General features: G+C 68.8%; 48 protein-coding genes, 2 pseudogenes and 1 other annotated feature (1 of these 51 only partly in view). Of the genes and pseudogenes, 15 read left to right on the top strand and 35 right to left on the bottom strand.

What is annotated here, in order from left to right; translation table 11 throughout:
* The 3 genes and pseudogenes from FGX59_RS10760 to FGX59_RS10750 form a co-directional block, all read left to right on the top strand.
* A partial coding sequence (locus tag FGX59_RS10760; protein ID WP_240722377.1) for an integrase core domain-containing protein occupies positions 1-354 on the top strand: 354 nt, incomplete at its 5' end.
* 40 nt (positions 355-394) lie between these two features.
* A pseudogene (locus FGX59_RS38645) lies at positions 395-894 on the top strand (hypothetical protein); the annotation flags it as partial.
* Positions 806-903: a sequence feature (AL1L pseudoknot), on the top strand. Its footprint overlaps the pseudogene before it by 89 nt.
* Positions 888-1,233: pseudogene (locus tag FGX59_RS10750) on the top strand (transposase); the annotation flags it as partial. (Overlaps the previous feature by 16 nt.) The pseudogenes FGX59_RS38645 and FGX59_RS10750, both read left to right, overlap by 7 nt.
* A gap of 129 nt (positions 1,234-1,362) precedes the next feature.
* On the opposite strand, the gene FGX59_RS10745 reads toward FGX59_RS10750, so the two are convergent.
* From FGX59_RS10745 to FGX59_RS10720, 6 genes are read right to left on the bottom strand one after another with little or no spacing between them, the layout of a single operon-like run.
* Positions 1,363-1,794, bottom strand: coding sequence for a cytochrome c (locus tag FGX59_RS10745; RefSeq protein ID WP_138466534.1), 432 nt, complete (start codon positions 1,792-1,794; stop codon positions 1,363-1,365).
* Positions 1,795-1,804: 10 nt separating this feature from the next.
* Positions 1,805-2,251 (bottom strand): c-type cytochrome, encoded by a 447-nt coding sequence (locus FGX59_RS10740; protein WP_138466533.1) that lies wholly within the window; start codon positions 2,249-2,251, stop codon positions 1,805-1,807.
* Between the two features lie 4 nt (positions 2,252-2,255).
* Complete coding sequence (locus tag FGX59_RS10735; RefSeq protein WP_138466532.1) at positions 2,256-2,780, bottom strand: methylamine dehydrogenase light chain; 525 nt, start codon at positions 2,778-2,780, stop codon at positions 2,256-2,258.
* A 27-nt stretch (positions 2,781-2,807) separates the two neighbouring features.
* Positions 2,808-3,401 carry a redoxin domain-containing protein gene (locus FGX59_RS10730; protein WP_138466531.1) on the bottom strand — a complete coding sequence of 198 codons (594 nt, stop codon included), beginning with the start codon at positions 3,399-3,401 and terminating at the stop codon, positions 2,808-2,810.
* 19 nt (positions 3,402-3,420) lie between these two features.
* The gene (locus FGX59_RS10725; RefSeq protein ID WP_138466530.1) at positions 3,421-3,948 is read right to left on the bottom strand and encodes a MauE/DoxX family redox-associated membrane protein; all 528 of its coding nucleotides are present in this window, start codon (positions 3,946-3,948) and stop codon (positions 3,421-3,423) included.
* A 1-nt stretch (position 3,949) separates the two neighbouring features.
* Positions 3,950-5,098 carry an amine dehydrogenase large subunit gene (locus FGX59_RS10720; RefSeq protein WP_138466529.1) on the bottom strand — a complete coding sequence of 383 codons (1,149 nt, stop codon included), beginning with the start codon at positions 5,096-5,098 and terminating at the stop codon, positions 3,950-3,952.
* 212 nt (positions 5,099-5,310) lie between these two features.
* Between FGX59_RS10720 and FGX59_RS10715 the strand changes: the two genes are divergently transcribed.
* Positions 5,311-6,270, top strand: coding sequence for an AraC family transcriptional regulator (locus tag FGX59_RS10715; protein WP_138466528.1), 960 nt, complete (start codon positions 5,311-5,313; stop codon positions 6,268-6,270).
* Positions 6,271-6,363: 93 nt separating this feature from the next.
* Here FGX59_RS10715 and speB read toward each other — a convergent pair whose 3' ends face one another.
* From speB to FGX59_RS10685, 6 genes are read right to left on the bottom strand one after another with little or no spacing between them, the layout of a single operon-like run.
* The gene (gene speB, locus FGX59_RS10710) at positions 6,364-7,317 is read right to left on the bottom strand and encodes an agmatinase (protein ID WP_138466527.1); all 954 of its coding nucleotides are present in this window, start codon (positions 7,315-7,317) and stop codon (positions 6,364-6,366) included.
* Between the two features lie 18 nt (positions 7,318-7,335).
* Positions 7,336-8,064, bottom strand: coding sequence for an MBL fold metallo-hydrolase (locus FGX59_RS10705; protein WP_138466526.1), 729 nt, complete (start codon positions 8,062-8,064; stop codon positions 7,336-7,338).
* Positions 8,061-9,083, bottom strand: coding sequence for an ABC transporter ATP-binding protein (locus FGX59_RS10700; protein WP_138466525.1), 1,023 nt, complete (start codon positions 9,081-9,083; stop codon positions 8,061-8,063). Before FGX59_RS10700 ends, FGX59_RS10705 begins: the two co-directional genes overlap by 4 nt.
* Complete coding sequence (locus tag FGX59_RS10695; protein WP_138466524.1) at positions 9,080-9,850, bottom strand: ABC transporter permease; 771 nt, start codon at positions 9,848-9,850, stop codon at positions 9,080-9,082. The genes FGX59_RS10700 and FGX59_RS10695 overlap by 4 nt, the downstream gene beginning before the upstream one ends.
* Complete coding sequence (locus tag FGX59_RS10690; protein ID WP_138466523.1) at positions 9,850-10,704, bottom strand: ABC transporter permease; 855 nt, start codon at positions 10,702-10,704, stop codon at positions 9,850-9,852. The genes FGX59_RS10695 and FGX59_RS10690 overlap by 1 nt, the downstream gene beginning before the upstream one ends.
* A gap of 4 nt (positions 10,705-10,708) precedes the next feature.
* On the bottom strand, positions 10,709-11,764 hold the full coding sequence (locus FGX59_RS10685) for a spermidine/putrescine ABC transporter substrate-binding protein (RefSeq protein ID WP_240722375.1): 1,056 nt from the start codon (positions 11,762-11,764) through the stop codon (positions 10,709-10,711).
* Positions 11,765-11,867: 103 nt separating this feature from the next.
* Here FGX59_RS10685 and FGX59_RS10680 point away from each other — a divergent pair, with 103 nt between their 5' ends.
* Positions 11,868-12,482, top strand: a complete 615-nt coding sequence (locus FGX59_RS10680) for a TetR/AcrR family transcriptional regulator (protein WP_138466522.1) — start codon at positions 11,868-11,870, stop codon at positions 12,480-12,482.
* Positions 12,483-12,535: 53 nt separating this feature from the next.
* Here FGX59_RS10680 and mdoH read toward each other — a convergent pair whose 3' ends face one another.
* The 3 genes from mdoH to FGX59_RS10670 are packed head-to-tail and all read right to left on the bottom strand — an operon-like array spanning position 12,536 to position 16,078.
* A complete protein-coding gene (mdoH, locus tag FGX59_RS10675; protein ID WP_138466521.1) occupies positions 12,536-14,320 on the bottom strand; it encodes a glucans biosynthesis glucosyltransferase MdoH in 1,785 nt (594 codons plus the stop codon).
* Between the two features lie 4 nt (positions 14,321-14,324).
* Positions 14,325-14,501: a hypothetical protein gene (locus tag FGX59_RS37535; RefSeq protein ID WP_171060601.1), complete on the bottom strand. Its 177-nt coding sequence runs from the start codon at positions 14,499-14,501 to the stop codon at positions 14,325-14,327.
* Positions 14,498-16,078 (bottom strand): glucan biosynthesis protein, encoded by a 1,581-nt coding sequence (locus FGX59_RS10670; RefSeq protein ID WP_240722373.1) that lies wholly within the window; start codon positions 16,076-16,078, stop codon positions 14,498-14,500. The genes FGX59_RS37535 and FGX59_RS10670 overlap by 4 nt, the downstream gene beginning before the upstream one ends.
* A 264-nt stretch (positions 16,079-16,342) precedes the next feature.
* On the opposite strand from FGX59_RS10670, the gene FGX59_RS10665 reads away from it, so the two are divergent.
* The gene (locus FGX59_RS10665; protein WP_138466519.1) at positions 16,343-17,638 is read left to right on the top strand and encodes a glycoside hydrolase family 15 protein; all 1,296 of its coding nucleotides are present in this window, start codon (positions 16,343-16,345) and stop codon (positions 17,636-17,638) included.
* Here FGX59_RS10665 and FGX59_RS10660 read toward each other — a convergent pair.
* From FGX59_RS10660 to FGX59_RS10650, 3 genes are read right to left on the bottom strand one after another with little or no spacing between them, the layout of a single operon-like run.
* Positions 17,617-18,873, bottom strand: a complete 1,257-nt coding sequence (locus FGX59_RS10660) for a glucoamylase family protein (protein ID WP_138466518.1) — start codon at positions 18,871-18,873, stop codon at positions 17,617-17,619. The two genes, FGX59_RS10665 and FGX59_RS10660, sit on opposite strands and share 22 nt — an antisense overlap.
* On the bottom strand, positions 18,861-21,101 hold the full coding sequence (locus FGX59_RS10655; protein ID WP_138466517.1) for a glycoside hydrolase family 3 N-terminal domain-containing protein: 2,241 nt from the start codon (positions 21,099-21,101) through the stop codon (positions 18,861-18,863). The genes FGX59_RS10660 and FGX59_RS10655 overlap by 13 nt, the downstream gene beginning before the upstream one ends.
* 23 nt (positions 21,102-21,124) lie before the next feature.
* Positions 21,125-23,053: an ATP-binding cassette domain-containing protein gene (locus FGX59_RS10650; protein WP_171060600.1), complete on the bottom strand. Its 1,929-nt coding sequence runs from the start codon at positions 23,051-23,053 to the stop codon at positions 21,125-21,127.
* Positions 23,054-23,507: 454 nt separating this feature from the next.
* Between FGX59_RS10650 and FGX59_RS10645 the strand changes: the two genes are divergently transcribed.
* Both FGX59_RS10645 and FGX59_RS10640 read left to right on the top strand, forming a co-directional pair.
* Positions 23,508-24,404, top strand: a complete 897-nt coding sequence (locus FGX59_RS10645; RefSeq protein ID WP_138466515.1) for a 5'-methylthioadenosine/S-adenosylhomocysteine nucleosidase — start codon at positions 23,508-23,510, stop codon at positions 24,402-24,404.
* A gap of 179 nt (positions 24,405-24,583) precedes the next feature.
* Positions 24,584-26,728 (top strand): DEAD/DEAH box helicase, encoded by a 2,145-nt coding sequence (locus FGX59_RS10640; protein ID WP_370295930.1) that lies wholly within the window; start codon positions 24,584-24,586, stop codon positions 26,726-26,728.
* 1,005 nt (positions 26,729-27,733) lie between these two features.
* On the opposite strand, the gene FGX59_RS10635 is transcribed toward FGX59_RS10640, so the two are convergent.
* The 6 genes from FGX59_RS10635 to mutM form a co-directional block, all read right to left on the bottom strand.
* On the bottom strand, positions 27,734-28,180 hold the full coding sequence (locus FGX59_RS10635; protein ID WP_138466513.1) for a GNAT family N-acetyltransferase: 447 nt from the start codon (positions 28,178-28,180) through the stop codon (positions 27,734-27,736).
* Positions 28,181-28,261: 81 nt separating this feature from the next.
* Positions 28,262-29,380, bottom strand: a complete 1,119-nt coding sequence (dnaN, locus tag FGX59_RS10630) for a DNA polymerase III subunit beta (protein ID WP_138466512.1) — start codon at positions 29,378-29,380, stop codon at positions 28,262-28,264.
* A 139-nt stretch (positions 29,381-29,519) separates the two neighbouring features.
* A complete protein-coding gene (dnaA, locus tag FGX59_RS10625; protein WP_138466511.1) occupies positions 29,520-30,971 on the bottom strand; it encodes a chromosomal replication initiator protein DnaA in 1,452 nt (483 codons plus the stop codon).
* A gap of 626 nt (positions 30,972-31,597) precedes the next feature.
* Entirely contained in the window at positions 31,598-31,861 is a 264-nt protein-coding gene (rpsT, locus tag FGX59_RS10620) for a 30S ribosomal protein S20 (RefSeq protein ID WP_138466510.1), read from the bottom strand.
* A gap of 96 nt (positions 31,862-31,957) precedes the next feature.
* Positions 31,958-32,734 carry an enoyl-CoA hydratase-related protein gene (locus FGX59_RS10615; RefSeq protein ID WP_138466509.1) on the bottom strand — a complete coding sequence of 259 codons (777 nt, stop codon included), beginning with the start codon at positions 32,732-32,734 and terminating at the stop codon, positions 31,958-31,960.
* A 61-nt stretch (positions 32,735-32,795) separates the two neighbouring features.
* Complete coding sequence (gene mutM / locus FGX59_RS10610; RefSeq protein ID WP_138466508.1) at positions 32,796-33,653, bottom strand: bifunctional DNA-formamidopyrimidine glycosylase/DNA-(apurinic or apyrimidinic site) lyase; 858 nt, start codon at positions 33,651-33,653, stop codon at positions 32,796-32,798.
* A gap of 111 nt (positions 33,654-33,764) precedes the next feature.
* Between mutM and ubiE the strand changes: the two genes are divergently transcribed.
* From ubiE to FGX59_RS10595, 3 genes are all read left to right on the top strand, one after another.
* Complete coding sequence (gene ubiE, locus FGX59_RS10605) at positions 33,765-34,517, top strand: bifunctional demethylmenaquinone methyltransferase/2-methoxy-6-polyprenyl-1,4-benzoquinol methylase UbiE (protein WP_138466507.1); 753 nt, start codon at positions 33,765-33,767, stop codon at positions 34,515-34,517.
* Positions 34,518-36,047 (top strand): 2-polyprenylphenol 6-hydroxylase, encoded by a 1,530-nt coding sequence (ubiB, locus tag FGX59_RS10600; RefSeq protein ID WP_138466506.1) that lies wholly within the window; start codon positions 34,518-34,520, stop codon positions 36,045-36,047.
* A 104-nt stretch (positions 36,048-36,151) separates the two neighbouring features.
* A complete protein-coding gene (locus FGX59_RS10595; RefSeq protein WP_171060599.1) occupies positions 36,152-36,565 on the top strand; it encodes an RcnB family protein in 414 nt (137 codons plus the stop codon).
* A gap of 3 nt (positions 36,566-36,568) precedes the next feature.
* Here the strand turns inward: FGX59_RS10595 and FGX59_RS10590 are convergent, their stop codons facing one another.
* The 7 genes from FGX59_RS10590 to FGX59_RS10560 form a co-directional block, all read right to left on the bottom strand.
* The gene (locus FGX59_RS10590) at positions 36,569-36,790 is read right to left on the bottom strand and encodes a hypothetical protein (RefSeq protein WP_138466504.1); all 222 of its coding nucleotides are present in this window, start codon (positions 36,788-36,790) and stop codon (positions 36,569-36,571) included.
* Between the two features lie 78 nt (positions 36,791-36,868).
* Positions 36,869-37,795, bottom strand: a complete 927-nt coding sequence (locus FGX59_RS10585) for a glyoxylate/hydroxypyruvate reductase A (protein ID WP_138466503.1) — start codon at positions 37,793-37,795, stop codon at positions 36,869-36,871.
* A gap of 3 nt (positions 37,796-37,798) precedes the next feature.
* Positions 37,799-38,938: a rod shape-determining protein RodA gene (rodA, locus tag FGX59_RS10580; protein ID WP_138466502.1), complete on the bottom strand. Its 1,140-nt coding sequence runs from the start codon at positions 38,936-38,938 to the stop codon at positions 37,799-37,801.
* Entirely contained in the window at positions 38,935-40,875 is a 1,941-nt protein-coding gene (gene mrdA / locus FGX59_RS10575) for a penicillin-binding protein 2 (RefSeq protein ID WP_138466501.1), read from the bottom strand. Before mrdA ends, rodA begins: the two co-directional genes overlap by 4 nt.
* A complete protein-coding gene (locus FGX59_RS10570) occupies positions 40,872-41,387 on the bottom strand; it encodes a rod shape-determining protein MreD (RefSeq protein WP_240722371.1) in 516 nt (171 codons plus the stop codon). The genes mrdA and FGX59_RS10570 overlap by 4 nt, the downstream gene beginning before the upstream one ends.
* A gap of 13 nt (positions 41,388-41,400) precedes the next feature.
* Complete coding sequence (mreC, locus tag FGX59_RS10565; protein WP_138466499.1) at positions 41,401-42,309, bottom strand: rod shape-determining protein MreC; 909 nt, start codon at positions 42,307-42,309, stop codon at positions 41,401-41,403.
* Between the two features lie 44 nt (positions 42,310-42,353).
* Positions 42,354-43,391, bottom strand: coding sequence for a rod shape-determining protein (locus FGX59_RS10560; RefSeq protein ID WP_138466498.1), 1,038 nt, complete (start codon positions 43,389-43,391; stop codon positions 42,354-42,356).
* A 266-nt stretch (positions 43,392-43,657) separates the two neighbouring features.
* Between FGX59_RS10560 and FGX59_RS10555 the strand changes: the two genes are divergently transcribed.
* On the top strand, positions 43,658-44,227 hold the full coding sequence (locus FGX59_RS10555) for a hypothetical protein (RefSeq protein ID WP_138466497.1): 570 nt from the start codon (positions 43,658-43,660) through the stop codon (positions 44,225-44,227).
* A 40-nt stretch (positions 44,228-44,267) separates the two neighbouring features.
* Here the strand turns inward: FGX59_RS10555 and FGX59_RS10550 are convergent, their stop codons facing one another.
* Complete coding sequence (locus FGX59_RS10550) at positions 44,268-45,032, bottom strand: class I SAM-dependent methyltransferase (protein ID WP_138466496.1); 765 nt, start codon at positions 45,030-45,032, stop codon at positions 44,268-44,270.
* Positions 45,033-45,058: 26 nt separating this feature from the next.
* A complete protein-coding gene (locus tag FGX59_RS10545; RefSeq protein ID WP_138466495.1) occupies positions 45,059-46,609 on the bottom strand; it encodes a 2-isopropylmalate synthase in 1,551 nt (516 codons plus the stop codon).
* 280 nt (positions 46,610-46,889) lie between these two features.
* Between FGX59_RS10545 and FGX59_RS10540 the strand changes: the two genes are divergently transcribed.
* Positions 46,890-47,492, top strand: a complete 603-nt coding sequence (locus FGX59_RS10540) for a YdcF family protein (protein ID WP_138466494.1) — start codon at positions 46,890-46,892, stop codon at positions 47,490-47,492.
* Here FGX59_RS10540 and FGX59_RS10535 read toward each other — a convergent pair.
* A complete protein-coding gene (locus FGX59_RS10535) occupies positions 47,489-48,139 on the bottom strand; it encodes a hypothetical protein (RefSeq protein WP_138466493.1) in 651 nt (216 codons plus the stop codon). The two genes, FGX59_RS10540 and FGX59_RS10535, sit on opposite strands and share 4 nt — an antisense overlap.
* Positions 48,140-49,244: 1,105 nt before the next feature.
* Here FGX59_RS10535 and FGX59_RS10530 point away from each other — a divergent pair.
* Both FGX59_RS10530 and FGX59_RS10525 read left to right on the top strand, forming a co-directional pair.
* Positions 49,245-49,634 (top strand): hypothetical protein, encoded by a 390-nt coding sequence (locus tag FGX59_RS10530; RefSeq protein WP_138466492.1) that lies wholly within the window; start codon positions 49,245-49,247, stop codon positions 49,632-49,634.
* Positions 49,627-50,856, top strand: coding sequence for an HlyD family secretion protein (locus tag FGX59_RS10525; protein ID WP_138466491.1), 1,230 nt, complete (start codon positions 49,627-49,629; stop codon positions 50,854-50,856). Before FGX59_RS10530 ends, FGX59_RS10525 begins: the two co-directional genes overlap by 8 nt.
* A gap of 66 nt (positions 50,857-50,922) precedes the next feature.
* Here the strand turns inward: FGX59_RS10525 and FGX59_RS10520 are convergent, their stop codons facing one another.
* Positions 50,923-51,230, bottom strand: partial view of a hypothetical protein gene (locus FGX59_RS10520; RefSeq protein ID WP_138466490.1) — the 3' end only. Its footprint extends 619 nt past the window's final position; the window shows 308 of its 927 coding nt (coding positions 620-927); the start codon falls outside the window, past its right edge; its stop codon occupies positions 50,923-50,925.

Raw genomic sequence — 51,230 nt, 5'->3', positions numbered from 1 at the left:
GTGCGCGAACTCGATGCGCTGATCACACAACGCGGCCGACCGGCGATGGTGGTCTCGGACAACGGGACGGAACTGACCTCGATGGCTGTCCTCAGTTGGTGCCAGCGCACCGGCATCGAATGGCATTACATTGCGCCGGGAAAGCCCATGCAAAACGGCTTCGTCGAAAGCTTCAACGGACGTTTCCGAGATGAGCTGCTCAACGAGACGCTGTTCTCATCTCTGGCCGATGCCCGGGAACAGATCCGGGCATGGCAGCAAGACTACAATCACCACCGTCCTCACTCGGGCCTGGGGAACATCCCGCCCGTCGAGTTCGCGGCAAAGAAGGGGCTGGCAATGCGCGCCGCGTAGGCCCAAGATCCAACTTGCGGACTCTCCGCTAATTCGGAGGATTGTCGGGGCTAAGGTCACCACGAACAAGTTTTCCCCTGAGGTCCGGGACCGCGCCGCGAGGCTGGTACTGGATCGAAGCCATTGAGGCGCCATTGGTTCGAGCCCAATGGCTGAGGGAGAGCCAGCACGGCTCCCGCTGGCAGGCCGTCATGTCGATCTCGGCGTAGATCGGCTGTTCGGCACACACGCTGAACCAGTATGTCAAGAAGGCGGAAGTCGACAGCGGCAAGCGGGCGGGTATTTCCGCCGAGGTTGCGGACCGGCTGAAGGTGCTGGAGCGCGAAAACCGCGAGCTGCGCCAGGGTGAGCAGGATCAGAAAACCGTCCGGGGGACGGTTTTCCCGACGAACGAGATCCTCCGGAAGGCGTCGGCGCCGATCCGTCGCTGGGACCGGTGGCGCGGTGGATCGGCTTTGCGATGGCGGAGCTCGACCGCCGGTCGAAGTGATGGTGGATTTTGTCGGGGCGCACAGGGATGTGCATGGGGTTGAGCCGATCCTGACGCCATGATCGAGGCCATCGTGGATGAACTGGCGCCAAAGCTCCTGGATCAGAATTCCATCGGCTATCAGTTGGCGGCGCAGCAGCTGATCACGGCAGGAGACAACCCCGAGCGCGTCAAATCCGAGGCCAGTTTTGCCGCCCTGTGTAGCGTCAGTCCGGTTCCCGCATCCTCAGGGAAAACCAATCGTCATAGATTGAATCGCGGCGGCGACCGGGCAGCGCAACAGTGCGCTGCACATCATTGCCACAGGTCGTCTGCGATGTGACGAGCGGACCCGGAAATATGTCGCGCAGCGGATCGCAGACGGCCTGTCGAAACTCGAGGCCAGCCGAATCGGGTCTTGCTGCCGTTTCCAATCCGTCGGTCGGCCGCGGATTGCGGCAGGGGTTGGTCAAGGACGATAGAGACAGGAAAAGGCCGGAGCATCGCTCCGGCCTTCGGCATGTCGGTCCCATGGGGTGCTAGGGCCAGGGATAGTCGGCGACGTAGATGCCGTCGGCCTCGAGCCCTTCGACCACCGAGCGTCGCAGGACCACAACGTCGGGGACCGGTACCGCGCGGCGGCGGGCGACTTCCTCTTCGGTGAAGGGCGCCGCGCCCTCGGACCATTCCCCGAGCACGTAGTTCATCACCGCCGCGATCTCGGCATTGCCGAGCGAGGCGCCGACCACGCCGGGCACATGCATCATGTAGGTGCGGCCCGCATCCACTCCGGCGATCGCTCCGACCGAGCCGGGAAAGGCCGGGACGCCGCCTTCGACCGTGCCCTCGCCCGTCATGCCGTGGCAGCCGGCGCAGCGCAGGATGTAGTCGCTGCGGGCCTTGCCGGAGCCGGCATGGAGCGGCGCGGCCAGCGCGGTCAGCAGCAGGGCGGGGAGCACGGTGCGGATCATCCCGGTCTCCTCACTCTGCCGCGGGGCGCATGGCCCTGAGTGCCGAATGCGACGGATGCGCTTCGCGCGCCGCGGCGACATCCGCGGCGGTCACGGCCGTGCCGAGCCCGCCGAGCTCCTGCAGGACATAGCTTGCCGCCGCCGCCAGCGCGTCGTCGTCATAGCCCGCCACCGGCGGCATGATCAGCCCGGCATAGGTCTGCCCGCCCGCCTGGATCATCCCGGCGAGGCCCGAGGTCATCACGCCGGAGACATAGGGCACGGCATCCTCGCCGAGCGCCGACCAGAAGCCCGGGCGGTTCAGCGCCGGGGCGAGGCCCGGATTGCCGATGCCGCCCTCGTTGTGGCAGGCGGCGCAGGCCTCGGAAAAGACCTCGGCGCCATCCGCGGCCAGCGCGGGCAGGGCGGCGAGGGCAAGGAGGCAGCCCAGCGGGGCTGCCTTCGCGAATGCGGTCATCGGGTTACTCTGCAAGGCCCACCACCACGGACACGGTGCAGTGGTAGCCCTTGTCGGTATTGGCCATGCACCAGTTGATGTCGTTGTAGAGCCCCATGCGGTAGCCCGGGCGCTCGCCCTCGGAGGTGTAGCAGAAGGTCGCCGAGGACACCGTCGGCTTGCCGCAGCAGTCGTTGTAGCTGACCAGGTAGTCCTTGCCGTCCTCGGGATTGGTGCAGGTGCCGACCCAGGAGACCGCCGAGGCCGAGGAGCCCGGCGGGCAGGAGGTCAGCGAGCCGCCCGAGGTCGAGCAGAGATTGCCGTCCAGCGCGCAGTGCCGCCAGTAGCTGCACTCGTCCGCGGTCTCGGCGCCCGCGGCGCTGGCGCGGCGGTCGAAGGGCAGGACCGGGGTCAGCGCGGCGGCGCCCAGCACCGAGGCGCCGGCCCGCGCCAGGAAGCTGCGGCGGCCATGGCTGCGGGCCGAGCCGCGCGCCGAGGTCTCGACGGCCTTGTCGAGGCCCGAAAGCAGACGGTCGATATACTTGTTCATTGGGGATCCTTTCCGTGAAAAGCGGGATCAGGCGTTGAGGGGGGCGGACATGGCCGCCTGGAGCGAGGGGATGCCGGTCTCGGAGGCGGTGAAGAGGCTCTCCAGCTGCTCGCGGCTGTTGACCAGCCCCTTGGCCAGCACCGTGCCATGCGGGCCGATCAGCACCGCGAAGGGCAGCTTGGCGACCTTGAAGGTCATGCCGAGCTCGGAGCTGAGCACATAGGGGAAGCTCTGGAGGCTTTCGGCCTCGATCAGCTTGCGATGCGCCGCTTCGCGCCCGTCCGAGGCCAGCACCACGTCCAGCCAGCGCGATTCGTCGTCGCGGATGGACCGGATCGAGGGCAGCAGCGCCTTGCAGATCGGGCAGGTGGTGGAGAGGAAGAAGACGAGCTGCGCCCGTCCCTCCGCGCCGCCGAGGGACAGGCCCTCGCCGTTGAGATTAGGCAGGGAGAGCGCCGGGACCGGCGCTCCGATGTCGGGTCCGCTATCCGAGATCATCGCGCCGACGGGCGAGACGCGCTCGAACAGGATGCCGATCTGGCGGGCCAGGGCGAAGACCACCCCGATCAGGACCAGGACGACGATCCAGAGCACGATATTGGTGAAGATCAGGAGTTCCATGGCTGGGTCCTTCTGCCGGTCACGCGGTGCGCCGGATGTTGGGAAGATGCGAGGCGAGCTTTTCCGCCACGCCGTAGACGGCGAAGAAGGTCAGGCCCGCCGCGAGGCTGACGAGGGCGCCGATCGCGCCGACGGTCCCGGCGGGGATCGCGGCGATGCCGAGGGCCAGGGCGGCCAGGACCGCATTGCGCCCCAGCGTCAGCGCCGAGACGGGTTGGGGCGCGCCGCCGCAGCCGCAGTCGATCTCGCTGCGTCCATGCCTCAGGGCCAGGCCCATCAGCACGCCGTATCCGGCGAAGAGCCCGGCTGCCAGGAGCCCGCCGAAGGCGCGCGTCGCAGGCAGGAACATCAGCAGGATCGCCAGCATCTCGGCGGCGGTCAGCGCCCGCACGATCGGGTAGGTCCAGGCGGCGGGCACCAGCCCGTAGCCCTGGGCGAAGCCCACCGTCTCGTGATAGGCGGCAGCCTTGTGCCAGGCGGCCCGCGCCAGCACGAGCACCAGGAAGGCCGTCACCGTCGCCGAGGCGTAGGGGACAAGCGCCTGCATCCTACCGGTCCAGCTTCAGCAGGGTCAGGAAGCCCGCGCCGGTCTCGAATTCCCCGGCCTGGGTCAGCGTGACCTCGTCGCCCATCTCGACATCGTAGCGCACGACATTGCCGTCTTCGGTCGCGCCGTAGAGGACCGGTTCCTCGGTCTGGGTCACGGCCAGGCCGTTCTCGTGATGCGCCGGCGAGCGGCCGATCACGGTGCGGGTCTCCATGTCCACCGACCAGATCTCGGTCGCCGGGTCCTTGTGCGAGCCGTTATAGGCGCCCGAATGCATCAGCACGAAGGCGGTATTGGTCGGCGCGTTATAGGCGATCAGCTCGGAGCCCGACGGCGCCCAGCCGCCCAGAACGCCTTCGGTCAGGGGCGCGGTCCCGGTCAGCACCGGCGCCTCGCCGGAATCGTCGACGAAGTAGAGATTGCCGTTGAAGGAGACGAAGACCAGCTCGCTGCCGATGCGCACGCCATTGGTGAAGAGCGCGTCCTCGTCGACATCGAAGATCTTCTCGGACTTGCCCGGCTCGCCGAAGCTGCCATCGGCCTCGAAGCTGTAGCTGGCCAGGGTGCCGTCGCCGCAGATCGTGGTGAACTTCATGCCCTCGACGGCCGGGAAGGCGCCCCAGCAGCCCGGGGTCGGGATCTCGGCCAGCGGCGCGCCGGCACCCAGGTCGACCACGGTGATCGAGGTGGCGGGGGTGGCGTTCTGCGCCAGCAGATAGGCCTCGTCCGAGGTCAGCGACAAGAGCGCGTTCTGCGATTCCACATGCGCCAGCTTGTTGGAGATCTCGAATTCGCGGCGCACCGACAGGGTCGGGACATCCCATTCATGCATCACGACCGTGACCGGGCCGTAGGTGTAGCGCTCCATGTAGACCGAGGTCGTGTAGAGCGTCTTGCCGTCCTTCGACAGCTCCATCTGCGCCGTGGTGCCCGGGCCCATATTGCCCTTCATGGCGAAATCCTCGGCGCCCAGCACGTTCACCGCGCTCGGTCCGGCCCAGGCCTGGTCCATGGCGAAGACATTCGGACCTTCGGAGATCGTCTCCTCGATCGTCAGCGTCTCGGGCACGAATTCCTCCGCGCTGTCCTGGGCCACGGCCTGGCCTGCGGCGACCGCCGAGACCAGCGTGATGGCGTAACCTGTTTTCATGACTCATCTCCTCAACGGGTACTCGGGCCCGGGATAGCGCCGCCGTTGCGCTGCCCGCTATCCGCCCGGATCCGGAAAATGCGGTCAAAAATTATGCAAATGGCAAAATCCGGGCCACGCAGCCGTGAGCCGGACTCGTTACTTGCATTCCGAATGTTTAGAAACAGGGATGTACGTCGCCGTACCGTTCACGGCTCCGGGGGAGCAAAGTCATGGAATTCCAGCAACTTGACGTTGCGCCAGGCGCGGGCGCACAGATATCGCGCCGGGACTCCCACAGTTTCGTCGATCATGAACTGGCGCTCGAGGGCTGGGACCAGACCTATCGCCAGCTCTCGGCGGGGCGGTTCTCCGGCCGGGTGGAGACGCTCGGCCTCGGGGCGATGACGCTCCAGCGCGAGCAGGTGGGCTGCTGCGTCGAGAACCAGTTCAGCCCGCCCGGGGACAGCGTGGTGATCGGCTTCAACCTGCCCGGATCGGTGATCTACGACGCCCAGCTGGGCCCGGTCGCGGACTGGCAGCCGCTGGTCGTGACCAGCGCGCGCGAGCACCGGATCTTCGCCCGCGGCTGCTTCGACGTGCTGATGGTCAGCTTCCCGCAGGAGGCCCTGCCCGAGGGGCTGCACCGTCCGGCGCGGCTGGCGGCCGATCCGCAGGGCAATACCGCGAAATGGCTGCTGGCGCTGATGGGCAGCGTGAAATCGGGCCATGCCAGCGACAGCCTTCTGCAGATGGCGCCGGATCTGGCGGCGGATGCGCTCTCGGCCTGGGGCGATCCGGCGGCGGCGCCCGGCCTGTCCGAGCGGCGCAGCATGGCGGCTTTCGACGATATCCTGGGCGCGATGGGCGAGGTGGAGCCCGAGGCGATGACCGCGACGCGGCTGTCGCAGAAGCTCGGGCGGCCGCGGGCCGAGCTGCGCAGCGCCTGCAAGACGGTGACCGGGCTCGACCTGTCGCAGTTCCTGCTGGCGCGGCGGCTCAGCGATGTCCACCGCGCGCTGCTGCGCGGCCAGGGCGCCGGGGTGAAGGTCTCGGACGTGGCGATGGATCACGGCTTCCTGCATTGGGGCCGCTTCGCCCAGGCCTATCGCGCGATGTTCGCCGAGCGGCCTTCGGAGACCCTGCAGCGGCGGGGGCCCGCGGTCCGGGGCGCCCTGCCGCATTTCGCCTGAGCGGGCAGGGCCCGCGCCCCGCGAGAGCCGGCGCCGCCTTCCGCTCCGGGACCGCGGTCCCGGCGGGCGGAAGGCGCATCGCGCCGGACCGGATCAGCGGCGCCGCGGCACGCCGGGCAGGGCGCAGAGCATCTCGTAGAGGAAATTCGCCGCGATCACCGCGGTGTTCCCGGCCATGTCATAGGGCGGCGAGACCTCGACCAGATCGCCCCCCACCAGGTTCAGCCCCGCGCAGCCGCGGATGATCTCCAGCCCCTGCATCGTGGTCAGCCCGCCGACCTCGACCGTGCCGGTGCCGGGCGCGAAGGCCGGGTCGAGGCTGTCGATGTCATAGCTCAGATAGACCGGCGCATCGCCGATCGCGGCGCGGATCTCCGCCATCAGCGGGGACAGCGACTTGTGCCAGCATTCCTCGGCCTGGATCACCGTCCAGCCCTGGCTGCGCCCCCAGTCGAAATCGTCCGCCGCATAGCCCGAGCCGCGCAGGCCGATCTGGAACACCTTGTCATTCTGCAGGCAGCCTTCCTCCCAGGCGCGGCGGAACGGGCAGCCATGGGCGACGGTCTCGCCGAACATCTCCTCGTTGGTGTCCGAATGCGCGTCGACATGGATCAGCGCGACCGGGCCGTGGCGCTCTTTCATGGCGCGCAGGATCGGCCAGGTCAGCGTGTGGTCCCCGCCGAGCGTCAGCGGCACCGCGCCATGGGACAGCACCCCGCGGTAATGCTCGGCGATGATCTCCACCGATTTCTTCAGGTCGTAGAGATTGACGGGGACATCGCCGATATCGGCGACCTGCAGATGCTCGAAGGGCGCGGCGCCCGTCGCCATGTTGTAGGGGCGGATCATCCGGCTCTCGTCGCGGATCTGGCGCGGGCCGAGCCGGGTGCCCGGGCGGTTCGAGGTGCCGATATCCATCGGGATGCCGAGGAAGCAGGCGTCGAGTCCTTCGGCGGTCTCCTGCGCGGGCAGGCGCATCATCGTCGCGGGGCCGCCGGTCCGGGGCATCTGGTTGCCGCCCAGCGGCTGGTTGAACTTGTGGGTCATCGTTGCGTCCTTTCGCGGTCACAGCCCCTTGCCGCGGAGCCAGCCGGTGATGATCTCTCTCAGCCGTTCGCCGGAGAAGGAGGGGAAATGCCCGCCATGGACCACCCGCACCGGCAGCGCGGCAAGCCGCTGCATCGACCGGATATAGGCCTGCGCCTCGGCATGGTAGGTGTCCTCGATCAGCGGGCCGTCATAGACGATGTCGCCCGAGATCAGGATGCCGGTCGCCGCCTCCCAGAGCGCGATGCCGCCGGGGCTGTGGCCGGGGGTGTGGATCACCTCGAAGCGCCGGTCGCCGAGGTCGATGACGTCGCCGTCCTCGAGGATCCGCGTCGCGGGCGCCGCCTTCACCGCATAGGTCGCGGACTGGTAGGGGACATCGGGCAGCGCGTCGAAGATATCGTCGGTGACATAGGGGTCGGCCAGGGTCGAGGCGCGGGTCGGCGCCGCCAGGATATCCGCCTCGCATCTGTGGCAGAGCCTGTCGGGGAATTCGTGATGGCAGCCGACATGGTCGAAATGCGTGTGGCTGGCCACGGCGTCGAGCGGCCGCTCGCTGACCAGCGGCACCCATTGGCGCAAGCTGACCACGCCCATGCCCGAATCCACCATCATGTCGCGGTCGCGGCCGCGGACATGCCAGATGTTGCAGCGGTAGAATTCCTGGATATGCGGCTCGTCGATCCAGGTCAGCCCGTCCTCCAGCTTGCGCAGCCGGTACCAGTCCTTCGGCGGGATGCGGGTCATGCGGCCTCCGTCAGGATCACCGGATCGCGGCCGAAAAGCTCCACCTCGGCGCCGATCTCGGGATGGGCGCCCTGCGGCAGATGCGCGACCAGCCGCAGCTCGGGCGCCGCCAGCGGGGCGAAATGGCAGCGGTGATGCGCGCCGAAGAAAGCGGCCTCGGTCAGCCGCGCCGGGCCGAGGCTGAACCCGCCCTGCAGTCCCACATTCTCGGGGCGCAGGCAGAGGATGCCGGCCCCGGGCGCCACGGCGAGCGGGCCCAGCGGGCTGTCGACGCCGTCGCCCGCGGGGCGGACGGGCAGGCGGTTCAGCTCGCCCATGAAAGCCGCCGAGAAAAGCGTGCGGGGCCGCAGATAGACCTCTTCGGGCGTGCCGCAATGCTCGATCCGGCCGCCATTCATCACCACGATCCGGTCGGCGATGGCCATCGCCTCCTCCTGGTCGTGGGTGACATGGACGAAGGTGGTGCCGACCCGGCGCTGGATCGCCTTCAGCTCGTCCTGCATCTGCCGCCGCAGCTTCAGGTCGAGCGCGCCCAGCGGCTCGTCGAGAAGCAGCACGTCGGGCTCCACCGCCAGCGCGCGCGCCAGCGCCACGCGCTGCCGCTGCCCGCCCGACAGCGCATGCGGCTTGCGCCCGGCCTTGTCGGCGAGCCCGACCATGTCGAGCATCTCCATCGCCTTGGCATCGTGGTCCCGCCGCGCCCTGCCGCGCATGCGCAGCCCGAAGCCGACATTGTCCCGCAGCGTCATGTGCGGGAAAAGCGCGTAGTCCTGGAACATCGTCGTGGTCGGGCGCAGCTTCGGCCCGACATGGGTCATGTCCCGCCCGCCGATCAGGATCTGCCCCTCGCTGGGCGTCAGGAACCCGCCGATCAGCGACAGGAGGGTGGTCTTGCCGCAGCCCGACGGGCCCAGCAGCACGACGAACTCGCCCGCGGCGATCTGCAGGTCGATCCGCTGCAGTGCGGTGAAGGACTCGAACCGGTGCTCGACGGCCCGGATTTCCACATCGGCGGTCATTTGGCAGCCTTTCGGAACAGGAGAAGCTCCAGCGTCACGACCACCAGGACCGAGACGAGGAAGACGAGCGCGCCCACCGCATTGGTCTCGGGCGACAGGCCCGAGCGCAGCATCGACCAGATCTCCACCGGCAGGGTGACGTCGAAGCGGGTCAGCAGGAAGGCGATGATGAATTCGTCCCAGGAGAAGGTGAAGGACAGGAAAAAGGCGGCGGCCAGCGACGGCGCGATCATCGGCGCGAGAACCAGCGACAGCACCTGGCGCTCGCCCGCGCCGAGATCGCGCGCGGCGCGCAGGGCGCTCTGCTGCGGGGCGCCGATCGAGGCGGCGAGGATGGCGAAGCAGAGCGGCAGGTTGATGACGACATGGCCGATCCCGGTCGCCATCAGCGACGGGCGCAGCCCGATCCAGTTCACCGCCTGCAGCAGCCCCAGCCCGATGATCAGGTAGCTGACCGTCATCGGCGCGATGATCAGCCCGCGCAGCAGCGCCGATCCCGGCAGCCGCGCCCGCGCGAAGCCCGCCGCGGCGAGGAAGCCCAGCAGGACCGAGACCGCCGAGGAGGCGAGCGCGACCAGCATCGAGTTCCCCAGCGCCGCCATCAGGTCGCGGTCGGCCAGCACCTTGGCGTACCATTCCAGCGTCGGCCCCTTGAAGGGCGGCACCGGCAGGCGCCCGTCCTGGAAGGAGAAGACCACCAGCACCGCGACCGGCAGCAGGATGAAGGCGAACATCAGGGCAAGATAGGCCCAGGAGAGAATGCGCATCAGACCCGGTCCATCTTCAGCCAGCGCGCGGAGGCGGCATAGGCCAGCGTCACGATCGCCATCAGCACCACCGACAGCGCCGAGGCCATCGGGAAATCGCCGCGCCGTCCGAGCTGCAGCATGATGAGCTGCGGCAGCGACAGCTCGTTATTGCCGCCGAGGATCTGCGGGGTGATGTAGTCGCCGATGCACAGCACGAAGGTCAGGAAGGCGCCGGTCATCACGCCGGGCAGGGTCAGGGGCAGGATCACCAGCCGGATCACCTGCCAGCGCGAGGCGCCCAGATCCTCGGCCGCGCGGGCATAGTTGGGCGAGAGCTGCACGAGGTTCGAATAGATCGTCAGCGTCAGCAGCATGACGAAGAAATGGGTGAAGCCGATCACCGTCGCCGTTCGGGTCGCCATGATCTGCACCGGCTCCGCCAGCAGCCCCAGCCCGGTCAGCGCGTTCATGATGACGCCCTTTTCGCCCAGCACCAGCGCCCAGGAATAGGAGCGCACCACATAGGAGGTCCAGAACGGCAGCACCGCGAGCAGCAGCGCCAGCCGCCGCCAGCGGGCCGGGACCCGCGTGGCGATGATCCAGGCCAGGGGCCAGGCAAGCGCGACCGACAGCACCGTGACCGTGGCCGTGATCTCCAGCGACACGAAGATGCCGCGGAAGAGCGACGGGTCGGAGAAGATCCGGGCATAGGTCTCGGGTCCCGGACCGGGGACGACCGTCCGCCCCTCCATATGGCCGAGGCTCATCCAGACCATCGCCCCGAAGGGCAGCAGGAAGAAGGCCAGCGTCCAGAGGAGGGCGGGGGCGGCCAGCCCCGCGGCCTGGCGCCGTTCGGTGCGCTCGATGCTCATGGCGTCAGTTCTGCAGCATGTCAGTCCACAGATCCTGCATCGCCAGATCCGTGTCGGCATCGGGCACCGGGTAGAGCTGGGCGCGCGACAGGTACTCCGCCTGGTCGTCCCAGCGCAGCACGGCCTTTTCCTCGTCGCTCAGGACGGCGCCGGCCTCCTTGTTGGCGGGCATCCCCCAGTAGCAGGAGGAGGTCGCCAGCCGCGCCTGGCCCTCGGGCGAGAGGATGTACTTGATGAATTCCAGCGCCAGCTCGGGCTGCTCGGTGCCTTCGACCATGGCCACGGCCTGCGCCCAGACCAGCCCGCCCTCCTTCGGCAGGGTCCAGTCCAGATCGGGGTTCTCGGCATGCAGAACTGCGGTCAGCCATTCGCCGCCGCCGATCAGGATGTCGACCTCGCCGGTGGCCAGCGCCGTCTGGCTGCCGACCACGTCCGAGACCTGGCGGGAGGCGGCGCGGAGCTTCATCAGCGGATCGCGCAGGGTCCCGAGCGCAGCGGCATCGAGATCGGCGGTGTCCACGCCCTCGGCCAGCCCGACCAGCCCCAGCACCGGCAGGTAGTAGTCGTAGATCGCGATCCGGCCGTCATACTTGCCCGACCAGAGCGCGCCCAGGCTCTCCATGTCCGCCGGGTCCACGGCGGCCTTGTTGTAGGCGATGGTGTTGTAGCCGAATTTCTCGGTCACGCCGTAGAGCTGGCCGTCGACCGTCATCGCGTCCGTCAGCGCGACCTCGGGGAAGGTGGTCGAGGTGTCGACCGAATCCGCGGGCAGGGGCGCCAGATAGCCGGCCTCGGCCGCGCGGGCGACATCGACGCTGTCGATCACCATCACGTCCCAGTCGCCGGGGCGGGACTGGTCGAGCAGCGTCAGCCCGGCCGCCGTGCCCTCGTATTCCTTCACGTTGACGCGGACGTCATGCGCCTTCTCGAAGGGCTCCAGCAGGGCGGCATCGGCATGGTCGCACCAGATCAGCGCGTTGAGATCCGCCGCCTGCAGGCTGGTCGTCGTCATCAGGCCGCCAAGCGCGGCGAGGCAGAATTTGTGCATCCGGATGGTCATCTGGGTCCCTGTCTGCGGTTTTCTTGTGGTTCTGTCGCCTTCAGCTTGACCATCCAGAATTCTGTGGTCAATCTAAACTTGAAGTCACTACAGGTTTTTCGAGATGGCAGGTCTGCGCGAGCGGAAAAAAGCGGCGACGCGCAAACGCATCCTGGACTGCGCGGCGCAGATGTTCCGGCAGGACGGCTACGAGGCGTCGAGAATCGAGGATATCGCCGAGGCGGCCGAGCTGTCGGTGGCGACCTTCTACAACTACTTCGGCTCGAAGGCGGATCTGCTGCTGGCGGCGGTGCTGGAGGAGACGGCGATGGTGATGGACTCGGTCGAGGCCTGCATCGGCGCGCCCGCGGCCACGCTGGAGGCGGCCTTCGGCGCGATCGTCGGCACCTATTTCGAGAAGTCCTTCCAGTACACCTCGCGCGAGCTCTGGCGGATGGCGGTGGCGCGGACCATGCTCGACCCCGAGGCCGAGTTCTCGCGCCGCTACATCGCGATAGACCGCGAGCTTTCGGACCAGCTCTGCCGGTTCCTGGCGGGGATGCAGGGGCGGGGGCTGGTGCGCGCCGGGGCCGAGATCGACCCGGCCGGGCGGCTGCTGTTCAACAACGTGAACATGAATTTCATCGAGTACATGCGCGCCTCCGGCATGACGGCCGCCGAGGTCCGGGCCAAGGTGATGGCGGAAAGCGCGCCGCTGCTGGCGCGGCTGGCAGGCTAGGGCACACCGGCGCCGGATGCGCAAACGCCGCCCCGTGGGGCGGCGTTCCGGTCTCAGACGGCGGCGGCCTCTGGCGCCGGGGCCGGGGCGGGCGGGGTGCCTGCCACGGGGGGCGGGGCGCCTTCCCAGGCGGCGAGCTGGCGGCGGAAGCCGGTGATCACCGCGGGCGGGTCGGACTGGATCGTGCTGGTCATCAGCCGCGATTTCTGGCGGCGCGAGGTCCAGGCGATCAGCAGCGGCGCGATCACCAGCGGCAGGCCGACCGGCACCAGCCAGGGGATCAGCCGCGGCGCGAAGACCCCGGCGGCGGCGAAGAGCAGGACGCCCGCGAGGCTCATCCACCAGCTGCCCGCGAAGGCGGTCGAGACCGGCACGGCGGTGCTGTCGCGGGTGGCCGAGGGCCAGCCGCCGTCACGGCCCGACAGGATCTGCCAGAGCGCGCGGAGCTGGAACATCATCAGGAGCGGCGCGATGACCGAAGACAGCAGCAGCTCCGTCATGGTCGACACGAAGGTGTTGCCCGCGCCGCCGAATTCCTTTGCCCGCCCGGTGACGAGCGCATGGCCCAGCACCAGGAACTTCGAGATGAAGAGCAGGCCGATCACCCCGGCGAAGAGCCCGACGGCGGCGGCGGTGCGCTCGCCCGGGAAGACCGGGACCGGGAAGTCCGGCATCGGGAAGTAGTCGATCGCGCTTTCGGTGGCGGCAGCGACCAGGCTGAGGATCAGGAACAGCGCCCAGATCGCCGGAGCGGTATAGGCGACGATGCCCTGGAACAGCGCGAAGCGGCTCCAGCCCTTCAGCCCGGGCGCGATCAGCAGCCGGCCGTGCTGCAGGTTGCCCTGCGCCCAGCGGCGATCGCGCTTGGCGTATTCGATCAGGTCGTCGGGGCCTTCCTCGAAGGAGCCGGTCAGGTCGGGGTCGATCCGCACCTGCCAGCCGCCGCGCGCCAGAAGCGCCGCCTCGACCGAGTCATGGCTGAGGATATGGCCGCCGAAAGGGGGCTTGCCGCGCAGGGCGGGCAGGCCGCAGCTTTCGGCGAAGGCCTTGATCCGCACCACGGCATTGTGGCCCCAGAAGGATCCGGTGCGCCCGGCCAGCGCGGTCAGCCCGTTGCAGTAGATCGGTGCATAGAACCCGGCCGAGAACTGCATCATCTTGCCGAAGCGCGAGCGTGCGCCGATCACCCGCGGCAGGCTCTGCAGAAGCCCGACCTCGGGGGCGGATTCCATCCGGCGGACCATCTCGCCGATGGTGGCCGCGGACATCAGGCTGTCGGCGTCGAGGATCAGGGCGAAGTCGTAGGCCCCGCCAGAGCGCTGGATGAAGTCCTCGATATTGCCGGCCTTGCGCCCGGCATTGTCCTCGCGGCGGCGGTAGAAGATCCGCCCGCGGCTGCCGGTCGCGTCCAGGAGCCGCGCCAGCTCGTCTTCCTCGCGCCGGGCGATGTCGGCCTTGCGCGTGTCCGAGAGGATGGCGAAATCGAATTGCGCGGCGATGCCTTCCGCCTTCAGGTCGGCATCCATCGCCGCGATGCGTGCATAGACCGCGACCGGATCCTCGTTGTAGACCGGCACCAGGATGCAGGTCCGCGACGAGATCGGCCCGTCATGCGAGGGGCGGCGCGGCACGGGCGTGACGAGACCCGTCACCCCCTGGCAGGCGCCCCAGGCGATCCACCACGTGGCCAGCGCGATCACTACCGCGATCACGATGTCGAGCAGCACGATTCCGACGCTGCCCGCGTGATAGAGGTAGAGCGCGCCGGCGAGAATGCCGAAGGCGGCGGCGGCGGTCAGGCACACGGCCCGCCGCATCCACGTGGCGAAATCCAGCATCGGCCTACCCGTGCAGCCCGCGCCAGCTGACAAGGGCGACAAGCACGGTCAGCCAGGACATGCCGGGCCGAAGCTGGGTCGGCGTTTCGAGGATCTGTTCCGGCATCGCCATCGGGCTGTCGGGAAGGGCGGTGACCGTGGCGAGCGATCCGGTATGGTTCATTGCATCAGGCGTGGTCATTTCAGTACCCATTGATAGGTCCAGGTTTCGGAAAGGACACTGTCGAAACCCTCGAGCCATGCTCTTAGTTCCAACGGTTCTGTGCCGGTCGGTTTAATATCGAACGCGAGCCGCCAGAGCCCGGTTCCCTCGATCCTGCGCAGTGCGGGCGTGTCCACGCTCCCGCCCGAGACGGTCACCTTCGGTTGCACGGAGCTGATCTCCGTGACCCCTTCCAGGCGTCCGCCCCTGAAGTCGATGACGAATTTTCTTCCGCCTTCTTCGTTCTTCGTGCCCGATACTCCGGCTTCCCCACTGGCAGTAGATACCACATGGGCAAGTTTTTCGCCTCTTTGTCCCGCCAGATCGCCCCAGAGCATGCGATAGCGGTATTCCTTGCTGGATCCGGCCTCTGCCGGATCGGCCGGCCGCCAGTAGGCGACGATATTGTCGGTCGCCTCCTGCTCGGTCGGAATCTCGATGAGCCGGACATAGCCCGTGCCCCAGTCGTTGAGCGGCTCCACCTCGATCGAGGGCCGCTTCTCGTAGCGCGCTTCGGCATCCGAGTACTCGTCGAAATCCCGGTCGCGCTGGTAGAGGCCGAAGCTCTGGATCGCGGTTGCGTTGATCCAGGACTGGCCCAGGCGCGGCGGATTCGAGAGCGTCCGCCAGATGCGGCGCCCGTCCTCGGTCAGGATGCCCAGCCCGTTGCTGTCATGCACCTGCGGGCGGTAGTCGTGGAACCGGCCCGGCGTGGTGCGGTCGAATAGGAACATCGAGGTCAGCGGCGCGATGCCGATCTCCTCGATAGTCTCGCGGAAGAAGAGCCGCGCGGTGACTTCCATCTCGGTGACCGCGCCGGGCGTGATCACGAAGCGGTAGGCGCCGGTGACCCGGCGGCTGTCCAGCGCGGCATTGACGATCACCGTCTCCACCCCGGGCGCCGGGCGCTCGAAGTAGAAGGCGGAGAAGCGGGGGAATTCCTCGGCGCGTCCGGTGGCGGTGTCGATCGCCAGCCCGCGGGCGGAGGCGCCATAGACGCTGCCCTGTCCGAGCGCGCGGAAATAGCTGGCGCCGAGGAAGGCGACGAGCTCGTCGAAGCGGTCGGCGGTGTTCAGCCGCGACAGCATCCGCCAGCCGGCGACGCCGGGGATCGGCGTGCCGGGCTCGAGCCGGCCTTCCAGGTCCTCGCGGTACTCGAAATCGTCGGAGGTGAAGCGGAACGGCTTCGCGATCCCCGAGGAGACATCGTACATGGCGACGGCATCCGGGAACAGCCAGCCGCGATGGAAGGCATGAAGGCGGAACTCGTCCGTCTTCTCGCTCCAGCGCGCGGCATCCGGACGGAAGGCGATGTTGCGGTAGGTGTCGTAGTCCAGCCCCTCGAGCAGCAGGGGCGGGCGATAGGGTCCGGGATCAGGCTGCCCGGCCCGCGCCTGCATCGCCTCGGCGAGCAGGTCGAAGCTGAACGGTTCGCCTTCCGGCAGCGGTGCTCCGGTATTGGGTTCGGCCTGGGCGCGCGACGACAGCGCCGTGGCCAGCCCGAAAGCTGCAGCGCCGCCGAGAAGTCCCCGCCTGGAGCACCCTGTATCGGTCATCATACGTCTGCTATCCCGCATCTAAGTTTGCAAAGGCACAAGGTTTCCGGGCTTGTGCGTGAATGACTGGTTAACTTCAGCCTTCGGCGGGTGTTCCCCGCCTTGGCGTCAAACAAGGCGCTGCGGCATGCTTCTGCCCACCCGAGCGAGTCGCTGCCCAGTATTGCATCATTATATCGGCAAACTCTTGCTGCATGTGCATAATAAGCTAGCTGCCGGAGCGGGACATGGGGGATGCAGGCCCGTCTTACAAGGATTTCCGCTATGGCTGACGAAAAATTTGGCGCCGCGAACCGGATTGCCACAGCGCAGCGGGCTGCGGCGGCCTCCATGGCCCGCGCCTGCTCGGCAACCGGGCTTGTCCAGCGCCGCGAGGGCTTCGGCTGGACGGTCCGTCCGGCGCCCGGATCGGTGCTGGCCTCGACTCACCCCGGCCACTGGGATCCCGAGCCGGACTACTTCCACCACTGGATCCGCGACGCGGCCATTGTCGCCCGGGCGATGCCGCTGGCGATGGCCGTCGACGGCGACCGGCAGGGCTGGCTAGCGCGGCTTCGCGACTATATCGCCTTCTCGCTGGCGATCTCCGACCCGGCGCGGCGGGGGCCTCCTGCGAATCCGCTGCGGGCGGGGACGCGGGCCGATCACCTGCAGTTCCTGCGCCCCGATGCCGAGCTGGCGGCGCTTCATGGCACGGCCTGGCTGGAGGAACCGCGCTGCGCCGCCGATGGCGGGCCCGATCTGGAACGCTGGGCGCGGCCGCAAGATGACGGCCCGGCGCTGCGGGCGCAGTCGCTGATGGAGCTGCTCGAGGCACTGCCGGAGCTCGAGGGCACGGCGGCCGAAGAGCTTCTGGCGCGCGATCTGTCCCATCTGATGGCTGTCGCGGGCCGCCCGGCGATCGGCCCCTGGGAAGAGGAGCCGGCACGGCGTTGCAGCTTCACGCTGGTCGCGCAATGGGACGCGCTCGACCGCGGCGCGGCGCGGACCGGCGATCCGGCCATGGCGGCGCGGGCGGCAGAGCTGCTGGCGCTGATCGCCGGGGCCGAGGATCCGGACGGCGCGCTGCGCGAGAGCCTGGAGGCCGGGCTGGGCCGATACGACATCGGCACAGTGATGGCGATCCTCGATGCCGGGCGCTGGGAGGGGCCGCTGGCGCTCGACGGGCGCTGGATGACGGCGACGGTCGCGGCGCTGGAGGCGGTCTTTGCCGAGATCTACCCGCTGAACCGCGGCCGCGCCGTGCCCGCCATGGGCCGCTGGCGCGAGGATGTCTTCTTCGACGGCAATCCCTGGTTCCCCTGCACGCTGGCCTGCGCGGAGCTCGACTACCGGCTGGCGGCGCGCCATCTCGATCCGGCGCGATTCGCCCGCGGCGAGGCCCGGATGGAGATGGTTCTGGATCTCTGGCCCGGCCGCGGGACCGGCGGCCTGCCGGAGCAGTTCGACCGGGCAACCGGCGCCCCGCGGTCATGCCCCGAGCTGACCTGGTCCGCGGCGGCCTTCCTATCGGCGGCCGCCGCGCGGGCGCGCGCGGATCAGGCGCTCGGCGAGAGATAGGGCGAGGAGAAACCGAGCGCGGCCAGTCCGCGCCGGATCTCCGGCCGCTTCATCACCAGGGTCCACAAGAGACCCGAGCGGTGGTTCTCCAGCCCGGCGACGATCGGCCCCTGGTCGATCGCCAGCCGGCTTTCCGCCATCCAGCCGTGATGCAGGCTGAACCCGTCGACGAAGCCCGCCTCGCCGAAGATCCGGTCGCCCAGATCGTCATGCAGGTGGCGGATCACCGGCATCGCCTCCTCCGGCACCATCGGGAAGGAGGTCAGCACCGCGGTCGGCGTGATCACCCCGGTATCCGATTTCGGCGAATGCGCGACATAGCCCGAATGGTCGTCCCCCGCGGTCAGCCCCCAGAGATCCGGGCCGTAGCCTTTCCAGCCATGCGGGTTCTTCAGGCAATGCGCGCGGTTGATCAGCGCGTGGTTCCGCGCCAGCACGCCGTAATCGGCATAGGCGTCCTTCAGCCCGCGCGGGTCGATGCCGAGGAACGGGTACTGCGACAGGAAGAGCGGCCCGCCCCAGTCCGGGCCGAGCGGCAGCGGGATGCCCTCGAACGAGCGGCCATTGAGGAAGCTCCGCGCCTTCGCCCAGCGGTCATGGTAGATACTGGCGGGGATGCGGCGGCTCTCGTCCTCCGCCCCGGCGCCCAGCACGAAGACTGGAAAGGCCTCGTTCCAGCCGCCCAGATCCAGCGCCTTCTCGGGGAAGGGCCGGTCGGGATGGGCATGCCACATCACGCCTTTCGGGCCGACATGGGCGGACCAGTCGATGCCCCGGACGATCTCCTCCATCCGCCGGGCCAGCTCCGGCGCGTCGGAGAAGTACTCTGCCGCCGCCAGGAGGCCGATGGCGAGGAAGGAGGTTTCCACGATATCGCCGCCGTCATCCCCGGCCATGAAGGGGATCACCCGACCGGTCGAGCCGTAGTAGAAATGCGCATAGACGCCGTTGAAGCGGTCCGCGGTCTCCAGGAAGCCGGTCAGCCGCTCCAGCCGGTCGAGGATCTCCTGCCGCTTGCGCCAGCCGCGCTCGGCGGCGACGATCTGCGCCATGATGCCGAAACCGGTGCCGCCGGTGGTGACGGTCTCCTCCACGTCATAGCCGAAGGCCCCGGCGGAGCGCTCCCGCGCCATGCCGGAGACCGGATGGCTCCAGTCGAGGAAATAGCCCGCCGTGGCCTCGGCGATCCGGTCGCGCAGCTGGGCGTCGCTCAGCCCGGCCGTCACGCCCCCCATGTGATCTCCACCGATTTGGTGGCGCGGCTGTCCGGGCCGGTATGGACGATGATCCGGCCGGGATCCCAGACCTTCTGCGCCTCGGCGAGGCTGGGGGCGACGTGGTAGCTGAGCATTTCGGCGGTTATCTCGAAAGTGACGCGCCTGGTCTCGCCGGGGGCGACGGGGACGCGGCGGAAATCCTTCAGGAGCCGTCCGGGCCGGGTGATCCGCGCCTCGGGGTCCGAGAGGTACAGCTGCACGGTCTCGGTAACGGCGCGCTCCGAGGTATTGGTGATGTCGACCGAGATCTCGGCCATGCCGGCCTCGCCGCCGCCGGGCACGTCGGCCATCGGCGCGGAATATTCGACATTGCCGTAGCTCAGCCCGTAGCCGAAGGGATAGGCGGCCCGCGCCGCCCCGTCCTCCAGATCGAGCCAGCCGGTCAGGAATTTCTGGAAATGCCCGGGGAAGGGCCGTCCGGTCGGCTCGGCGGCATAGCTCAGCGGCGTCTCGCCGGGATGGACGGGCAGGGTGACGGCCAGCCGCCCGGTGGGCTCGGCCGCGCCGGTCAGGATGTCGGCCACGCCCTCGGGACCGGCGACGCCGCCATGCCAGGCATAGATCAGCGCGTCGACCTGCTCGGGCACCTTGCCGAGGGCCAGCGGCCGCCCGGCGAAGATCACGCCGACGACCGGGGTGCAGCCCGCCGCCAGTTCCGCCACCAGCCGCCGCTGCGGCTCGGGCAGGTCGGGGCAGAGCACCGAGGAGCTTTCCCCGGCCTGTTCCTTCGCCTCGCCGAGCGCCAGGATGACGACATCGGCCGCCTCGGCCACCTCGCGGGCCTCGCGCAGCAGCGCGGCCTCGTCGCGGGGATCGGGCTCTACCGTGACGCCATGGACGTTCAGCCGGTCGACCAGCCATTTCTCCCGCACCAGATTGGCGCCGACGGCGGTTTTCAGGCTGGCCCAGTCATGCGCCTTCAGCGCGTCCTCCAGGCTGACCACGTCGCGGGCATCGCCCGAGACCGACCAGGTGCCCAGCATGTTGGCCCGGTCCGAGCCGAGCGGCCCGATCAGCGCGACCTTCTGGCCGGGCTTCAGCGGCAGCAGGTGGTTGTTCTTGAGAAGCACGCAGGAGCCCGCGGCGGCCTTCCGCGCCAGCGCGCGGCCGGCTTGGCGGTTCGGCGTCGGGGCCAGCGGGTCCATGCCCTTGAAGGGATCCTCGAACAGCCCCTGCTGCGCCTTGAAGGCCAGCACCCGCAGGCAGGCGCGGTCGATCAGCCCGCGGATCGTCTCGGCCGAGATGAAGAGCCCGGTCTCCGGCGCGTCGAGCCCGTGCTCGGCAAGGCCCGGCAGGTGGCGCAGATAGTCCTCGCCGACCATGTCCATGTCGATCCCGGCATGCAGCGCGCGGGCCACGACCATCTCGGCGCTGCCGAGCCCGTGGGCGACCAGCTCCTTGACGCCGGTATAGTCCGAGACGACCAGCCCGCCGAAGCCGGCCGTGCGGCGCAGCCAGCCCTCGATCAGCGGCTCATGGGCGTGCATCGGCATCTTGTTGACCGCGTTGAAGGAGGCCATGACCCCCTCGGCCCCGGCCTTCACCCCGGCCTCGAAGGGCGGCAGGTAGATGTCCAGCAGGTCCTCCCAGGCCATGGTCGCGTTGTCGTAGTCGCGGCCCGACTGGGTGGCGCCATAGGCGACGAAATGCTTGAGGCAGGCCGAGACCCGGCCGCCGTTGTTCTCCTGCAGGCCGCGGGTCATCGCCTCGGCGATGCACGACGCCAGATGCGGATCCTCGCCCGGGCTCTCGGCGACGCGGCCCCAGCGCGGATCGCGGCTGATGTCGATCATCGGCGCGTAGACCTGGTGCAGCCCCTCGCTCGAGGCCTCCTCGGCGGAGAAGGCGGCGCAGGCGCGGATCAGCTCCATGTCCCAGGAGCAGGCCTGGGCGATGTTCAGCGGGAAAATGGTGCGGTGGCCGTGGATCACGTCCTCGGCGAAGAACAGCGGGATCGCGTGGCGCGACCCGGCAATGGCGCGTTCCTGCATCGCCCTTGTCGAGGCGCGGGACTTGGTGCCGAAGATGGCGCCGACCTCGCCGGCATCCAGCCGTTTCGCGAGCGGCGTCGAGGTCTCGGCCCCGGTCGTCAGGCCCTCGCCCGCGGCCAGGAGGTTCAGCTGGCCGATCTTCTCGGCCAGCGTCATCCGGGACAGCAGCCCCTGCAGATCGTCTTGCGTGGTCACGTCGCGACCCCCTCGTTACGGGGTCACTCCGCCACCAGCTGCGCGACCCCCAGATTACCCTTGCCGACGGGACGGACCATGCCGATTCCGTTCCGGATTCCCAGTACGGCGTTATAGAACGGCAGGCCATCCGGATCGTGCGGCACTTCCTTGCCATGTAGAACCGCAAGCACCGAAGTCTCGGGAAGTTCCTCGCGGATCGTCATGTGGAACTCGGCGGTCGCCACCATGTCCATCGCCGAGGTCGCTTCGTCCAGAAGCAGGATCTCGGGCTTGTGGAGCAGGATCCGCGCCAGCACGAGCCGCTGCTTCTGCCCGCCGGAGAAGACGTTGCGCCAGAGCTGGCCGTCGTGAAGCTCCTCCTTGAGCGCGTTGATGAACTGGCCGAGCCCGACGCGGGACAGGACCTGGGCGACGCGAAGGTCGTCGAATTCGCCTTCGCGGGCAGGGTAGGTGGCCAGCGCCTTGAGCGTCAAACGGTCGGGCAGGTCGGGCTCCTGGCCGGCGAAGAACAGCCGGCAGTCGTCGCGGCGGCTGACCGTGCCGGTGCCGTAGGGCCAGAGCCCGGCCACGGCCTTCAGCAGCGAGCTCTTGCCGCAGCCGTTGCGGCCGTGGAAGTAGATCCAGTCGCCCTTCCACAGCTCCAGCCGCGGGACCGAGACGAAGGCGTCGCCGCCATGGCCGCGGTGGTTCAGCGCCAGGCCCGCGAGCTTCAGCACTGGGCCGGCTTCGTGGGTGGCCTGGCGGAACTCGTTGACGCCGGTCTCGCGGTAGAAGGCCTCGCGGTCCTTCACCCGCTCCACCGCGCGCGCCAGCTCGGTCAGCCGGTCGGCATTGGCGCGCAGGTTGGCGATGGCGGGCATCACGTTGATGAACCAGGAGGTGTCGGCGATCAGCGCGGCGGTCAGTTCCGAGCTGGCCGCGAAGGTGCGGAAGCTCATCTGACCGGACATGTAGGCCGGCAGCGCCGGCAGGTAGGCGAAGAGCCGCGAGCTGAGGAAGTTGTAGCTGTCGGTGAACAGCAGCATGCCCGCCGACCAGCGGTTCTGGCGGCCCCAGGTGCGGTCGATGTCGTCATAGAGCCGCTCGTTCACGTCGCGCTGCACGGCCTGGCCCTTGGAGGCGGCCAGGCGGGTGACGCGGTTCAGCATGGCGTTCCACTCGCCCCGCCAGGCGCCGTCATGGCGCTGGCGCATCACGGTCAGGGTCTCGATCACCTTGCCGATCATCCAGGCGATGGCCGTGACCGTGGGGACATAGGTCAGGACCAGCAGGCCGGAGAGGATCGCGGTGCCGTGGATGCCGGGCTCGATCACGACGGCCTGCGCCAGGCCGGGCAGGCCCATCGCGGTCAGCCCGTCGCGCGCCCAGGCGGCCCAGCCGTCTAGGAAGGCCACGGCCTGGCTGCGTTCCAGAAGCGCCTGGGAGACGAACCAGATCGAGGCGATCGCGCCCCAGAGCCCCATGGCCAGGCCGATCACCCCGCCGAAGAGCCCCAGCGAGCATTCGTCGATGCGCTGGTCGATCGCGTCGGGCAGGCGCTGGGCCCCGGCCTCGCCGCCCTTGTCGGAGCTGAGGTCGAGCGCGATGCGCTGGTCGGCCAGCACGGCGGAATCGAAGCGGCTGACCATCCAGGCGCGCGCCTTGCGGTGCAGGTGGCTGGAGATCAGGTGCCGCGTGGCGACGCCTGCGGACTTGCCCAGGAAAATGGCGACGAAGAGGATCGCGGCGGTGAACAGGATGCTGACCGCGTCCTCGCCGGTATTGAGGTTGCGGTGGAACCCGGCCAGCGAGGCGATGAAGTCGGCGCTGGCCGTGGCGGTCCAGACGCTGGCCTTGCTCAGAAGCGTGGTCAGCGCGAAGATCGCAACGGTCAGGATCCAGGCTTCGCGCCATCGGTCCGATACCCAGTAGGCCGTGATCAGGCCCCAGAAACTTGTGAACTTCTTCATGCCCGTTCCCCATTTGCGGAACCCAGGGATGAGCATGCTGATTGACACAGGTTAACAATCCGCCTAGTGGCAGGTCCCGGTCGTCAGTCTCATTAGAAGCAACTCGCCTGAATTCCTGTTTTCGCCCGCGCCCCGATCTTCGCTGGGGTCTTCAAGAGCCCTTCCTTTTTAGGCGGAATCTTGCCGGTTGTCCATTTAATGATGAAAAACTCTGGCCAGATTTCCGGAATTCCAGTCCTCGATTCGCCCTTGGGGCGAGTCTGTCCCGCGCCGGAGACATGTTCTGCGGGAACCAAAGCGGGGTGACGCGCGTTGCAGCGAGTCGGTCCGGCTCGATTCGCCACCTTACCGAGGGCGCCGCGGCGGCGCTTCGCCGCTGTCCGGATGCCGGACTTGACCGCGCCCGGGCCGGGCCGCAGCCTTGATCCAGCCCTCGTTCTGCCGGAGCCCGCCGATGACCCGCCTTGCCGCCCTCTGCCTTGCCAGCCTCGCCTGTCCCGCCGCGCTCTGGGCGCAGGAGCCGGTCCCCCGCGTGGCGGTGATGTCCGCCTTCGCCCCGGAATGGGGCATGCTGGTCGACGCGCTCGAAGGCGCCGAGAGCCAGAGCGCCAACGGCGTCAGCTTCGTCACCGGCCGCCTGGCGGGGCAGGATGTCGTGCTCTTCCTGTCGGGCATCTCGATGGTCAATGCCGCCATGACCACGCAGCTGGCGCTCGACACGTTCGACATTTCCGCCATCGTCTTCTCCGGCATCGCGGGCGGCGTCGATCCTTCGCTGCATATCGGCGACGTGGTCGTGGCCGGGCAGTGGGGCTCCTATCTCGAGGCGCTGCTGGCGCGGGAGACGGAGGACGGCTACATGCAGCTGCCCTTCGTGCCGACCGATTTCCCCAATTACGGCATGATCTTCCCCAAGTCGGTCGAGGTGATGCGCGAGGGCATCGAGGCGCCCGAGCGGAAGTTCTGGTTCGAAGCCGATCCCGGGCTGCTGGCGACGGCCGAGACGGTCGCGGCCGAGGTAGAATTCGAGTCCTGCGCCGCCGAGGACGACTGCCTCAGCGCGCCGCCCGAGGTGGTGGTCGGCGGCAACGGGGTCTCGGGCATGGCCTTCCTCGACAATGCCGATTTCCGCGAATATGTCTTCGACACGTTCGACGCCCAGGTGGTCGACATGGAAAGCGCGGCGGTGGCGCAGGTCGCCTGGGCCAACCAGGTGCCCTTCATCGCCTTCCGGTCGCTGTCGGATCTGGCCGGGGGCGGCGAGGGCGAAAACGAGATGGGCACCTTCTTCGCGCTGGCCGCGGCGAACTCGGCGACGCTGGTCACTGCCTTCCTCGCGGCAATGGAGTGACAGGTAACGCTGGCCGGTGAAGCCTGTGGACAAAGGGCCGCGGCTCCTGTAGGGGTCCGCATTCCTTGCGCCGGGACGGACCCCGCGCCGACCCGATGGACACCCCGCTCATGATACCGACTCTTCAAGATGCCCTCGCCGAGCGCGGGTATGATAGCCTGACTTCCGTCCAGGAAGCCGTGACCGCCCCCGAGCTCGAAAACAAGGACCTCCTGGTCTCCGCCCAGACCGGCTCGGGCAAGACCGTGGGCTTCGGCCTCGCGATTGCGCCGACGCTCATGGGCGAGGCCGAGCGGCTGGGCCCGGCGGCGGCGCCGCTGGCGCTGGTGGTGGCGCCGACGCGCGAACTGGCGCTTCAGGTGGCGCGCGAGCTCGGCTGGCTCTACGCCAAGGCGGGGGCGCGGATTTCGACCTGCATCGGCGGCATGGATGCCCGGGACGAGCGCCGCTCGCTGGAGCGGGGCGCGCATATCGTGGTCGGCACCCCGGGCCGGCTGCGCGACCATATCACCCGCGGCTCGCTGGATCTGGCGGATATCCGCGCCGTCGTGCTGGACGAGGCCGACGAGATGCTCGATCTGGGCTTCCGCGAGGATCTGGAATTCATGCTCTCCGAGGCGCCCGAGACGCGGCGCACGCTGCTGTTCTCGGCCACCGTGCCGCGGACGATCGAAGAGATGGCCAAGGTGTACCAGCGCGATGCCGAGCGGGTGACCACGCTCGACAAGGGCTCGCAGCATACCGACATTTCCTACCAGGCGGTGCAGGTCTCCCCGGGCGACGAAGAGCACGCGATCATCAACCTGCTGCGTTTCCACGACGCGCCGACCGCGATCGTCTTCGCCAATACCCGCGCAGCCGTCACCCGGCTGTCCGCGCGGCTGGCGAACCGCGGCTTCCTGGTGGCGAGCCTTTCGGGCGAGCTGAGCCAGGACGAGCGCAGCCATGCGCTGCAGTCGCTGCGCGACGGCCGGGCGCGGGTCTGCGTCGCCACCGACGTGGCCGCGCGCGGCATCGACCTGCCGAATCTCGACCTGGTGATCCATGCCGACCTGCCGCAGAGCACCGAGGCGCTGCTGCACCGCTCCGGCCGGACCGGCCGCGCGGGCCGCAAGGGCATCTCGGCGGTGATCGCCACCGACAAGGCGGTGAAGAAGGCGTCGCGCATCCTGAAATGGGCGAAGGTCGAGGCCGAATGGGTCACCGCGCCCTCCGCCGACGAGATCCTCGACAAGGACGAGGCGCGGCTGCTGGAGGACGAGGCCTGGACGCAGGAGCCCTCCGGGCGCGAGGCCGCCTTCGCCGCCAAGCTGATCGAGGCCTACACCCCCGAGCAGATCGCCGCCGCCTGCTTCCGCCTCTACCAGGGCAAGCTTTCCGCGCCCGAAGAGCTGAACGCGGCACCGCTGCGCAAGCCCCGCGAAGAGCGCGACCGCCCCGAATTCGGCCCGTCGGTCTGGGCGAAGCTCAGCGTCGGGCGCGACAAGAATGCCGAGCCGCGCTGGATCCTGCCGCTGCTTTGCCGCGCAGGCGGTCTGGACAAGACGCAGATCGGCAAGATCCGCGTCTCCGACGACGCCACCTTCGTCGAGCTGGCCGAAGCGGCTGCGCCCGAGCTGGTCGCGCGGCTGGGCGATGGCGGCGTGCTGGAGGACGACATTTCCCTGGCGGTGCTCGACAGCGTGCCCGAGGAAGTGACCCGTCCGCGCCCGCGCCGCGAGGACGGCCCGCGGCCGCGCCGCGAAGATGGGCCCCGCCCGCGCCGCGAGGATGGCCCGCGTCCGCGCCGCGATGACGGGCCCCGCCCGCCGCGCCGCGAGCGCGAGGAGCGCAGCTCCGACGCCGAGTCCCCGCGTCCGCCGCGCCCGGTGCGCCGCGAGGAAGGCGACAGCCGTCCGCGCCCGCCGAAGCGCGAGTACTCGCAGAGCGAGGAGCGCCCGCCGCGCAAGCGCGAATTCTCCCGCAGCGAGGGCGAAGAGCGTCCGCGCAGCCCCGCGAAGCCGAAGGAGTCGCGCTTCAGCGATGCGTCCAAGAGCTTCCGCCGCCCCGATGCGGGTGAGCACTCCAAGAGCCGCCGTCCGGCCGGTGGCGGCGACAAGCCCTGGGCGAAGAAGGCCGAGGGCGAGGAGCGTCCGCGCCGGACGGGCTTCTCGAAGCCCGCAGGCGAGGCAGGCGAGGGCAAGCGCAGCGGCTTCTCCAAGCCGCGCCGCGACGCCGACGGCGGCAAGCCGCCCTTCCGCGCCAAGAGCGAGGGGTTCCGGCCGAAGCCCGCAGGCGGCAAGCCCCGCCCGGGCGGCCCGAAGAAGCCCGGCAAGAAATTCTGAGAGACAGCAAGGGGGCCCGCAGCGGCCCCCTTCGCTTTTGGCGGCCTTGCCTCCCGTCTGGCCGCCGTACCGGCGCCTTGAATGTCACGCCACGCCGGTTCCGGGACGTCTGCCGCAGCCAACAGGGGCGCCGGACCTCTGGCGAACCGGATGTCCCGCCGGGCCAACGTGCCGTGATCTCGCATGCTGCGGCACGGCCGGCTGCTGGAGTCCTGCCGCAGCCAACAGGGGCACCGGACCTCTGGCGTTCCGGAGGTCGCGTCCGGCCTGCGTGCTGCGCCTTGCTTGTCGCGGCTCACACGGCTCCGGGGCTCGTGCCGTTGCTGACACACGTGCCGCGCCTCCGGCGGCGCGGATGTTCCGGCTCGAGCAAGAGCGTTGCCGAGCGGCATGATCTCCAGGCCCTGCGCCGGCGGTGAGGGTCAGCCGATGTCAGGCGAGCCATCCGCGCAGCCGCAGGGTGCGGCGCGGAGCGGCGACGAGGCCGTCAGGTGCTTGCCACGTTCTCCGCCGGGCGCAATGTGCCGCTCGCTGGCGCGGTGCTTGAGGTCCCGGAGGCCGTGAATTGCGCGGGCGTCCCTCTGCCAGTTTCGCGCGGGCGGGCGGTTGCGCCCCGGGAGTGGTCCTGACCGCCGATCTTCCGCGGGAGGTCTTGGCGTCGGATGCGTCTCGTCAGGTTGCAGCGGTGGTGCCTGCCCGGGGGAGTTTGCGCGGAGTCGCAGGACGGCCCGGACCCCGGCGGCTGGGGCGATCCCCCGGCGGGCGGGTCAGGAGCGCGTGGATGAAGGCGCGGAGCTGGTCGGAGCGCAGGGAAGCGATGCCGTCTCGCCCGAGGTCAGCTCTGCGGAGAAGGCCGCGCGCCGGGCGCGGAACTTGCGGTCTGGCGGGCCGGGGGGCAGCAGGCTCCTGTCGAGAGATGTCCCGGCGGCGCAGGCAGGCTCCGCGGACGGGGGCCGGAGCCACGCCGCAGCCGGTCTTGCGGCCCCGGAAAAGACTCGCGCGGCGTCAGCCCAGAAGCTTTTCGAAGAACACCCGTTCGAAGCCGTCCTGCGAGGCGCGGCCGGTCTCGGCATAGCCGAGATGCGGATAGATCGAGAGGTTCGCCTCCATCTTCTGGTTGGTCAGGAGCGTCACCCGGGCGAAGCCCTGGCGGCGGGCCTCCGCCTCGCAGAAGGCGATCAGCGCCTTGCCGATGCCCTGTCCGGCCGCCTCGGGCAGCACGCCGATGGCATCGAGATGCATGGCGCCGTCTTCGGGGAAGAAGGTGATGTAGCCCGCGAGCGCGCCCCCGGGACCGGTCGCGACATGGGTCCGCCCGGCGGCGATATGGGCGGCGAAGGGCGCGTCCATCGGCGCGGGCCGGCGGCCGATCAGCGGCACGTAGCGGGCGAAGGCGGCCTCGGCGCAGGCGCGGATGGCGGTCTCGTCCTCGGGCAGGGCAGGGCGGATCACGGCGGGGTCTCCTCTGGCCGGAGCCAAGAAAAAACCGCGCCTGAGGGGGCGCGGTTCGCGGTTTCCGGGGCGCGGGCGGCGTCAGACCCGCATCGGCATGACGACATAGACGGCGGAGGTGTCGGAGCCCTCGCGCATCAGGGTCGGGTCGCCGGAGCTGTTGAACATGAAGACGGCGTTCTCGCGGTCGACCTGCGAGGCGATCTCCAGCAGGTACTTCGCGTTGAAGCCGATCTCCAGCTTCTCGTCGCCATAGGCCACGGCCAGCTCCTCGGTCGCGGCGCCCGAGTCGGGGGCGTTGACCGAGAGGACCAGCCGGTCCTCGTCCATCGAGAGCTTCACCGCGCGGGAGCGCTCGGAGGAGACGGTCGCGACGCGGTCCACCGCCTTGGCGAAATCGGCCGCGTCCACTTCCAGCCGCTTGGCGTTGTTCGCGGGAATGACGCGGGTGTAGTCGGGGAAGGTGCCGTCGATCACCTTCGAGGTCAGCGTGACCTCCGGCGTGGCGAAGCGCACCTTGGTCTCGGAGACCGAGACGGCGATGTCGGCATCGTCCTCGTCGAGGAGCTTCCTGAGCTCGCCCACGGTCTTGCGGGGCACGATCACGCCCGGCATCTCCTCGGCGCCCGAGGGCAGCTCTGCGTCGATGCGGGCCAGCCGGTGGCCGTCGGTGGCGACGCAGCGCAGCACGCGGCCTTCCTCGGACTCGGCGACATGCATGTAGACGCCGTTGAGGTAGTAGCGCGTCTCCTCGGTGGAGATGGCGAATTTCGACTTGTCGAAGAGGCGGCGCAGCACCTCGGCCTTCACGGTGAAGTTCGAGCTGTACTGGCTCGAGGGCATGACCGGGAAGTCTTCCTTCGGCAGCGTGTTCAGCTGGAACTGCGAGCGGCCGGCCTCGACGGTGACGATGTTCGAGGTCGGGTCGGCATTCAGCGTCACCAGCGCGCCGTCGGGCAGCTTGCGGACGATCTCGTGCAGGGTGACGGCCGAGACGGTGGTCGATCCGGCGCGCTCCACCTGGGCGGCGGCCTTGTCGACCACCTCGATGTCGAGATCGGTGGCGCGGAAGGTGACATCCGCATTCTCGGCCTCGATCAGCACATTGCCGAGGATCGGAATGGTGTTGCGCCGCTCGACGACGGACTGTGCCTGCGATACCGCGCGAAGCAGTGCGGCACGTTCGATGCTGATCCTCATGGCGCGCAACCTTTTCCGGTGGGACGGGATTGCGACACTAGCCGAACGGTTCGTTGGCTCAAGCCCTTTTCAGCGGCTTTTCTAGGCGCTAGCGCGGAATGCCCGCGGATGCGGCAGAATGACCACACCAGCAGGGGCGTCAGGCCTCCAGCGAGCGGCGCAGAAGCTCCAGGTCATCGGCGATCTGGGTGTCCTTCTCCTTCAGTTCCTCGATGCGCTTCACGCCATGCATGATGGTGGTGTGGTCGCGCCCGCCGAAGCGGCGGCCGATCTCGGGGAGGCTGCGGGTGGTCATGTACTTGCACAGGTACATGGCGATCTGGCGCGGCCGGGCGACGGTGCGCACGCGGGTCGGGCCGATCATCTCGGAGAGGCGGATGTTGTAGTGCTCGGCCACGCGGCGCTGGATCTCGTCGATCGAGACCTTGCGCTCGGAGGCGCGCAGGATGTCGGCGAGGCAGTCCTGGGTCATCGCCATGTCGATCTTGCGGCCGACGAGGGAGGCCATCGCGAAGAGCCGCATCAGCGCGCCTTCGAGCACGCGGACATTGGTCGAGATCCGGTGGGCGAGGAATTCCAGCACGCCGTTCTCGATCGAGAGCTGCGGGTACTGCTCTGCATAGGCCTCGACCTTCTGCTGCAGGATGCCGAGGCGCAGCTCGTAATCGGTCGGGTGCAGGTCGACGACCAGGCCGGACTGCAGCCGCGAGACGATGCGGTTCTCCATGTCCGACATCTCGGTGGGCGTGCGGTCGCCGGAAATGACGATCTGCTTGTTCTGGTCCACCAGCGCGTTGAACGTGTGGAAGAACTCCTCCTGGGTGGAGTCCTTGCCGGCGATGAACTGGACGTCATCGACCATCAGCACGTCGACCGAGCGGAAGAGCTGCTTGAAATCCATCATCTGCTTCTCGCGCAGCGCCTGCACGAAGCGGTACATGAACTGCTCGGCCGAGAGGAACAGGATGTTCAGGTCGGGCTGCTGCTGGCGCATGTGCCAGGCGATGGCGTGCATCAGGTGGGTCTTGCCGAGGCCGACGCCGCCATAGAGGAACAGCGGGTTGAAGGTCACCGGACCGCCCTCGGCGACGCGGCGGGCGGCGGCATGGGCGAGCTCGTTCGGCTTGCCGACCACGAACGTGTCGAAGGTGTAGCGCGCATCCAGCGCGGCGCCATGCACATCGGTGCCGTTCAGCGAACCGCGCGGACGGGCAGGCGCGGCGTCGGGCGCGGCGGCGGCTGCCATGGCGGAGGCCGGGGCAGGGGCGGGCGCGGAGCGGATGGCGGCAGGGGCGGCGGCAGCGGCGGCGACCGGGGCGCGGTCGCGGGCAGAGGGGGCGCGGCTGGCGGAATTGGCGACCTCGAAGACCAGGCGGCTGGCCTCTTCGCCCTGCTGGTGCAGGCTGATCAGGATCGCGTCGCCGAAATTGCGGTTCACCCAGGTGCCGAAGAAGCTGGTCGGCACGCAGAGCCGCACCACGCCTTCCTCGCAGGAACGGAACGAGATGGGCTGGATCCAGGTCTGGTAGTTGTTCTCGCCGACCTGCTGCCGGAGTGCGCCCTGAACCTTGTCCCAAGTCTCTTCGGTCATCTGCTCCAAAACCCGTATCCTTGCCTGCTGCCATCTGCAGCGTGACTGCTTCACTCATTCCGACCTGGTCTTCCCTGCCCGGAAGACACAGCGGCTGTTCCCGCGCACTGCGCAGGTTGGCAGCCTTCAGAAGGCCGCACGAAAGGACCCGGACCGAAAGGGCCCGGACATCCACGCTAGTTTCTGGACACATAGTCCGGCTGGCCTGGCAGGGCCGAAGAGCCGGGGTGCGGAGGGCTGTTCTAGACGCCCTTCCGAACCAGCGATGCGTAGACCAATCCGGAGCCAGCCCTGTTCTGCCTGTGACAGGGCGGGACCCTCCGGTCCGGTCTGCGTATCCATGTCCCCCAAGTACGACGCGAGTCGCCTAGGAAATTTATCAACGGCGCTTGATGGGGCGCAACAGAACTTCGAAGTTGACAGGTTTTTAGGGAAATCCGAATCCACAGCTGTTGCTGGCTTAGGAAATCCTAACAAAAACAAGAACGCGGCGGACGATTCGCATCGTCAGCCGCGCTGAAGTCCGGTGGCCCGGGGGGCGCCCGGATCTAGCCGGGTGCACATGTTTTGGTGCCGCGCCATGGGCTTAGCCCGCAGACCGGGCAGAGCCGGCACGGCAGGCCGGATCAGGCGATCGCCTTGACCCGTGCGGACAGGCGCGACATCTTCCGCGATGCGGTGTTCTTGTGCAGGATGCCCTTGGTCACACCGCGCATCAGCTCGGGCTGGGCGGATTGCAGGGCAGTTGCGGCAGCAGACTTGTCGCCGGACGAGATCGCTTCTTCCACCTTGCGCAGGAAGGTGCGGATCCGCGACTTGCGGGCTTTGTTGACAGCAGCGCGGCGCTCGTTCTGGCGGGCGCGCTTTTTCGATTGTGGCGTATTGGCCATGATGACAGCTTCCCAACGATTGCAGGGTGAATTTGTGAAGCGCGTCGTTAGACCCGACTCGGGGATATGTCAAGCGCTCCGGGCGGATTCCCGGGGTTATTTGTCCCGGAACTGCGCTTCGCGCTTTTCCAGATAGGCCGCCATGCCCTCTTTCTGGTCGTTGGTTCCGAACAGGGCGTGGAACAGGCGGCGCTCGTAGAGCAGGCCCTCGCGCAGCGGCGTTTCGAAGGCGCGGTTCACCGCCTCCTTCACCGCGCGGGTGCTGACCATGGATTTCTCGGCGATGCGTGAGGCGGCGGTGCGCACTTCCTCGGCAAGCTTCTTGCCGGGCACGACGCGGCTGACCAGCCCCGCCCGCTCGGCCTCCTCGGCGGACATGAAGCGCCCGGTCATCAGCATGTCCATCGCCTTGGCCTTGCCGATGGCGCGGACCAGCCGCTGGGTGCCGCCGAGCGCCGGGATGACGCCCAGGTTGACGTCCGGCATGCCGAATTTCGTAGTGTCGGAGACGATCACCATGTCGCACATCATCGCCAGCTCGCAGCCTGCGCCGACGGCATAGCCCGAAACGGCGGCGATCACCGGCTTGCGGCTGCGCACCAGCGGGTCGGCATCGGCGCCGAAATAGCTGCCGCAGAACAGGTCGGCGAAGCGCGCCTCGGCAAGCTCGGACACGTCGACGCCCGCAGAGAACACTTTCTCGTTGCCGCAGATCACGATGCAGCGGACCTTGTCGTTGCGGTCCGCGGACAGCAGCGCATCGGTCAGTTCCGTGATCATCAGCTTGTTGAGGGAGTTCTTTGCGTCCGGACGGTTCAGCTTGATCTGGGCGATGTGGTCGTCGACCTCTACGATCAGCGTCTCATAGGCCATGTGGGCTGCCCTGATTGTTGCAACAGCCCTCAGCCTTACCAGCCTCAGCCGGGCATTCAAGCTATCTTTGGCATTGCGGGCAATAGAAGGTCGACCGCGAAGACTGGACGATTCGCGTCACGGTGCCGGTGCATCCGTCAGTGGGGCAAGGCCTCCCTTCCCTATCATAGACCCGGAAGCCGTGCTGGAAATAGCCCAGATCTCCGGAAGCCTGACGAAAGTCGCGCAGCGACGATCCGCCCGCGGCGATCGCCTCCTCCAGCACCTGGCGGATGGCGGCATGCAGCACGGCGATGCGCGGCTCCGAGATCCGCCCCGCCATCCGCTTCGGCGAGATGCCAGACCGGTGCAGCGCCTCGCAGACATAGATATTTCCCAGTCCCGCCACGATCTTCTGATCGAGAAGCGCCGCCTTCACCGGGCTCGCCTTGCCGCGGAAGGCCTGCGCCAGATGCGCCGCGCTGAAGCTGTTGCCGAGCGGCTCGGGCCCGATCCTGTCCAGCAGCTTGTGCCCGGCCTCGGTCGGAAACAGGTCCATCGCGCCGAAGCGGCGGGGGTCGTTGAAGGTCACGCGCATGCCGTTGTCGAAGTCCAGCACGACATGGTCGTGCTTCTCGGGCGCGGCGTGGCCATGGACGTAAGTGCCTATCTGGACGGCGTTTTCATCCTTCGTCACCAGCATCCGCCCGGACATGCCCAGATGGATCAGCAGCGTCTCGCCGCCGTCGAGATCGGCCAGCAGGTATTTCGAGCGGCGGCGCAGCGCGGCGACATGGCGCCCGGCCAGCCGCTCGGCCATGCGCTCGGGGAAGGGCCAGCGCAGGTCGGGGCGGTTCACGCTGGCGCGGGTAATGGTGGCGCCGGCCATCACCGGCTCCAGGCCGCGGCGGACGGTTTCGACCTCGGGTAGTTCGGGCATCGGGACCTCGGGCACGTTCACAGACTGCCGCAGGAGCGTGAGGCGCTATCGCGTTGCTCCCCCGGCGGGGCGTCCTATAAGGAAGGGGAAATGACCGAGGCGGCAAGACCCATGAGTGACGCGGAGAGCAAGACCACCCATTTCGGCGCCAGGACCGTGCGCGAGGACGAGAAGGCCGGGCTGGTCCACGGCGTCTTCTCCTCGGTGGCGAACAAGTACGACGTGATGAACGACGTGATGTCGATGGGCATCCACCGTGTCTGGAAGGACGCGATGATGGACTGGCTGGCGCCGCGCGACGGGATGGCGTCGCTCGACGTGGCCGGCGGCACCGGCGACATCGCCTTCCGCATCCTCAAGCGCGCGCCGGGCGCCCATGTCACCGTGCTCGACCTGACCGAGGACATGCTGATCGAGGGCCAGCGCCGCGCCGAGGCGGAAAGCTTCGCCGACCGGCTGGACTGGGTGGTGGGCGACGCGATGGCGCTGCCCTTCGAGGCGAACACCTTCGACACCTACACGATCAGCTTCGGCATCCGGAACGTGACCCGCGTCCAGGACGCGCTGAACGAGGCCTACAGGGTGCTCAAGCCCGGCGGGCGGCTCATGGTGCTGGAATTCTCGCAGCTTCCCTCGAAGCCGCTGCAGAAGGCCTACGACCTCTATTCCTTCAACATCATCCCGCGGATGGGCCAGGCGATCGCCAATGACCGCGACAGCTACCAGTACCTGGTGGAGTCGATCCGCAACTTCCCCGACCAGGAGACCTTCGCCGGCATGATCCGCGAGGCGGGCTTCGGGCAGGTGAAGTACCGCAACCTGTCCATGGGCATCGCCGCGCTGCATTCGGGCTGGAAGATCTAGGTGCGCGGTCCCCACAACATCTGGCGGCTGGTGCGCACCGGCGCCACCTTCGAGCGCACCGGCGCGATGAAATTCGTCCTCGACGCGATGGATGCGCCGAGGCCGCTGCGGATTGCCGCGCGGGTGCTCGGCTGGCCGTTCAAGTGGCTGGGCATCGAGGGCGATCCCGCCATGCCGCCCGCGACCCGCGCGCTGACCGCGCTGGGACCGGCCTATATCAAGTTCGGCCAGATCCTCTCGACCCGGCCTGACGTGGTGGGCGTCGAGCTGGCGCAGCAGCTGCGCGTGCTGCAGGACCGGCTGCCGCCCTTCCCGCTGTCCGAGGCGAAGCGGCAGATCGAGCGCGAGCTGGAAAAACCGGTGGACGAGATGTTCTCGGAGATCAGCGAGCCGATCGCCGCGGCCTCCATTGCCCAGGTCCACCGCGCGCGGCTGGCCGAGACCGGCGAGCAGGTCGCGGTGAAGGTGCTGCGCCCGGGGATCGAGCGCGCCTTCCGCAAGGATGTCGACGCCTTCTACCTGGCCGCGCGGCTGGTGGAGCTGCTGTCGCCCTCGTCGCGGCGGCTGCGTCCGATGGACGTGATCCGGCATTTCGACGGGGTGGTCCGGGGCGAGCTCGACCTGCGGCTCGAATCCTCTGCCGCGGCCGAATACGCCGCAACCACGGCGCGCGACCAGGGCTTCCGCGTGCCCGGGGTCCGCTGGGCCTATTCCTCGCGCCGGGTGATGACGCTGGAATGGGCGGAGGGCATCAACGCCAACGACCTCGAGGCGATCGACGCTGCCGGGGTCGACCGCGCCGCAGCGGGCGAGCGCGTGCTGCAGATGTTCCTCAACCATGCGCTGCGCGACGGCTATTTCCATGCCGACATGCACCAGGGCAACCTGAAGATCACGCCCTCGGGCGACATCGTGGCGATGGATTTCGGCATCATGGGCCGGATCGACGAATATACCCGCCGGGTCTATGCCGAGATCCTCTTCGGCTTCATCCGCAAGGACTACCGCCGCGTCGCCGAGGTGCATTTCGAGGCGGGCTATGTCCCCGCCGACCAGGATATCGACGAATTCGCCCGCGCGCTGCGGGTGATCGGCGAGCCGATCTTCGGCATGGACGCCTCGAAGATCTCGATGGCGCGGCTGCTGGCCTATCTCTTCGAGGTGACCGAGCGCTTCGGCATGCAGACAAGGACCGAGCTGATCCTGCTGCAGCGCACGATGGTGGTGGTCGAGGGCGTCGCCCGTTCGCTCAACCCGCATATCAACATCTGGGATGTCGCCCGGCCGGTGGTAGAGACCTATATCTCGCAGAATGTCGGGCCGCAGGCACTGGCGCGGGATCTGGGCCGCACCGTGCGGGTGCTCGCCCGGCTGGGACCGCGCCTGCCGAAGCTGGCCGAGGCCGCTCTGGTGGCGCAGTCGCAGCCGTCCCAGCCCGCGCCGCGCCGCGCCGCCGGGGTGGCGATTTTCCTGGCCGGGGCCGGGACCGCGGCGGCGGGCATCCTGATCGGCAGCCAGCTCCCGTTCTGAGCGACCGGCCTGAGCGGGTTCCCGCCCAGGCTGCATTTTCCCCGCCGTCCCCCATGGACCTTTTCCGCGATTCGACCGTTCACTTGCGGAAAGGAGTCCATCTCATGCTCAAGAAAACGCTCGCCACGACGCTCTGCATTGCCGTCGCCGCCATGCCCGCCCTTGCCGATCCTCACAAGAAGGACAAGGGCTGGAAGAAGCACGAGGCCGGACATCATGAACGCCACCGCGACGACCGCCGCGACGGCGGCTACTGGCTGGCCGGCAATAACGGGCACGGCAATGGCAACGGCAATGGCCGCTGGGTCCCGCCGGGGCTGGACAAGAAGCCGGGCAACATGCCGCCGGGCCAGTACAAGAAGATCCACGGCCAGCATGTCGACTGGCACGACTACCGCCTGCCGCGTCCGCCGGACGGGCAGATCTATGTCCGCCAGGGCGACCAGCTCTACCGGGTGATGCGGGACACGATGATCGTGGCCGCAGCGCTCGGCGTGATCTCGCAGTATCTCAAGTAGCGCTCAGCGCCGCCGCTTCGGGGAGCTCTTCCCCGAAGCCCAGGGCATCCAGATGTCCATCCAGGCCTCTGTGCCGGTGCTGACGGTCTCGCTCCACTGCGCCTGCCAGGTCTTCATCATCGCCTGCTGATGGCGGGCCATCTCGGTGGCCCAGTCCTCCTGCACCTCGCGATGCTTCTGGTACCCGGCAATCCAGGCATTCATCAGCGGGGTCTTCTTCTGCATGTCATGCTCCGCGGTCGAGGTCACATGCGGGAGTATAGCACGGAAAGGCCCCGCGCGCGGCAGGGCCTTTCGTCCCGGTCAGTAGCCGGCGCCGCGATCCACCAGATAGAGCAGCGGCTCGCCCGCTTCGGCGCGGCGGACATTCTCGGCGATCACCTTCGAGGCGGTCGCGGGCCGGGTCTCTGCCGCGATATGCGGGGTGACGGTGACGCGCGGATGCCGCCAGAACGGGTGATCCGCGGGCAGGGGCTCCACCCGGAACGTGTCGAGCGTCGCATGGCCCAGATGCCCGGCATCGAGCGCCGACAGCAGCGCCTCGTCGTCGATCAGCGCGCCGCGGCCGGGATTGATCACCACCGCGCCCTCGGGCATCTGCGCGATCGTCTCCGCATTCAGGATGCTCTCGGTCTCGGGCGTGCGGGGCAGCAGCAGCACCAGGATCTCGGCGCGCGCCAGCGCCTCGGCCAGCCCGTCCTCGCCGGAGAGGCAGGCGATGCCGTCGATCTGCTTCGGACGGCGGCTCCAGCCCGCGACATCGAAGCCCAGCCCCGCCAGCGCCGCCGCGCAGGTCGTTCCGAGCTGGCCGAGCCCCAGCACCGTCACCTTGCGGTCGCGCGCCAGCGGCGGCACGACCTTGACCCAGTCCGTGGCCGTCAGGAAGCGGTCGATCCCCAGATGGTGGCGCAGCACATGGCCGGTGACATAGTCGGTCATGCCCTCCGCCAGGCTCTCGTCGACCAGCCGCGCCAGCGGCTGGGTCAGCGTCGCGTTGCCGGTGATCGTCTCCACCCCGGCCCAGAGGCTCAGCACCGCCTTGGCACGTGTGAAGGGCGTGAAATCCGACACAGTGCCGGGCAGGAAGACCAGGTAGTCCACGGCGGCCGGATCGGGGCATTCATTGGTCAGTTCGGCCTCGATCCCGGCCGAGGCCAGCGCCTCGAGAAGCGGCAGCTTGTAGCGGGCCCAGGCCTCGGGGCCGCCGGTGAAGTAGATATTTGCAGTCATGGATTACCTCGGGCGATGGACATGGGCGCTCTGGACCAGGCCGAAGGCGCCGAGCAGCACCATCATGGCCGAGCCGCCATAGCTGACCAGCGGCAGCGGCACGCCGACCACCGGGGCCATCCCCATCACCATCGCCATGTTGACGGAGAAGAACAGGAAGAAGGTCGCCGCGATCCCCAGGATCAGGAGCGACGAGAAGCGGTCGCGATTGGCCATCGCGGAGATGTAGCAGAAGACCAGCACCAGCGCGTAGAGTCCCAGCAGCGACGAGGCGCCGACGAAGCCGAATTCCTCGGCCAGCGTGGTGAAGATGAAGTCGGTATGCTTCTCGGGCAGGAAGTTCAGCCGCGACTGCGTCCCCTGCATGAAACCCCGCCCGGTCCAGCCGCCCGAGCCGAGCGCGATGGTCGCCTGGGTGATGTGGTAGCCCGCGCCCAGAGGGTCGCTGGTGGGGTCGAGGAAGGTGTCGATCCGGCGGAACTGGTAGTCCTTGATCAGCTGCCAGTCGGTCCCGCGCGAGGCCATCACCGCATAGACCAGCGACACGCCCGAGGCGATCACGGCCAGGAAATAGGCCCAGTGGACGCCTGCCAGCCACATGATGAAGCCGCCCCCCGCCAGAAGGAGGATGGCGGTGCCCAGGTCGGGCTGCTTCAGCACCAGCGCGGTCGGCACCAGGATCAGCAGCAGCGGCGGCAGCATCCAGAGCGGCCGGCTGACCTTCTCGACATCGAGCCAGTCGTAATAGGCCGCCAGCACCATGACGAGCGCGATCTTCATCAGCTCCGAGGGCTGGAGCTGGAAGAAGCCGAGATCGATCCAGCGCTGCGCGCCCATGCCGATCTCGCCCATGATCTCCACCGCGATCAGCAGCAGCAGCGACACCGCATAGGCGACGAAGGAGATGTTGCGCCAGAACCAGATCGGCACCATCGCGGCGGCGAACATCGCCACCATGCCGAGGCCGAAGCGCTCCATCTGCGGCTCCATCCAGGGCTGGGGCGAGCCGCCGGCCACCGAATAGAGCATCAGGAAGCCGACCGAGCTGATCGCGGTCAGCAGGAAGACCAGCGGCCAGTTGAGATAGAGCACCTTGCGGATGCCCGAGGGCACCGTCTTGATCGCGTATTCGAGATAGCTCATGCCCGGGACTTTCCGTCCTTCGGCCGGAACTGCTCGTGCATCGGCATCGCCTCGAAGCGCGCGGCGATCCCGTCGCGCTGCGACGAGGGATAGGCGTCGAGCGGCGGCATCCCGCCCGTCATCGCCGAAAGCAGCACGTCGCGGGCGATCGGCGCGGCCACCGAGGAGCCGCCGCCGCCATGCTCGACGATCACCGCCACCGCATAGCGCGGCGAGGGCACCGGCCCGTAGGCGACGAACAGCGCGTGGTCGCGCCGCTCCCAGGGGAGCTGGTCGTTGCGGGTCACGCCGCGGGCGCGCTCGGCCTTGGTGATGTTGCGCACCTGGCTGGTGCCGGACTTGCCCGCGATCCGCATCGCGTCATCGACGACGCGGCTGCGGTAGCCGGTGCCGCGAGTGGTGTTGCTGACCGAATCCATGCCGGTCTGCACCGCGCGCAGATGGCGCGGGCTGATCCCCATGGGCTCGGCGCTGACCGGCTGCTCCACCCCGTCGATGGTCTTGATCAGCCGCGGCATCACCGCGTTGCCGCTGGCGATCCGCGCGGTCATCACGGCCAGCTGCAGCGGCGAGGCCAGCACGTAGCCCTGGCCGATCGAGGCGTTGAGCGTGTCGCCGACCAGCCAGTCCTGGCCGTAGCTCCTGCGCTTCCAGTCCTTGTCCGGGGCGATGCCCTCGGAAATCGCCGAGAGCGGCAGGTCGAAGCGCGTGCCCAGCCCCAGCCGCTGCGCCATGGCCGCGACCCGGTCGATCCCGACCTTCTGGGCGATCTCGTAGAAATAGACGTCGCAGCTCTGCTGGATCGCGCCATTGAGGTTCACGTGGCCATGGCCGCCGGATTTCCAGCAATGGAAGCGCCGGCCGCCCGCCGCCAGGTAGCCCGGGCACCATTCGGTGCCCTCCGGGGTGATGACCCCGGCCTCGAGCGCGGCGAGCGCCACCACCATCTTGAAGGTCGAGCCCGGCGGATAGGTGCCCTGCACCGTCTTCGAGGCCAGCGGGCGGTACTTGTTGCCCGTCAGCGACTTGTAGTCGGCCACGGAGATGCCGCGCACGAAGAGGTTCGGGTCGAAGCTGGGCGAGGAGACGGCGGCGATGATGTCGCCATTGGTGCAGTCGACCACCACCACGCCCGAGCTTTCGCCGTCGAGCCGCGCCTGGGTGAAGTTCTGCACCCCGGCATCGATGGTCAGCTGCAGGTTCCTGCCCGACGCGCCCTCGGTGCGCGACAGCTCGCGCATCACCCGCCCGACCGCGTTCACCTCGATCTGGCTGTTGCCGGCCTTGCCGCGCAGCACCTCCTCCATCCGCGCCTCGACGCCCGACTTGCCGATCTGGAATTTCGGGATCTGCATCAGCGGATCGGGGTCTTCCATTTTCGACAGGTCGTAGTCGCTGACCGGGCCGACATAGCCGACCACATGGGCGAAGTCCTGGCCCAGCGGATAGTTGCGGGTCTGGCCCACCTCGGGACGCACGCCGGGCAGGGCCGGGGCGTTGATCGCCACCCGGGCCAGATCCTCCCAGGGCATCTGGTCCTTCACCGTCACCGGCACGAAGGCCGAGCGGCGGCCGACCTCGCGCAGCGTGCGCTCGATCTCTTCCGGGGTGAGCTCGATCAGCCCGGTCAGCCGGGTCAGCACCGCTTCCACGTCGCCGGCATCCTCGCGGACGATCACCACGCGGTAATTCTGGTCGTTCTGCGCCACCGGGCGGCCGTTGCGGTCGAAGATCAGCCCGCGCTGCGGCGCCAGCAGGCGGACATTGATGCGGTTCTCCTCGGCCAGAAGGCGGTACTCGTCCGCCTCCTCGACCTGCATGTGGCGCAGCCGCAGTCCCAGCGCGCCCATCATCGACAGCTGCAGCCCGCCCAGCACGATGGCGCGCCGGGTGATGATGCCCGAGCTCTTCTCTACGTCTTTCTCGGAACGTCTCATGCGCGTGTCCTTCGGATCACCCCTGAAGGGTAGTCGAGCCGCCGGATCCCGGCAAGCCGCAGCGCCATGGCCGGAACGGGGTATGCCGCGATCGTGACGGCCGTCGCCGCCAGCATGTGGGGCAGGGGCGCATGCGCCGCCAGCGTCACGGTCAAGAGCACCCAGTCGGCCAGCGCCATGGCGAAGATCAGCACCGCGACCAGCGCCCATTCCATCGGGAAGGACAGCGGCCGCGGCGTGCGGCGGCGGGCGCGCAGGACCTCGGAGGCGCAGAGCGCCAGCGCCGCCCAGAGCCCCGGCGGGCGCTGCAGCATCAGGTCGGCAGTCAGCATCACCAGCGCGATCAGCAGCGCCGGCACCTGCTCGGGGCGGCGCAGCACCCAGGCGAAGGTCAGCCCGGTCAGCAGGTCGGGCCCGGGCCAGCCGCCCGGCTCGATCCACAGCGGCATCAGCAGCACCGCCATCATCAGGAGCGCCGCCGCCGCATAGGCGGCATGGGCGATCCAAAGCAAGAGGCCGCGCGACCTAGCCATCGGGCAGCGCGGGGCCCTGCGCCTCCGGCGCCGCCAGAAGCGGGTCGGGCGCCACCAGCGTGCCGGATTCGGTGATCTTCTCGCGCTGCGGCGTGCGCAGCACCTGCAGCACCTCGAGCCGCGCGTAATCCGCCGCCAGCCGCACCCGCAGCCGCCCGTCCGGCGTCTGCGCGACCTGGCCGACCAGCAGCCCCGGCGGCAGCACGCCGCCCGCGCCCGAGGTCACCACCCGGTCGCCCGGGCGCACCAGCTCGGCGCTTTCGAGGAATTCGATGAAGGGCGCGACGGTGTTGTCGCCCTGCAGCAGCGCCTTCTGCCCCGAGGGCTGGATCGTCACCGGCACGGCCGAGTTCGAGTCGGTCAGCAGCAGCACCCGCGCGGTGTTGCGCGCCACGCCCGAGATCCGCCCGACCACGCCCAGCCCGTCCATCACCGCCCAGCCGTCGCGGATGCGGTCATGCGCGCCGATATTGATCAGCACCGACTGCCGGAAGGGCGAGCCCGAATCCGCGATCACCACGCCGCTGACATAGGTCAGCTTGGGGTCGAGCCGGACATTGTTCAGGTCGAGGAGCTTGGCGTTCTTCTGCTCCAGCTGGAGCGCGGCCTCCTTCCAGGCCTTCATCTGCTGCAGCTCACGGCGCAGCTGCTGGTTCTGTTCCCAGAGCCGGTTGTAGGACTGGAAGTCCTCGACCATCTTCCCCGCCCAGGTGGCGGGGGCGGTGACCCAGGCAAAGCGCGGCGCCAGCTCGTCGACCACCGCCATGCGCAGCCGCTCGGCCCGCGGGCTGTCGATCCGCCAGAACAGGAAGATGGCGATCAGGCACAGCACCAGCGCGCCGACCAGGATGCGCCTGATCGGACGGATGTACTGTGCGCTGCTGTCCTTGTCCTGGGGCAAGCCAGACCTCTCGACCGGAGTCTTCCGCGGTCAGGTTACAGCCATCAGCTGTCGTAATCGATCACGTGGCGCAGGAGATTCTCGTATTCCAGCGCCTTGCCGGTGCCGAGCGCGACGCAGTTCAGCGACTCTTCGGCCACCGAGACGGCCAGACCGGTCTGCTCGCGCAGCGCCATGTCCAGGTCGCCCAGCAGCGCGCCGCCGCCGGTCAGCATCACGCCGCGGTCGACGATGTCGGCGGCCAGATCCGGCGGGGTGGCTTCCAGCGCGGACATCACGGCCTCGGTGATCTGCTGCACCGGCTCGGCCAGCGCCTCGGCCACCTGGGCCTGGGTGATCTCGATTTCCTTCGGCACGCCGTTCAGCAGGTCGCGGCCGCGGATCTGCATCGCCGCGCCGCGGCCGTCATCGGGCATGCGCGCGGTGCCGATCGTGGTCTTGATCCGCTCGGCCGTGGCCTCGCCGATCAGCAGGTTATGCTGGCGCCGCAGATAGGAGATGATCGCCTCGTCCATGCGGTCGCCGCCGACGCGGACCGAGCGGGCATAGACGATGTCGCCCAAGCTCAGGACCGCCACCTCGGTGGTGCCGCCGCCGATATCGACGACCATGTTGCCGGTCGGATCGGTGATCGGCATGCCCGCGCCGATCGCGGCCGAGATCGGCTCGGCGATCAGCCCGGCGCGGCGGGCGCCGGCCGACAGCACGGACTGGCGGATGGCGCGCTTTTCCACCGGGGTGGCGCCATGCGGCACGCAGACGATGATCTTCGGCTTCGAGAAGGTCGTGCGGCGGTGCACCTTGCGGATGAAATGCTTGATCATCTCCTCGGCGACGTCGAAATCGGCGATGACGCCTTCGCGCATCGGCCGGATCGCCTCGATCGAGCCGGGGGTGCGGCCCAGCATCAGCTTGGCGTCTTCGCCATAGGCGAGCACCTTCTTCACGCCGTCCTTGACGTGATAGGCGACCACGGAGGGTTCGTTCAGGATGACGCCGCGCCCCTTCACGTAGACCAGCGTATTGGCCGTGCCGAGGTCGATCGCCATGTCAGACGAAAACAGTCCGCCGAAAAGTCCCATGCGCAGAGGTCCTGTGTGCTGCCCGTATATGTCCTGCAGGTCCGCTGAGTCGGAACTCGCGGACTGCGCGGCGTTATACGGAACGCCCATCAAAGGCGAAAGGGGCAGATGTGCCGGGCGGATGCATTCGCGTTTCGCGCTGTGGGCGGGGTTCCGCCGATGCGGCCCCGCGCGGCCGGAGCGCGCGGCGCGGAAACGGGCGGATTTCCCGGCTTGGGACGGGGCGGCGCGGGCGCTAGGCTCGGGTCGGAACACGGAGGACCGCCATGAGGACAACACTGCTGCCGGCCGCCCTGCTTGCGGGCGCGCTGCCGCTCGGGGCGGCGGCGGACGGGGTGACCGACGCGCTCGACGCGGCGCGCGCGGCCTATGCGCAGGGCGATGTCTCCGGCGCGCTGACGGCCCTGGGCACGGCGCGCGCGCTTCTGGAGCGCCAGCGGGCCGAGTCCCTGGCGGACGCGCTGCCGCCGGCGCCGGGCGGCTGGACGCGGGAGCTCGATTTCGAGACCACGGAGGCGATGGCGACGCTCGGCGGCGGCAGCGGGGTGGAGGCGACCTATGCAGGCCCCTCCGCGACCTTCACCGTCAAGATCCTGGCCGACGGGCCGATGCTGCTGTCGATGGCGCCGGTCCTCGGCAATCCCGAGCTCGCGCCCTCCTTCGGCGGCAGCTTCGTGCCGCTCGGCGGGGTGCCGGTGCTGGAGATGGATGGCAGGCTGCAGGCGATGATCGGCGAGCGCTACCTGATCGAGGCGTCGGGGGCCGATCCCGACGTCATGGCGCCGGTCTTCGGCGCGATCGACTTCCAGGGGCTGGCCGAGCTGCCCGCGCCCTGAGCCGGTCCCCCGCCCGGCGGGCGGGGGCGGCCATGTCGGATCAGGGACGGACCGCCGAGAAGCGCAGCCGCATGTAGTCGGCATGCGCGGTGCCGGTCTCGTCGGTCAGCACCGAGAGCCGGGCCGCGCAATCGGCGACGACGGCGCGCCGCGCAGCGTCCGAAAGCTCGCCGAGGAAGGGCGCGCCGAACGTGGCGAGCCAGCCCTCCCAGCCGGTCGGCAGCGGCGTCGGCCGCGGCACCAGCCCGATCTGCAGCACGCGGAAGCCCGCCCGTTCCAGCCGCGCCGCCTGCACGGCCGGGGTCGGGAAGTCCCAGGGCTCCGCCGCCGGGCCGAGCCCCTTGGCCCCGAGCGCCGCCTCGAGCGCGATGCGGATCGCGGCGACATTGCCGAAGCCGCCCTGTTCGGCGACGAAGCGGCCGCCGGGCTTCAGCGCGGCGAAGGCATTGGCCAGGGCGGGTTCCGGGTCGCGGATCCAGTGCAGCGCGGCATTCGAGAACACCGCGTCGAAGCGCGAATTGCCGAACGGCGTCCGCGCGTCCTGCTCCAGCACCTCGAGCCCGCGGGCCCGCGCCGCGGCGGCCATCGAGGGATCGGGTTCCAGCCCGGTGACGGCGGCGCCCTCCGCGGCGATCTTCGCCGTCAGCGCGCCGTCGCCGCAGCCGATATCGAGGATGGCCTCGCCCGGAACCGGGGCGAGGGCCGCGAAGATGTCCGAGCCGCGCTCGGCGACGAAGCTGGCGTGATGCACGTAGCCCGCCGCATCCCAGGCCTGTCCGGCCCGGGGCGTGTCATGATCGCTCATGTCGGGAAACCGGCGAGGCGGGCGCCTCAGCCGACATCCTTGTAGCTGACCGGACGGCCGGCGTCGCGCTTGACGATCAGACGGTTCAGCGCGCTGACATAGGCCTTGCAGGAGGCGACCACCGTGTCGGTGTCCGAGCTCTGGCCGGTGACGATGCGGCCGTCCTCTTCCATCCGCACCGAGACCGTCGCCTGCGCGTCGGTGCCCTCGGTCACGGCATGGACCTGGTAGAGCTGCAGCCGGGCATTGTGCGGGACCAGCTTCTTGACGGCGTTGAAAGCGGCATCGACCGGGCCGTCGCCCTGGGCGGTGACCTGGTGGTCCTTGCCGTCGATCGTCAGGATCAGGTCGGCCGATTGCGGCGCCTCGGTGCCGCAGATCACGCGCAGGAACTTGACCTGGACGCGGTCCAGATCCTCGCCTGCCACGCTGTCGCGCATCAGCGCGACCAGGTCGTCGTCATAGACTTCCTTCTTGCGGTCGGCCAGCGCCTTGAAGCGGACGAAGACGTCCTGCAGCTGGTTGTCGGCCAGCTCGTAGCCCAGATCCTTCAGCTTCTGGCGCAGCGCGGCGCGGCCGGAATGCTTGCCCATGACCAGGCTGGTCTCGGTCAGGCCGATATCCGAGGGGCGCATGATCTCGAAGGTCTCGGCATTCTTCAGCATCCCGTCCTGGTGGATGCCGGACTCATGCGCGAAGGCGTTCTTGCCGACCACGGCCTTGTTGTACTGGACCGGGAAGCCCGAGACGGTGGCGACCAGGCGGCTGGCCTTCATGATCTTCGTGGCGTCGATCCCGGTGGTGAAGGGCATCACGTCGTTGCGCACGCGCAGCGCCATGACCACCTCTTCCAGCGCGGTGTTGCCGGCGCGCTCGCCCAGGCCGTTGACCGTGCACTCGATCTGCCGCGCGCCCGCCTCGACGGCGGCCAGCGAGTTGGCCGTCGCCATGCCCAGGTCGTTATGGCAGTGGGTGGCGAAGATGATCTCGTCGGCGCCGGGCACCTCGTTGACCAGCATCTCGATGATCTTCGCGGATTCGCGCGGCACCGTGTAGCCGACCGTGTCGGGGATGTTGATCGTGGTGGCGCCGGCCTTGATCGCGATCTCGACGACCTTCTTCAGGTAGTCGGGCTCGGTGCGGGTGGCATCCATCGGCGACCACTGGATGTTGTCGCACAGGTTGCGCGCATGGGTGACGGTCTCGTGGATCCGCTCGGCCATCTGGTCCTGCGTCAGCTGGGTGATGTCGCGATGCAGCGGCGAGGTGCCGATGAAGGTGTGGATGCGCGGCTGGCGGGCATGCTTCACGGCATCCCAGGCGCGGTCGATATCCTTGAAATTGGCACGCGCCAGGCCGCAGATCACCGAATTGACCGAGTTCTTCGCGATCTCGCTGACCGCGGCGAAGTCGCCTTCGGAGGCGATCGGGAAGCCGGCCTCGATGATGTCGACGCCCATCTCGTCGAGCAGCGCGGCAATCTCCAGCTTTTCGGCATGGGTCATGGTGGCGCCGGGGCTCTGCTCGCCGTCACGCAGGGTGGTGTCGAAAATCAGCACGCGGGGCTGGTCAGTCATGGGTCTTGTCCTGTCTTGCGCCGCGAAGGGCGCGTCCTTGAAGTCCTGGTTTGTGAAGTGCGGCGCGCGGCGGATACCCCTGAGCGGTCGCGCCGAATGGCACGCTCAGAGGCGTGTAAGGAGAAGGAGAGCCAGGGACAGGATCTGTGCGCGGTGTGCCATGGCGGGCGTTATAGCGCCTGGGGGGCGAATGAAAAGCGAAAACTGCCCGGGCGGAGTGATGGACCTGCGCCGGCGGATCGCCTAAGCCTTGGCCTCGGTAAAACGTGAGGGAAGTTCCATGCGCTGGTTGCTGGCGATCCTCGGCGCGGGGCTGGCGGTCGTGTTCGGGCCGCTTCTATGGCTCTGGCTGACCGTGCCGGTCGTGACTGCGGAGGCCGCCCGGCCCGCCGATGCCGCGCTGATCTTCGGCGCGCTGGTGCGCGACGGCGCGATCTCGCCGCTTCATGCAGAGCGGCTCGATACCGGGGCGGAGCTCTACGAGACCGGCAAGGCGCAGGTCATCGTGGTCTCCAATGCGCAGCGCGCGGCCGGGATCATGAAGGACTACCTGCTGGAACGCGGCGTGCCCGAGGCGCGGATCGAAGTCGACGGCGCGGCGCAGTCGACCCCGGATACCTGCGTCACGGAGGCGGCGCGGGACAGGCCGCGCAGCGTCCAGCTTGTCAGCCAGGCCTATCACCTGCCGCGCATCGCGCTGCAGTGCCGCCGGCTGGGGGTGCGCGGCCAGTACGTGGCCGCGATCCGGAAGGAGGGCGACGAAGGCGCTTCGCTCTGGACCAAGATCCGGGTGCGGTCCTCCCGCCACACCCGCGAAGCGCTTCTGGTCTGGGCCGAGCTGCTCGGCCAGTACCGCGAGCTGGAGCGGTCCGACTGGCCCTAGCCGCGCGGCACGGAAAGCGGCAGGCCCGACAGCACGCAGCCGCCCAGATCCTCGGCCGAGGCCGCCATCGGCGGGATGTCGTCGTCGCCGGTCGGCTCGTAGGTGAAGGCCGCGATCATGTCGCCGTCGTCATAGGCGATGAAGACGGTGCCGGTATCGGGCTGCACGGTGATGCCCTCGGCGTCGTAGCCGCCCTCGGCCAGCGGGATCACGTCCAGGAGCTGCCCCGCGGCATTGAATTCGAACAGGCTGTCCGAGGCATCGGCATCGTCCACCACCAGGAAATGCCCCGAGCGCGGATCGCGGGTGATGCCCTGCGGCTCCATCAGCGGTGCAGATTGCGAGGCGCCGTCGACGCGCTGCATCACGGTGCCGTCCGCGGCGACCCGCACGAGCTGGGCGATGCTGTCATCGGCCACCCAGTAGTCGCCGGTCTCGTGGTCGACATAGAGCCCGTCGGTATCCATCAGGATGCTGGCCAGGCGGAACGGATCGCCGGTGGGCTGGCCGCCGCGGTCGACCCGCTGGTAGAGGCCGTTGCCGTCCGACAGGACCAGATCCTCGCCGTCGATCGCGATCGCGTCGACGCGGCTCAGCCCGGCCTCGAAGCTCATGATCTCGTCGCCCCAGGGGGTGATGAGCCGCACGGTACGGGACTCGCTTGCAACCCAAATTCCGCAATACCGGCTGTCATAGGTCAGGCCGGAGGGACCGGGAAAGGAAAAGCTTCGTAAAAGGGTCAATTCTGCTGACATTGCTGGCGCGGCAGCCGACAGCAGGGCGAGGGCGGGTGCAACTATGGCTGTGATCTTGGTCATGGAATAAGGGTGGATGACTGACCCTTTCGGGAAAATTACAACATCGGTCGGATACTCGTGGCAGATTGCCGCGCTGCACTGCAGAAACCGGGCACCGGCCCCTGTCTGGCAAGGCGCCGGCGCCGGTTGCGGCGGCTCTGGCGCGGACTGGTTGCGAGGGCGCGGATGCGTGTTCCGGCGGGGCCGCGCGCCGGCCGCTGCAGGGGCCGGGCAAGGGGCTCCGGCCGGAGGCCGCGGGCCCTGTGGCGGCAGGGCCGGCGGCCGGGTACCCGGGCGGAGTCGCAGAGACGGCCATGTAACGGGATTATGAAAATCAACGGCTTCCCCTGCGTCCCGCGACGGGGAGCCGCGCCCGGTTCGGTTGCGCATGGCTGCACGGCCGGTGTCCCGCAGGGCGCAGAGCCATGCAATTCCTGCTCCGCAGGCGCAGCCGGGTTGCCGGAACGGCATGGCTATGGCGCAGAGGCGGTGCGCGCTTCGGAAGCGGAAATGGCCGCCAATGCGCCGCGGAGACCGTCTCGAAGCCGTGCCGGACCGGTCTTTCTGCAGCGCCGCAGAATACTGCCGCAGCGCGGCATAGATTGGCCGGGCAAATTGAATGCCCGGCATTCCGTTTTGGCCGTTTCCACCCGGAGGCGACTCAATTCGGAGGGAAAATTAGGCATGATGCAAAATTCTGGCTATTTTGCGATCACGGAGCTGCCATTCGCGCCAGGTGATTCGCCTCCGCCCCGGGTCCTGCCAGGGGCGGGCCGCGGCGCCGGGCGTGCTGCTCTGCGGCATGCCCGTGCGGAAATGCGGGCAGATGCGCCGCCGCGACAACTTCCGTCAGCCCGGATGGCGATCTTTGTGCTAGGCGTGGAAGCAACGGCCGGGGTGCCGTCCCGCAGCGCGGCGGGGCAGGGAGGCGCCAGGCAAGCCAAGGAGGACCAGAATGGCGGAATCCACTAACGGCCTGGTGCCCGAGCACCTGCCGTTCTTCATAACCGGGCCGGGGCAGACCGATACGCTCTTCACGATCATGACGGTCTTCGTGATCCTCGCGATCCTCGGCATCGGGGTGTTCTACCTGCACCTGCACTCGATCCCCGACCGGATGGCGCATGAGGCGAACCACACGCAGCTGCAGCTGATCGGCATCCTGACGCTGATCGCGCTGCTGACCCACAACAACCTATTCTGGGTCATCGCCATCGTCATCGCCGCGATCAACCCGCCGGATTTCGTCACGCCGCTGAACTCCATGGCCCGCTCGCTGCGGCGCCTCGCGCAGGATCCCGAACCGGAGGCCGAAGCGCCCAAGGAGCCCGCCCCGCATGTTTGAGTTCCTGTTCTGCTCGATGCTGACGATCCTGCCGGACTACCTCTACCGGCGCTATGGCCAGGGCAAGCGCATCGGCAAGGAGATCAACCTCTATTCGATGTGGTTCGAGCTGCGCTACGGCATCGTCTCCTGCGCGGTGCTGACCATCTCGCTGATCACGGTGATCTTCTACTACCACCCGGCGACCAGCAGCATCACCTCCTTCTACCGCACCGTCACGATCCTGCCCGAGACCGGCGGCCGCGTGACCGAGATCATGGTGAAGAATTTCGACCAGGTGGAGCCCGGCGATCCGCTGTTCCGGGTCGACGATTCCCGCCAGCGCGCCGCGCTCGAGGCGGCGCAGTCGCAGCTGGCCGAGGTCGAGGCCGCGATCGCGGTCGGCGGCTCCGAGATCGCCGCGGCCCAGGGCCAGGTGGAGGCCGCCCAGGGCGCGCTGAAGCAGGCCCAGGACGAGTACGACACCCGCAAGACCCTGTTCGACCGCGGCTCAAACGCGGTCAGCGAGCAGGACGTCAACCGGATGCAGAACACCGTCGACCAGCGCCAGGGCACGGTGAATGCCGCGCTTTCCAGCCTCGAAGCGGTGCAGGCCAAGGTCACTACGCTTCTGCCGGCACAGCGCGACGCGGCGGCGGCCGCGGCGGCCAGCGCCCAGTCGGATCTGGACAAGACGGTGGTCTATGCCGGGGTCGAGGGCGTCGTCGAGCAGTTCGCTTTGGCGGTGGGCGACTATGTCAGCCCGGTGCTGCGGCCCGCGGGCATCCTGGTGGCCAGCGAGAATTACGGCGTCCGCTACGCCGCGGGCTTCAACCAGATCACTGCCCAGGTGATCAAGCCGGGCATGCTGGCCGAGATCGTCTGCGTCTCGCATCCGTTCGAAGTGGTGCCGATGGTGGTGACCGAGGTGCAGGACGTGATCTCCGCCGGGCAGTTCCGGCCCACCGACCGGCTGATCGATGTCGACAGCCGCGCGGCCGGCACGCTGACCGTCTTCATGGAGCCGCTCTGGCCCGAGCAGGTGAAGCCGATCCCGCCGGGCAGCGCCTGCGTGGGCAACGCCTATACCTCGAACCACGAGCGGCTGGCGACCGAGGATCTGGGCACGCTGAAATTCATCGCGCTGCATGTGGTCGACACGGTGGGCGTGGTGCATGCCGCGATCCTCAGGATGCAGGCGCTGCTCCTGCCGGTGCAGACGCTGGTGCTGACCGGCCACTGATCCGGCTCCTGCAGCCCGAACGCGCGCCCCGCCGGTCCTCCGGCGGGGCGTTTGCGGTCCGGGACCCTAGGGCCGGGCCTGTCCGGGACCGGGCAGGGCGACAAAGACATGGTCCAGCACCCGCGGCCGCCCGGCCCGCTCCGCGCTCCGGCGCGAGGCGGTGTTCAGCCCGTCGATCGTGCCGATCAGCAGCCGGCCGGGATCGGCGCCGTCCCGCGCGGCCAGCGCGCCCTGCGCCGCGGCGGCAAGACCGCGGCCGCTGGCGGGGACGGCGACCACCTCTTCCATGATCTCGTCGCCCTCGATCCAGCCGATGCTGCCCGGCGCCACTGCGATCAGCCCGGCCGCCCGGCTTCCGTCGGGCGAGATGCCAT

This window comes from Poseidonocella sp. HB161398 (genome assembly GCF_005870025.1).
Classification (GTDB): domain Bacteria; phylum Pseudomonadota; class Alphaproteobacteria; order Rhodobacterales; family Rhodobacteraceae; genus Mangrovicoccus.
This window is presented reverse-complemented; position numbering and strand designations above follow the sequence as displayed.

What these genes read in the sequence shown, in the direction of transcription:
- mrdA (WP_138466501.1), bottom strand. Translation starts at nt 40,875, where the DNA reads ATGAGACGTTCCGAGAAAGACGTAGAGAAGAGCTCGGGCATCATCACC.
- FGX59_RS10590 (WP_138466504.1), bottom strand. Translation starts at nt 36,790, where the DNA reads ATGCAGAAGAAGACCCCGCTGATGAATGCCTGGATTGCCGGGTACCAG.
- FGX59_RS37535 (WP_171060601.1), bottom strand. Translation starts at nt 14,501, where the DNA reads ATGACCACGCCTGATGCAATGAACCATACCGGATCGCTCGCCACGGTC.
- FGX59_RS10685 (WP_240722375.1), bottom strand. Translation starts at nt 11,764, where the DNA reads ATGACCATCCGGATGCACAAATTCTGCCTCGCCGCGCTTGGCGGCCTG.
- speB (WP_138466527.1), bottom strand. Translation starts at nt 7,317, where the DNA reads ATGACCCACAAGTTCAACCAGCCGCTGGGCGGCAACCAGATGCCCCGG.
- dnaA (WP_138466511.1), bottom strand. Translation starts at nt 30,971, where the DNA reads ATGACCGAAGAGACTTGGGACAAGGTTCAGGGCGCACTCCGGCAGCAG.
- FGX59_RS10720 (WP_138466529.1), bottom strand. Translation starts at nt 5,098, where the DNA reads ATGAAAACAGGTTACGCCATCACGCTGGTCTCGGCGGTCGCCGCAGGC.
- FGX59_RS10715 (WP_138466528.1), top strand. Translation starts at nt 5,311, where the DNA reads ATGGAATTCCAGCAACTTGACGTTGCGCCAGGCGCGGGCGCACAGATA.
- FGX59_RS10545 (WP_138466495.1), bottom strand. Translation starts at nt 46,609, where the DNA reads ATGACTGACCAGCCCCGCGTGCTGATTTTCGACACCACCCTGCGTGAC.
- ubiE (WP_138466507.1), top strand. Translation starts at nt 33,765, where the DNA reads ATGAGTGACGCGGAGAGCAAGACCACCCATTTCGGCGCCAGGACCGTG.
- FGX59_RS10525 (WP_138466491.1), top strand. Translation starts at nt 49,627, where the DNA reads ATGTTTGAGTTCCTGTTCTGCTCGATGCTGACGATCCTGCCGGACTAC.
- FGX59_RS10560 (WP_138466498.1), bottom strand. Translation starts at nt 43,391, where the DNA reads ATGGGACTTTTCGGCGGACTGTTTTCGTCTGACATGGCGATCGACCTC.
- mdoH (WP_138466521.1), bottom strand. Translation starts at nt 14,320, where the DNA reads ATGCTGGATTTCGCCACGTGGATGCGGCGGGCCGTGTGCCTGACCGCC.
- FGX59_RS10615 (WP_138466509.1), bottom strand. Translation starts at nt 32,734, where the DNA reads ATGGCCTATGAGACGCTGATCGTAGAGGTCGACGACCACATCGCCCAG.
- FGX59_RS10745 (WP_138466534.1), bottom strand. Translation starts at nt 1,794, where the DNA reads ATGATCCGCACCGTGCTCCCCGCCCTGCTGCTGACCGCGCTGGCCGCG.
- FGX59_RS10690 (WP_138466523.1), bottom strand. Translation starts at nt 10,704, where the DNA reads ATGAGCATCGAGCGCACCGAACGGCGCCAGGCCGCGGGGCTGGCCGCC.
- FGX59_RS10555 (WP_138466497.1), top strand. Translation starts at nt 43,658, where the DNA reads ATGAGGACAACACTGCTGCCGGCCGCCCTGCTTGCGGGCGCGCTGCCG.
- FGX59_RS10645 (WP_138466515.1), top strand. Translation starts at nt 23,508, where the DNA reads ATGACCCGCCTTGCCGCCCTCTGCCTTGCCAGCCTCGCCTGTCCCGCC.
- FGX59_RS10730 (WP_138466531.1), bottom strand. Translation starts at nt 3,401, where the DNA reads ATGGAACTCCTGATCTTCACCAATATCGTGCTCTGGATCGTCGTCCTG.
- FGX59_RS10550 (WP_138466496.1), bottom strand. Translation starts at nt 45,032, where the DNA reads ATGAGCGATCATGACACGCCCCGGGCCGGACAGGCCTGGGATGCGGCG.
- FGX59_RS10705 (WP_138466526.1), bottom strand. Translation starts at nt 8,064, where the DNA reads ATGACCCGCATCCCGCCGAAGGACTGGTACCGGCTGCGCAAGCTGGAG.
- FGX59_RS10595 (WP_171060599.1), top strand. Translation starts at nt 36,152, where the DNA reads ATGCTCAAGAAAACGCTCGCCACGACGCTCTGCATTGCCGTCGCCGCC.
- FGX59_RS10695 (WP_138466524.1), bottom strand. Translation starts at nt 9,850, where the DNA reads ATGCGCATTCTCTCCTGGGCCTATCTTGCCCTGATGTTCGCCTTCATC.
- FGX59_RS10660 (WP_138466518.1), bottom strand. Translation starts at nt 18,873, where the DNA reads ATGGGGGGCGTGACGGCCGGGCTGAGCGACGCCCAGCTGCGCGACCGG.
- FGX59_RS10700 (WP_138466525.1), bottom strand. Translation starts at nt 9,083, where the DNA reads ATGACCGCCGATGTGGAAATCCGGGCCGTCGAGCACCGGTTCGAGTCC.
- dnaN (WP_138466512.1), bottom strand. Translation starts at nt 29,380, where the DNA reads ATGAGGATCAGCATCGAACGTGCCGCACTGCTTCGCGCGGTATCGCAG.
- FGX59_RS10665 (WP_138466519.1), top strand. Translation starts at nt 16,343, where the DNA reads ATGGCTGACGAAAAATTTGGCGCCGCGAACCGGATTGCCACAGCGCAG.
- FGX59_RS10585 (WP_138466503.1), bottom strand. Translation starts at nt 37,795, where the DNA reads ATGACTGCAAATATCTACTTCACCGGCGGCCCCGAGGCCTGGGCCCGC.
- FGX59_RS10650 (WP_171060600.1), bottom strand. Translation starts at nt 23,053, where the DNA reads ATGAAGAAGTTCACAAGTTTCTGGGGCCTGATCACGGCCTACTGGGTA.
- rpsT (WP_138466510.1), bottom strand. Translation starts at nt 31,861, where the DNA reads ATGGCCAATACGCCACAATCGAAAAAGCGCGCCCGCCAGAACGAGCGC.
- mutM (WP_138466508.1), bottom strand. Translation starts at nt 33,653, where the DNA reads ATGCCCGAACTACCCGAGGTCGAAACCGTCCGCCGCGGCCTGGAGCCG.
- rodA (WP_138466502.1), bottom strand. Translation starts at nt 38,938, where the DNA reads ATGAGCTATCTCGAATACGCGATCAAGACGGTGCCCTCGGGCATCCGC.
- FGX59_RS10740 (WP_138466533.1), bottom strand. Translation starts at nt 2,251, where the DNA reads ATGACCGCATTCGCGAAGGCAGCCCCGCTGGGCTGCCTCCTTGCCCTC.
- FGX59_RS10540 (WP_138466494.1), top strand. Translation starts at nt 46,890, where the DNA reads ATGCGCTGGTTGCTGGCGATCCTCGGCGCGGGGCTGGCGGTCGTGTTC.
- FGX59_RS10735 (WP_138466532.1), bottom strand. Translation starts at nt 2,780, where the DNA reads ATGAACAAGTATATCGACCGTCTGCTTTCGGGCCTCGACAAGGCCGTC.
- FGX59_RS10725 (WP_138466530.1), bottom strand. Translation starts at nt 3,948, where the DNA reads ATGCAGGCGCTTGTCCCCTACGCCTCGGCGACGGTGACGGCCTTCCTG.
- FGX59_RS10680 (WP_138466522.1), top strand. Translation starts at nt 11,868, where the DNA reads ATGGCAGGTCTGCGCGAGCGGAAAAAAGCGGCGACGCGCAAACGCATC.
- FGX59_RS10530 (WP_138466492.1), top strand. Translation starts at nt 49,245, where the DNA reads ATGGCGGAATCCACTAACGGCCTGGTGCCCGAGCACCTGCCGTTCTTC.
- FGX59_RS10670 (WP_240722373.1), bottom strand. Translation starts at nt 16,078, where the DNA reads ATGACCGATACAGGGTGCTCCAGGCGGGGACTTCTCGGCGGCGCTGCA.